Origin of the sequence: Burkholderia theae (assembly GCF_048565265.1) — a bacterium.
In the GTDB taxonomy this organism is placed as follows: domain Bacteria; phylum Pseudomonadota; class Gammaproteobacteria; order Burkholderiales; family Burkholderiaceae; genus Burkholderia; species Burkholderia theae.
On record NZ_CP183461.1, the window covers coordinates 3,110,205 to 3,166,368 of the forward strand.

Genomic DNA, 56,164 nt, shown 5'->3' on the forward strand with positions numbered 1-56,164 from the left:
CCGCGTCGCCGGCGGCCGCCGGTGCGCGCGGGGCGGTGTTCGCCCGCGCGGGCGCGCGTTTGCGCTTGCCCGCGCCGGCCGGCTGCTCCGCTTTCGCGGAGCGCGCGGCCTTCGTCACCCCTGCGCGCGCCGCCACGCTCAGGCCGCCCGCGTTTCGAGCACTTCCACCGCCGGCAGCTTCTTCCCCTCGAGGAACTCGAGGAAGGCGCCGCCGCCCGTCGAGATGTAGCTGACCTGGTCGTGGATGCCGTACTTCGCGATGGCCGCGAGCGTGTCGCCGCCGCCCGCGATCGAGAACGCGGAAGACTTGGCGATCGCTTCCGCGAGCGTCTTGGTGCCGTTGCCGAACTGGTCGAACTCGAACACGCCGACCGGGCCGTTCCACACGATCGTGCCGGCCTTCTCGAGCTGGCTCGCGAGCGCCTTGGCGGTATCCGGGCCGATGTCGAGGATCATGTCGTCCGCTTCGATGTCGGCGACCTGCTTCACCGTGGCCACGGCCGTCGGCGAGAATTCCTTGGCCGTCACGACGTCGGTCGGGATCGGCACCGACGCGCCGCGCTTGCGCGCTTCGTCGATGATCGCCTTCGCGTCGCCGACGAGGTCGGTTTCCGCGAGCGACTTGCCGATCGGCAGACCGGCCGCGAGCATGAACGTGTTCGCGATGCCGCCGCCGACGATCAGCTGGTCGACCTTCTCGGCCAGCGACTTCAGGATCGTCAGCTTGGTCGACACCTTCGAGCCGGCGACGATCGCCACCAGCGGGCGGGCCGGGTTGCCGAGCGCCTTGCCGAGCGCGTCGAGTTCGGCGGCCAGCAGCGGGCCCGCGCACGCGACCGGCGCGTACTTCGCGATCCCGTGCGTGGTCGCTTCCGCGCGGTGCGCGGTGCCGAACGCGTCGTTCACGTACACGTCGCAGAGCTTCGCCATCTTCTGCGCGAGCTCGTCCGAATTCTTCTTCTCGCCCTTGTTCACGCGGCAGTTCTCGAGCAGCACGACCTGGCCCGGCGCAACGTTCACGCCGTTTTCGACCCAGTTCGAGACGAGCGGCACGTCGCGGCCGAGCAGCTCGGCGAGGCGCTTCGCGACGGGCGCGAGCGAGTCTTCCGGCTTGAATTCGCCTTCGGTCGGACGGCCGAGGTGCGACGTGACCATCACGGCCGCGCCGGCGTCGAGCGCGGCCTGGATGGCCGGCACGGACGCGCGCACGCGGGTGTCCTCGGTGATGTTGCCCTGGTCGTCCTGCGGGACGTTCAGGTCGGCGCGGATGAACACCCGCTTGCCGGCGAGCTGGCCGGCGGCGATCAGGTCGGTAAGACGCTTGACTTGGCTCATGTTGAACAGATTGAAGTAGTGGATGGGGAAAGGGGGTTCACGCTGGATGTGCGCGGGCTGCCGCGAAAGGGCGCCGGATGCGGCCGTGGCTGGCGGTTCGCATGACGCGCACGGGTAAAAAATCTCGAACGGGCATTCTAGCCGATCCACCCGGCAGACTGACCCGTGCGGCGGCGAATTCCGCCTATTTGGGATCGCGTGCGGGAACGGACACATTGCCGCAATGCAGCAATGCACCCGCGCGGGCGGCAGGCGCCCGGCCGGCCGGAACGGCGGCCCATCAGAAGATCAGGCGCAGCACGGTGAAGACGAGCATCCCGACGACGATCGTACCGAGCATGCTGCGCCGCCACAAAAACCAGCCGAGGCCGGCGAGCGCCGCGTAGAACGGATGGTTGGACAGCGCGAACGACAGCCCGGCGGGCGTTTCGAGCACGTCGGGCAGCACGACGGCGACGAGCGCGGCCGCCGGCGCGTAGCGCAGCGCGCGCTGCGCGCGTTCGGGCAGCACGGTGCGCTCGCCGCCGATCAGGAACAGCGCGCGCGTGACAGCCGTGACGATCGTCATCCCGACGATGACGATCCAGATCTCCGTCGCGCTCATTCGATCTCCTTTTCGTGCACGGTTTCGGTGCGGATGCGCCGCCAGTCGGCCCGTTCGACGAAGAAATCGGCCGAGCAGCCGGCCGCGAGCGCGGCGAGCACCGCCAGCGGCAGCGCGAGCCGGTACGGCAGGTCGAACGCGACGAGCGACACGATGCCCGCGACCGCGACGGCCGCGAGCGTCGAGCGGTTCGCGACCGCCGACACCATGATCGGGATCAGCGCGAGCGTGCCGGCCAGCTCGAGGCCCCAGCTCGCGGGGAAGAAGCTCGCGAGCAGGATGCCGGCGAGCGACGACACCTGCCACGACACCCAGCTCGCGAGCGCCATCCCCCAGAAATACGCTTCCTTGCCCGGCACCTGGCCGTATGCGAAGCCCTGCTTCTGGAACAGCAGGTAGATCACGTCGCCATTGAAATAGCCGATCGCGAGACGCCGCCACAGCGGCAGGTAGGAAAAATGGGGAGCAAGCCCGGCGCTGAAGATCACGAAGCGCGTGTTGACCATCGCGGCCGTGAGCAGCACGGTCCAGATCGGCAGCTTCGCCGCGAGGAGCGGCAGCACCGCGAGCTGCGACGAGCCCGCGTAGACGAGCAGCGACATCGCGCTCGCCTGCCCGAGCGTCATGACCGACTTGCTCATCGCGATGCCGGTGACGAGCCCCCAGGACAGGATCGCCATCAGTGTCGGGGAATAGTCGCGCGCGCCCTGGATCAGCGCGAAGCGGTCGGTGGCGGACAATCGAGCGAGCATGGGAAAGCGGGCCGCAGCGGGCGGTTCGTCGGGACGCCGGCGCCTCCTGCCGGTACGCCCCATCGTTATTGGAATCGGTACCGGGCGATTATAGCGCCGGCCCCGCGCCGGCCGACCGGATCGTCTCCAAATGACGCTAAAATAAGCGTCTTTCCGGCTCAACGCTGCACACAACCGCATCCCAGGAGAATCCTATGTCAATGGCCGACCGCGACGGCAAGATCTGGATGGACGGCAAGCTGATCGACTGGCGCGACGCCAAGATCCACGTCCTGACCCACACGCTGCACTACGGCATGGGCGTCTTCGAGGGCGTGCGCGCGTACAAGGCGGCCGACGGCAGCACGGCGATCTTCCGCCTGCGCGAGCACACGAAACGTCTGCTGAATTCGGCGAAGATCTTCCAGATGGACGTGCCGTTCGACCGTGAAACGCTCGAAGCCGCGCAGCTCGAAGTCGTGCGCGAGAACAAGCTCGAGTCGGGCTACCTGCGCCCGATCATCTGGGTCGGCTCGGAAAAGCTCGGCGTGTCGGCGAAGGGCAACACGATCCACGTCGCGATCGCCGCGTGGCCGTGGGGTGCATACCTCGGCGAGGACGGCCTCGCGAAGGGTATCCGCGTGAAGACGTCGTCGTTCACGCGCCACCACGTGAACGTGTCGATGGTGCGCGCGAAGGCGTCGGGCTGGTACGTGAACTCGATCCTGGCGAACCAGGAAGCGACGGCCGACGGCTACGACGAAGCGCTGCTGCTCGACGTCGACGGCTACGTGTCGGAAGGCTCCGGCGAGAACTTCTTCCTGGTGAACAACGGCAAGCTGTACACGCCCGACCTGTCGTCGTGCCTCGACGGCATCACGCGCGACACGATCATCACGCTCGCGAAGGATGCCGGCATCGAGGTGATCGAGAAGCGCATCACGCGCGACGAGGTCTACACGGCCGACGAAGCGTTCTTCACCGGCACCGCCGCTGAAGTCACGCCGATCCGCGAGCTCGACAACCGTACGATCGGCAGCGGCGCGCGCGGCCCCGTCACGGAAAAGCTCCAGTCGGCGTTTTTCGATATCGTGACGGGCAAGAACGCGAAGTACGCGCACTGGCTGACGAAGGTCTGAGCGCGCCGCGCCCCCGACCGCCCCACAAAAGAGTGATAAGAGAAAGTCTCATGAGTGAAATCAAGGAAATGCCGCTGGTCGAGCTGACGGCCAAGGATCTTCCCGCGTACTGCCCGAACCCGGCCATGGCGCGCTGGAGCGCGCACCCGCGCGTCTTCATCGACGTCTCTCACGGCGAGGCACGCTGCCCGTACTGCGGCACGCGCTACAAGCTGCGCGACGGCGAGGTCGTCAAGGGCCACTGAGCCCGGGCGGCCGGGCCCGCGGGCCCGCCGACTCGCGAGGCGGCGCAGCCGGATGCCCGGCGCGCCGCCCTTCTCCATTCTGGCAACCCGAACGCGGCGCCCGCGCGCCGTGCTTCATTACGACATCGGAAGTCGACCTGATGCGTCGAGCGCTGGTTATCGCACCGAATTGGATCGGTGACGCATTGATGGCGCAGCCGCTTTTTGCGCTGCTGAAGAAACTCCATCCCCGCATCGCGATCGATGCCGTCGCGCCCTCGTGGGTCGCGCCCGTGCTCGAGCGGATGCCCGAGATCCACGATGTCTACGCGACCGATCTCGCGCACGGCAAGCTGCAGCTGCTGCGCCGCTGGCAGCTCGCGAGCGACCTGCGCGACGTCGGCTACGACGCGGCGTACGTGCTGCCGAATTCGCTGAAGTCCGCGGTGATCCCGTGGCTTGCGAACATCCCGCTGCGGATCGGCTACACGGGCGAGCACCGCTACGGGCTGCTGAACGTGCGGCACGCGAACCCGACCAAGTCGGGCGAGCGGCCGCCGATGACGACCCACTACGCGGCGCTCGCGTACGCGCCGGGCGCGAAGCTGCCCGAGTCGATGAAGACGCTGCCCGCGCCGCGCCTCGACGCCGACCTGAACGAAACGGCGCGCGTGTCCGCGCGTTTCAATCTCGATACACGCAAGCCGCTCGTCGTGTTCTGCCCGGGCGCCGAATACGGCCCGGCCAAGCGCTGGCCGCCCGAGCACTTCGCGTCGCTCGCGACGATCGTGCACCAGTCGTTCCCGTACACGCAGATCGTCGCGCTCGGCTCGCAGAAGGATGCCGCGGCCGCGCAGGCGATCGCCGACCACGCGCCGAACGTGCGCAACCTGTGCGGGCAGACGTCGCTGTCCGAGGCGTGCGCGCTGATCGCGCGCGCGAACGCGGTCGTCACCAACGATTCGGGGCTGATGCACGTCGCCGCCGCGCTGCGCCGGCCGCTCGTCGCGCTGTACGGATCGACCGATCCGCGCCACACCCCTCCGCTGTCGGACCTGGCGAAGGTACAATGGCTGCATCTCGAATGCAGTCCCTGCTTCGAACGCGAGTGCCCGCTCGGCCATCTGAAGTGCCTGCGCGAACTCGGTCCCGAGCAGGTATTCGGCGATTTGCGCGGCATGCTCGTCGGGCAGCGCTGACCCTGACCGGCAGCGTCGCACGACGCGCCGGGCAATCCGATTCACCGGTGTACGGCGGCCCCATCCGGGCCGCCGTGCTGAATACGGCGCGCGACGCGCGCGAGAGATAACCCCGATGCCACGTTTTGCCCGCCTCTTCGAAGCCGCTGCCGATACGCTGAACGCCTACTATCAGGCCGTCGCGGATGCCAATCTCGACGCGCTGCTGGCGTTGTGGATCGACGAGGATTTCGCCAGCTGCGTGTGGGCGGACGGCGAGCATCTGCACGGCCTCGACCAGATCCGCAGCGGGCTCGCCAACCGGCTCGCGACGCGCCCGGTGACGATCGAACCGCTCGACATCCGCGTGTACGACAGCCTCGGCACGGTCGTCTATACGATCGCCGAGGCGCATCAGCAGGCCGACCTGACGGCCGAACCCGACTTGGTTTTCGCGACGTACGTGATGATCCACGAACGTGGCGAGTGGCGCATCGCGCACATCCACGCGAGCCCGATTCCCGAACAAGCGGCCGGGCAGTTCGCCGCGAAGATCCGTCATGGGCAGGGCCCGCTGCACTGACGAAAAGACGAAGCAACGCATACGCGGGGCGATCATGAGTACGGCTTCTCCGCCCACCTCGTCGCTGACCGGGGCATCTGCCCCGGACGACGACACATTGCGCTATCGCGCACCACGCTGGCTACCGAACAGCCATGCGCAAACCATCGTGCCCGCGCTGTTCGCGCGGCGTCCGGCTGTCGCATACCGGCGAGAGCGATGGGAAACGCCCGATCACGACTTCATCGATCTCGACTGGGTCGCCCATCTCGACAGCGCGGCGCCGCCGCCCGATGCGCCGCTATTCGTGCTGTTCCACGGCCTCGAAGGCAGTTCCGGCTCGCACTACGCGCTCGCGATGATGGCCGCCGCGCGCGCGAAAGGCTGGCACGCCGTCGTGCCGAACTTCCGCAGTTGCAGCGGCGAGATCAACCGCCAGCCGCGTTTCTACCATCTCGCCGACAGCGCCGAGGTCGACTGGATCCTGCGCCGGCTCGCCGCGCAGCATCGCGGGCCGCTGGTCGCGGCCGGCGTGTCGCTCGGCGGCAACGTGCTGCTGCGCTGGCTCGGCGAGCATCGCAGCGATACGTCGATCCTGCGGGCGGCCGCCGCGATCTCGACGCCGCTCGACGTGCACGCAGGCGGCCGCGCACTGTCGCAGGGGTTCGCGATGGTCTACACGCGCAGCTTCCTGAAGACGCTCAAGCGCAAGGCGCTCACGAAGCTCGAACAGTATCCGGGGCTGTTCGACCGCGACGCGATGCTGCAGGCCGTGACGATGCGCGACTTCGACGAGATCGTGACCGCGCCGCTGCACGGTTTCGCGGACGCCGACGACTACTGGACGAAGGCGACGACGCGGCCGCTGCTGCCCGCAATCGACGTGCCGACGCTGATCCTCAACGCCCGCAACGACCCGTTCCTGCCCGAATCGGCGCTACCGGGCCCGGCCGACGTATCGCCGACCGTCGAGCTCGACCAGCCCGCGGCAGGTGGACACGCGGGATTCATGACCGGGCCGTTCCCCGGCCGCCTCGACTGGCTGTCGGCGCGGGTGTTCGGCTATTGCTCGAAATTCGTCGACCATGGATGACATCGTCAGGCAGGCGCTCGCCAAATGGCCGAACGTGCCGCATTGCACCGGCTGGTTGCTGCTCGACCGGCGCGGCGAATGGCGGCTGCGCGACGACGCGGCGCAGGCGGCCGGCGAGCTCGGCTCGCCGATCCGGCATGCGGCGCTGAACGCGTTCATCGGCCGCAACTACGAATGCGACGCGCTGGGCCAGTGGTTCTTCCAGAACGGGCCGCAGCGCGTGTACGTCGAGCTCGCCTATACGCCGTGGGTCGTCCGGCTCGCCGAGCGCGACGGGCAGCTCGCGCTCACCGACCAGACGGGCGCGCCGTTCGAACCGGACGAAGCCTGGCTCGACGACGGAGGCGGCGTGCTGTTCCGCGATGCGGGCACGCCGCCGCGCATCGCGGCACTGCACGACCACGACCTCGGGCTGTTCGCTGATCACGCGGATTTCGATGCCGCGCCGCCCGCGCTGCGCTGGCGCGACGGCCGCACGCTGCCGCTCGACACCATCGTCTGCGCGGACGTGCCCGCTCGGTTCGGCTACGTCGCGAGTCCCGCACGACAGGCACGCGACGCGGTCGACGGCGGCAACTGACCCGCAGCCGCCCTTCCCGCGTTCGCCGTGCACGGGCCGCTAGCCGCGGCCGTTCTTGTCGTCCTCGCGCTCTTCCTTGTAGCGCGCCTCGAATTCCAGCAGCCGCGCGCCGATGATCGACTGCTCGTAGAACGACACGTCCTTCGCGTCGCGTGCTTCCTTCAACTGGCGAATCGCCGCCGGCCATGCGCCGTCGAGCGCGAGTTTCTCCGCGAGCGCGCGGCGCCGCGCGAGCACGTCGCCCTTGCCGTCGCTCGCCTTCGCGAGATAGTCCCACCAGTCCGGCTGCTCGGGATCGGCCTTCGCCTGCGTGCGGGCGAGCGCCTGCGCGTCGGCGAAACGGCGCGCGGCGATCAGCGCCTGCAGGTGCGCGACGATCGCCGCGTGCGACGCCGGCCAGCGCCGCTGCGCGAGCGCCGCGAGCCGCACCGCGTCGTCGGTCCGGCCCGCGCGGCGCGCGCTGTCGGCGGCCAGCACGTCGAGGCTCGGCGAGCTGGTCGCGGGATCGTTGTCGCGCCGCTCGCGCGCATCGAATGCGCCGCGTGCCGCCGCGAGCGCCTTGTCTGCCGCGTCGTACTCGCCGAGCAGCGCGTTCGCGAGCGCGATGCCGTACCAGTTCGCCGCGACGTTCGGCGCCGTGCGGTCGTCGATCTCGAGCTGCATCCGGCGCGCTTCGGCCGCGATGTCGGTCGGCGCGCGGTTCTGCAGGACGCGCAGCCGCGCGCGCACGAACCCGTATTCGGCCGACTGGCGCGGCTGCCGGTACGGCGCGCGGCGCGCGCGATCCTCCATGTCGGCGATCCGCTCGCCAGTCAGCGGGTGCGTGCGTGCATAGGCCGGCACGCCCGCATCGCCCATCGACGCGCGGTCGAGCCGTTCGAAGAAGCCCGGCATCCCGTACGGGTCGTAGCCCGCGCCCGCCAGCAGCTGGAAGCCGACGCGATCGGCCTCGCGCTCGGCCGAACGCGAGAAGCGCAGCTGGTTGTCCACCGCATACGCCTGCCCACCCACGGCGATCGCGCTGCCGAGATCCCCGCTTCTCGCGAGTACGCCGGCCAGCACGCCGAGCAGCATCGTCGCGAGCGCCGTGTAGCCCGTCTTCTCGCTCGCGCCGATCATCCGTGCGATGTGCCGCTGCAGCACGTGCCCCATCTCGTGACCGACCACCGATGCGAGCTCCGACTCCGTCTGCGTCGTGACGACGAGCCCGCTGTTGATTCCGATGAAGCCGCCCGGCATCGAGAACGCGTTGATCCGCGGATCGCGCACCGGGAACAGGTCGAAGTCCGGCGTATAGCCGCCGATGAAGCGCGCGGCCGCCGCGGCGGCGAGCCGGGCGGCCATCGCATTCAGGTAGTCGCGTACGAGCCAGTCGTCGAGATAGTCGGGGTCGCGCCGCACTTCGCGCATCACGCGCTCGCCGAGCCGGCGCTCGGCCCGCGGCGTCAGTGAACCGCCGGAGCCGTCGCCGAGGTCGGGCAGCTCGAGCGCGCGAAGCGGCGCGCGCAGGCTCGCGGCCGGCGCCGACGCGCCGCCCGTGTCCGAAAACCGGCTCTCCGCGCCGCCGTAGGTGCCGAAAACGCCGGTCGCGATGCCGGACGGCACGGTGGAAATCGACCGGGCATCGCCGGTCGCCGTCTCGAGCGGCGGCGCGGACGCGCTCTGCGCATGGCCGCTCGGCGGTAGCGCGAGCGCCGCCGACAGCGACACGGCAAGCAACTGTTTGACACGCATGGCAGGATGAAAACGACGCCGTCCCGCGCGCCGGGCGCGCATCGCGGCGTTTGGTCTGAATATTCGGGTCATTGTACCGGCGCCGCGACGACTGTCTCGTGCCGCGCATGCGTCATCTGCGCCCCCGGCGACGCGAACGCCGCTGCTATGATAGGCGCCCGTTGAGACGGAGCATGACATGTCAGGACTCACCCATTTCGATGCCGCCGGCCATGCGCACATGGTCGACGTCGGCGGCAAGCAGGAAACCCAGCGCATCGCGATCGCGCGCGGCACGATCCGGATGCTGCCGGCCACGTTCGCGCTGATCCGCGACGGCAAGGCCAAGAAAGGCGACGTGCTCGGCGTCGCGCGCATCGCGGCCATCCAGGGCGCCAAACGCACGGCCGACCTCATTCCGCTGTGCCACCCGCTCGCGCTGACGCGCGTGGCCGTCGACTTCGAACTCGACGACACGCTGCCGGGCGTCCACTGCGTCGTGCAGGTCGAAACGTTCGGCCGCACCGGCGTCGAGATGGAAGCGCTGACCGCCGTGCAGGTCGGGCTGCTGACCGTCTACGACATGTGCAAGGCCGTCGATCGCGGGATGGTGATCACCGATGTGAGCGTGCGGGAAAAGCGCGGCGGCAAGTCGGGAGACTGGAAGGCGGAAGACGTCGCGGGTTGAACGGCCGGGACGCCGCCAGCCGGCAAATTCGGGATAAACCCGGTTATCTCATACAATTACTGAATTCCGCACGAGAGAGCGTGCGAACCAGCACAAAAAGAGCGAGCACTGGTGATGAATTCACAAGCGTTAAGAAGCGCATTGCTGGGCGGTCCGGTTCAGCATGAACGGCTTGTCAAACTGGATACGCCGCTCGGCCCCGACGTCCTGCTGCCGCATCGCGTCAAGGGACGATCGCGGCTCGGGCGACATTTCGATTTCACTGTCGATACCGTCTCGGTGACCGACAACCTCGAACTCAAGAAACTGATCGCGCAGCCGGTCACGCTGTGGATCCAGCAGGCCGACCAGTCGTACGCGCCGCACCACGGCTACGTGCATACCGCCCGCCGGCTCGGATCGGACAGCGGCGTCACGCACTATCAGATCGTCTTCGCGTCGTTCCTGCACTTCCTGAAGTTCCGCCGCGATCAGCGCATCTGGCAGGACCGGGCCGCGGACGACATCATCGCCGACGTGCTGAACCAGCATCCGCAGGCCAAGGGTCGCTTCACCTTCAAGCTCTACCAGCCGCTGCCGCCCCGCTCGTTCTGCATGCAATACGAAGACGACTGGAATTTCGTGCATCGCCTGATGGAATCGGAAGGCCTGTACGGCTTCTGGGAACAGGACAAGGACGGCAAGTCGCATCAGCTCGTCATCGTCGACCGCATCGACGCGTTGCCCGCGCTGTCGCCGCGCACCGTGCGCTTTCATCACGCCGGCACGGGCGACGAGGCCGACACGCTCGTCCAGTTCTCCGGTACGCGTACGCTGCGAAGCGTCGCGCGCACCACGCGCACGTTCGACTACAAGCAGCCGCCCACCGCGTCGAATCCGAAAGCGACCCATACGCCGACGATCGCGAACCAGGGAGACCTGCCGCAGCAACTCGAAGTCTACGAATACACGGGCGGCTACACCTACCCCGAGCAGTCTCGCGGCGACCATCTGTCGAAGATCTGGATGGAGGAGCAGGAGTCGCACGCGAAGCGCTTTCACGGCGTCGGCGGCGTGCGGCGCATGGATGCGGGACGCACGTTCGAGTTCGCGGATCACCCCGAACACGACAAGGACGATGCCGGCCAGCGCGAATTCGCCGTGATCGAGACCGCATGGATCATCGTCAACAATCTGCCCGTCGCCGACGGGCAGGCCGCGTTCCCGCACAGCCTGCAGGCCGAGATCGGCCGCATCGTGCAGGCCGGCGGCGACGACCCGTCGCGCGTTCGCCATCCTGACGGCAGCGAAGGTTTTTTCCGGATCAGCGTCGAAGCACAGCGCACGACGGTACCGTTCCGCAGCCCGCTCGACCACGCGAAACCGCCGATGCACCTGCAATCGGCGATCGTCGTCGCACCGCAAGGCGAGGAAGTCCACACCGACGAACTCAACCGGGTCAAGGTCCGCTTCCATTGGGACCGCCTCAACGACGGCGACGAGAAAGCGTCGTGCTGGCTGCGCGCCGTGTCGTCGGATTCGGGCAACGGCTATGGCGCCGTTCACCCGCACCGCGGCGGCGAGGAGGTGCTGGTCGATTTCGTCGGCGGCGACTGCGATCGCCCGATCATCGTCGGCAAGGTGTACAACGGCGCGACGAGCCCGCAGTGGCACACCAACGGGATCCTGTCCGGATACCGGTCCAGGGAATATGCGGGCGCCGGCTACAACCAGTTGGTACTCGACGACGCGACGTCGCAGAACCGCGTGCACCTGTACAGCAGCCAGACCAACGCACACCTGCACCTCGGCTACCTGATCGACCACACGGGCAACAACCGCGGCAACTATCTCGGCAGCGGCTTCGACCTGCGGTCCGACGCATACGGTGCCGTGCGCGCGAACCGCGGCCTGTACGTCACGACGTATCCGAAACAGCCGGCAAGCCAACCGCTCGACGTCGAAGAGACGCAACAGCAACTCGTTCGCGCGGAAGGCCTGATGGAGGCGATGTCGGATGTCAGCGCACAGCATCAGGGCGAGTCGCTCGACCCCGGCCACGCGGCGCTGAAGCAGTTCACCGACGCGACGCAAAACAGCGTGAGCGGCAGTGCATCGGGCGGCCGAACCGCCGGCGGCGGAACCGGCAGCGCCAATGCGTTCAAGGAGCCGGTGATGCTGTTCGGCAGCCCGGCCGGCATCGGCATCTCCACGCAGCAGTCCACGCAGCTCGTCGCGGACCAGCACATCAACCTCGTCAGCGGGCAAAGCACGCACGTCGCCGCCGGGAAGTCGCTGATCGCGAGCGTCCTCGACCGGATCAGCCTGTTCGCGCAGAACGCGGGCATGAAACTGTTCGCCGGCAAGGGCAAGGTCGAAGTCCAGGCGCACGCGGACAACATCGAGCTGACCGCGCAGAAGGCGCTGAAGCTGATGGCGGTCACCGAGTCGATCGAAGGCGCCGCGGCGAAGGAAATCCTGCTGACGTCCGGCGGCGCCTACATCCGCATCGCGGACGGCAACATCGAAGTGCACGCGCCCGGCAAGATCGACATCAAGGGTGCGCAGCACGCGTTCAGCAGTCCCACGCACCTGTCGCAAACCATGCCGACGCTGCCGAACTCGACCGGCAACTACGATCAGGCGTTCATCGCGCACTGGGCCGGCACCGACATTCCGGTCGCGAACACGCGGTACCAGATGTTCTCGAACGGCAAGCTGCTCTCGGAAGGCGTCACCAACGCGGCGGGAGAGACGGGGCTCACGCAGAGCCACGTGCCGCATGACGTCGTCGTCAAGTTTCTAGGGAAATCGAATGGCTGACGGACAACAGGACAAGAACGTACTGGGCGCCGGTTCGGGGATGCTGACGCCGACGGGGTACAAGGATCGGCCGAAGGTCGATATCAATATCTGCGACAAGCATGTAACGCCGGCTGCCGATTCCATCGTCGGCACCTGCCCGTTCTACTACCAGCCGCTGCACGGCGAGTACTGGCAAACGGTCGAGAAGGTCAGCAAGTCGAGTGCATGGGAGACCGTCAAGAAATTCGCCACCTCATGGGATCCGTGGAAAGACAAGGAAGTCGCCCGCCGCCTGCTGCATCGGCGAGAGAAGCTGATCGAAGTGCGCAGCAAGGATTCCGACTGGTCGCGCCACGGCAATTTCATGATGCGCCATATCGGGTGCGGGCATAAACCGCCCGACTACTATGTGAGTTACGGCTATTACTATTGCTCGGATTACGGCGCCAATCTCTATCCCACCCTCACGCCAAAAGGAAAGAAATGGCTTGAAAGCGCCCGGTGGTGGCTTCAGAGATACATCGAGATCGGGCTGCAGCAGAACATGCAGGGAGACCTGATCGCATTCCAGAGTGCGAAACCGGGCAACGGCGAGCTCTCGATGCAGGTGGAACAATACGAACTGGAAGTGGACCAGGGCGGGGAAACATTCAAGACCTTCGCCTTCGTCACGCACCCATTGGCTTATCTGGACGGCGGGCTGGCCGGCCTGCCGGTCGAGGATCTGGTGAAGATTGGCAAGCGGCCCAACATGCAGGAATGGGGTGATGGGCGCACGCTCAAGCAGGCATGGGACGCCGGGATCCCCGTCGCCAAACAGAAGGCACGCGATTGGAGCTCCGATGCGGTCGACAAGGCACGCGAATGGGGCAACGACGCGGTCGACAAGGCGCGCGAGTGGGGCTCCGACACATCCGAAGAAGTCAGCCGCGCGCTGGATCGTTTGCTGAAAAAGTAACATGCAAAAACACAAGCGCTGGAAATGGATCGCCGGGGGCCTCGTTGCCCTGGCCATTGCAACATACGGGTACGTGAATATGACGACGGGCTGGGAGACGATTTCGACAAGCTTCATGCGGGACGACACGCCGTACGGCGGCGGCAACTTCCGTATCAAGGGCAATGACGTCATGAGCGTCAAGCTCGCCAATCCCGAGGTGACGTTCAAGCCCACCGCCGAATCGAACGAACCGCAGCGGGCCGAGCCGACCGAAGCGTGGATGAACGACACCGGCGAATTGCTGAACCGCATGACGATCAGCTTCTTCCGGGGAACCGTCGACGGCGGGATGAAACGCCATTTCCAGCAGGTCGGCCAAAACGCCGCCTGGTGGTACTCGCCGGACTGGTCCGTTCAGTTCATCAGTACGTCGTGGATGAACTACAAAGCCCCCGAGGCGCAAGGCGGCGACGCGCCGCAAACCACGAAGCTGTGGAAGTCGACCAATGGCGGCCAGACATGGGCGCAGCTTCAATGGCCCGAAGGCCAGAACATCGGCCGGCTGCTCTTCATCGATCCGCAGCGCGGCTACGCGATCGGCTGGGGGCCGCGCGTATGGCGGACATCCGACAGCGGAAACACGTGGCAGGCGATTGACGTGCCGGCCGATGCGCATGTCGCCGGCAAGGCGCGCAAGAATTTCAATGCAATCAGTCTTGGCCCTGACGGCGTGCTGCGCATCGCGTACTCCGTCGCTCAGACGGCCGACGCACCGGCGCACAGCGTGATCGACCGGCTCGACTGGGAGCAGCACGCGTTCGTGACGGATACCGTGTTGCCGGGCCAGGTTGTCACCGCCCTCGACACCACGCCGGGGCCGACATCACGCTATTCGCTGTACGCGCTGTCGCGCCTCGACAAGCCGCAGAACGGCGAGGTTCGCGACAATGGCCGCCGCACGGGCGCCATTTCCACGTGGACGAGCGATCATCCCGATTCGGTGCAGCAACTACGCACCTTCGACGAGAAACTCAGGCTCGACAGCCTGAGCGTCGGTCGCGACGGCCTCCTGCTCGTCTATGCCACCGACCCGAACACGGGCAGTGACGGCCGCGGTGGCGGCGCACCGATCGACCTGACGTTCAGCAGCACCAACGCCGGCAAGTCGTGGGATCAAACGACCGACAAGACCGCTCAAGGCGGCTACTTCGACGCGCAGACCAACACGTTGTACTGGCTGCACGCATTCACGCTGAAGAAGCGGACCTTCTGACCACGCGCCGGAAGTCTCGGCGACCGGCCCTCGCTGCGGCAGCGCGATCGTGACGATCCCGGGCCGCAGCGAGATATCGTGCGCACGATGGCAACGCACGCAACGGCTGACAGCGCGTCCTGGATCGAAGGCTCCGTTCGTCGCGTCCGGCCGAACTGCTCAAGCTTCACGCGATTCCGCATCGGGTCTCGATTCCGGTTAGGTATCCGGCCAGACGCTTTCCGTCGTGAACGAATAAAAGAGCGAAAAAAAGCTTAGATGAAAAAAATGCTGACCCGCGCGACACTGGCGCTCTCCATCGTCTGCGCCGCACCGGCCGCCGCGTTCGCCGCCGGCACCTGCCCCGCCGCCGACACCGCCGCGCGCGCGGCAATCGACGCGCAACAGCGCGTCCAGCAGGTCCGCAATCCGCAAGGTGACGGCGGCGGCAACGTCGATATCTCGCCGCCGCTGCGCGACGCGCTTCGCGCATACAAGCAGGCGCTCGTCGGCGCGATCGACGCGCGGCTCGCGTGCAGCGACGAACACGTCGAACCGGCTGCGCTGAAACACACACTCGCGGCCGCGCTCGGCGTGCCGGCCCAATCCGTCCAGCCGAAAAACGGCGAATCGGCGTTCGGTCGCAATCCGGACGTCGACGTCGAACGCGGCGGCACGTCCCGCCCACTCCTGTTCGTGCGCGCCGGCTTCGACATCGCATGCGGCGACGACAACCTGCTCACCGCGTACGCATGGGAAAACGGCGGCTGGCGGCGCGTGCTGCGCTGGCAGGCCGACGACTACAAGGACATCGGCGGCGCCTACGGCGGCGGCTTCTGGTTCTCGGCGCTGCCCGGCGGCCAGGTCGCGGTCGTCCACGGCACGCCGTGGTGCTCGTCGCGCTGGAGCCGGTTCGGTGCGGACGTGATCGCACCGGCAAACGGCTCGGCCGCGCAACGTACGCTGTTCCATACCGAGCACGGCTACGTACTCGACGACAACGCGCTCCGCTTCAAGGTGCGCCCCGACGGCTTCGAGCTGCGCACGACGGTCGGCTCGCTCGACAGCGACGTGATGACGCGGCCCGGCATTTTCCGCTACCGCGTCGACGGCGATACCGTGCAACGCGTGCAGCCCGTGGCGCTCAACGGTCGCGATTTCGTCGACGAATGGTTGAAGGTGGACGATGCGCCGGCGCGCGAATGGAGCGATCCCGCCGACGCCGCGGCCGCGCTGAAAGCGCGGCAAGCGTTCAACACGGAAAGCAAGGCGCCCGACACCGGGTTCGCGTACGGCCCCGTGCGCGGCTGCGCGGACAACAAGGACCGCTTTCAGGTCGAACTGGATCTGACGGGCAAGAGCGGGGAAACCATCGCGCGGCGCTATGCGCTGATTCGCCAGGAGCGCAACGGGTTCACGATGCTCGGGCTGCACAATGCGGCCGAACCGGCCTGCCGCGGTGCAAACCTGATGCCGCAGCACTGAGCATCGAGCGCGCGCGCCGCGATGGCCGCGCGTATCGACTTTCGACGGCCGCGCGAAATGGCGCGGCCGGCCGGAAGCGAAACCGGACGGCAAGCCGCACGCAGCGCACGCCGTGCGCGCGTCACTGGCCGCGTTGCGGCTCGAACACGAACGGTTGAGTCAGCAGGAACGGGTTCGCGGTTGCGCCCGTCTGCACGCAGGTCGCGTGCGTCATCGCGTCGACGGCCGCGCGATCGGCCGCCGCATTGCGGCTGCTGGTCGTCACGGTGACGTTCTGCGCTTCACCGGACGTCGTCATCAGCGCGCGCACGAGCACGGTCGCCGGGCGCGTGAGCGGCTTCGCGGTGTCCGGATAGACGGCACGCGGAATGTGGCAGGTCAGCTTGCTTTCCTGCGACGACGTCAGCATCGCGCAGCCGGAAAACAGCATCGCGACGGCGGGCAGGATCAGGTAGGTCGAGCGAATAGCCATGGTCGAATATCGTTCTTCAGCACTGTTCTGGACGCACGCGCCGCACACCGGAAGATTTCACCCGGCCGCATCGCGCGCGTCGCACCGCGCCGCGGCCATCGGACCGGCGCCCCGTTACGGCCGCACGGCCGATCGATCTCGGCCGCGATCCTGCTTGGCGGGTTTCCCGGAAAACCGGGATGTTGCCCGGCTTCACGCCGGCCCCGTGCTCCACGCGGGCCGGCACGCGAGCACTTTCGCGCATTGTGCACGCGCGCCCCGGTCAGCGGCGGCGATTTGACAATGGTTGACGCGAATCACAGCGCATGCGGCCGGAATCCACGCAATCCGCGAGGTAATCGATACCGGGCCGGATTGGCCGGGTTCGCGCCGGCCGCATCGCGACGCGGCAAACGCCGGTATTTCCCGTCCCGGCGCTGCGCGCGTCAATCCGAATCGTCGTCGTCCGAATCGTCGGCCGCATCGGCCGGCACTTCCCCGTACTTCGCGACGACGGCCGCCTTGAACGCCTTCAGCGCCGGCTGCTGGTCGCACAGCTTGTACAGCGACGCAAGTTGTTGCGGCCAGTCCTTCAGCTCCTTCGCAAACACATGCAGGCGCGCGACGGTATCGAGCGCGTCGGCTTCGCGGCCGTCCAGCGCCTGCAGCGCCGCATAACGACGCAGCACCGTCTCGCCGGGCAGCAGCGCGATCGCGCGTTCATGCGCGGCGAGCTTGGCCGGCAAGTCTTCCGGCGAAATCGCGAGCAGCGTGGCCGCCCCGTAATCGCCCCACGCGCCGAACAGCAGCGACGGCGCGTCGCGGTACTGCGCGGCCGGATCGCTGCCGTAATACAGCACTTCCGCACGCTGGTAGTCGCGCAGCACCGGCACCGCCGCCAGCACGCCGCCGAACGACAGCACCGCGAACAGCCCGAATGCCGCGCGGCCCGGCAGGAAACGCAGCGGCTTCACGTCGAGCAGACCGATCACGAACATCGCCGGCAGCAGGAAGAACATGTACTGCTGCGGATACTCGACGAGCGCATGCATCAGCAGGATGCCGATCAGCGCGAAACCGAACACTCGCATGCTCGACTGCGGCGCGCGCAGCGCCCGCACGAACCACATCACGAGCGTGACGACGAGCACGCCGAGGCCGATCAGGCCGGACTTCGCGAGCAGGTCGATAAAGATGTCGTGCGAGTTGTTCGCGATCTCGACGCCGCCGAGCGTGCGCACGAGCGCAAACTGGTGCGACGGGAACTCGCCCCAGCCGACGCCGAGCAGCGGATGCTCGCGGAACATCGCGAGCCCGTACTTCCACAGCGCGAGGCGCGGCGCGATCTGCCCCGCGTCGCGCATCCGGTCGGCCGCCGATTCCGCGAGATTCAGGTGATAGTGCACGTTGGCCCAGCGCACCGCGACGTTCACCGCGATGAACGCAACCGCGAGCACGACCGGAATCAGCCACGCGCGCGTATTGCCCGGCGCGCGGCGCGATTCGAGCCACGCCATCCAGAAGCCCGCGACGACCATCACCGCGACCTGCAGCCACGGCCCGCGCGACACCGTCAGCGCGAGACCGACCGACAGCACGAGCGACAGCGCGAGCCACGCCCACACCGCGAGCCGGCGCGTCTGCACGAGATACAGCGCGCCCGCGAGCGCGAACGCGATGTAGGTGGCCAGATGGTTCGCCTGCGCCATGTTGCCGTACGGACGTCGATCGACCGCGACGTTGTACATCACGACGAACGGCGACACAGCCCACTCGAGGTGGAACATCTGCACGATCTGGGTGCCGACCGCGAACACGCCACCGACGAGCAGCGCACCGGCCATCATCCGCGAAACGGCTTCGGCCAACCCGTCGCGAGCGAGCGCGTAGCCGGCCTGCATCGCGACCAGCGCGGCGGCGAGATAGCCGAGCGCCAGCCAGTTCATCGACGGCACCTTGAGCGGGATCAGCGCGACCTGCGCGATGAGCACCACGGCGAACCCGAGCGGCACGACGAACGCGGCCGGCGCGGCAAACGGCTCGGCCGGGCGGCCCGTGCGCACGAGCAGCACGACCGACAGCCCCACCAGCAGATACAGCACCAGCGCGGAAAACTCGGAATAGAAGGTCGGGATCGGATACGTGTGATTCGTGATCGCATACGGCACGATCAAGGCGACAGCCAGCGCAACGAGCGACAACGAACGGGAAAAAGTAGAAGGCATGAGCGAACCGGATGTCAGCAACCGGCGCACTATACAAAACTTTCCCCTCTCTGTGCGGGGCGGTCGCGCCGCGACCGGTTGCGGCGCGACCGCCCCGGCCGGCCGAAGCGGCGGCCGGCATGCCGCGCGCGCCGCCGCACGGCGCCCCCGCCGGCGCTACGCGCGGCATTCGGCCGGTGCGTATTTCGCAGGCAGCGTCGCGGCGTCGCCCGGCAACGGCCCGGCCCCCGGCGCCGGCAGTGACGACGCATCCTTGCCCGCGGCGAAGCACTCCCACGCGATCGTGCCGGCTTGCAGCGCGCCCTTTTTGAGCGGCACGCGCGCGGTGGGCGTGTCGGCCTTGTCGGGCGCGGACGGCACGAGCACCAGCGTATTCGTGCCGGTTGCGGCAACGCGGGTGGTGAACGCGACCGTGATCTGGCCGGTTTCGCCGTCGATCGCAACGGATTCGACGTTGCGGGTCGCGGCCGGCGGACTGTAGCCGCCGTCGAGGCTCGCGCCGCTCGCCGCGTTGTCGGCGACCGCGAGCCGCGCGGACGACGCGAGCGCGAGCCCCTCGCCGACGCGCGAGCGCGCAAGGTAATCCTGGTACGCGGGAATCGCATAGGCCGCGATCACGCCGACGATCGCCAGCACGATCATCAACTCGATCAGCGTGAAGCCGGCCGGCCGCCAGCGTGGCGACGGCCGGTTCGCGCGCCGCAGATCGGCGGCCACGCGACAGAACAGGGAAACGGAAAAGGCTTCGAACATGGCAGGCTCCGGAAACGAAAAACGCCTGCCGGTAAAGGCAGGCGTCTCGATCGTAGCCAGCGGGCCGCGAACCCGACAGTCGGCCGGACGGCCAGTGTCAGTGCGCGTGCGGTGCGCCGCGGCGCCGCCTGAGCGCGTAGCCGGCCGCCACGACGAACAGTGCGCCGGCCATGCTCGCGCCGTAGATCGCGGGTGCCGTATCGAGCACCGGCCAGCGGTCGCCGACCGGGTCGTTCACGATCAGCCCGCCCGCGATCCAGCCGAGCAGCGCGGCGCCGAGCGTCACGACGATGGGGAAGCGGTCGAGCAGTTTCAGCACCAGCGTGCTGCCCCACACGATGATCGGCACGCTGACGACGAGCCCGAAGATCACGAGCGCCATCCGATGCGACGGATCAGCCTGCTCGGCCGCGCCTGCGATGGCGATCACGTTGTCGAGGCTCATCACCGCATCGGCGATCACGATCGTCTTCACGGCGTCCCACAGCCGGTCGGCCGGCTTGATGTGATCGTGCGCGTCGGCGGCCGGCGCCATCAGCTTGACGCCGATCCACAGCAGCAGCAGCCCGCCGCCGATCTTCAGGAACGGTACGTCGAGCAGCGCGACCGCGAAGGTGATCAGCGCGACGCGCAGCAGGATCGCCCCGGCGGTGCCCCAGACGACGCCGCGCAGCCGCTGGCTCGCCGGCAGGTTGCGGCAGGCGAGCGCGATCACGACCGCGTTGTCGCCGCCGAGCAGGATATCGATGATGACGATCTGGAGAACGGCGCCCCAGTGCAGCGACGCGAGGAATTCGAGCATGGGGAAGATGTGCAGGGCTTGGCCGCCCGGCGGGCGGCCCGGTTCATCGCCGGCACATGCGTGACGCATGCCCGGTGCTTACGAATTCATTGCGCGAGCATAACAAAAAACGCCGGCAAAGCCGGCGTTTTCTGCAGGACGAACCCACGTGGAAATATTACAGCGCCTTCTTCAGCAGACGGCCCATTTCCGACGGGTTGCGCGTGACGGTGATGCCGCACGCTTCCATGATTTCCAGCTTCGCTTCGGCCGTATCCGCACCGCCCGAGATCAGCGCGCCGGCGTGGCCCATGCGCTTGCCCGGGGGCGCCGTGACACCCGCGATGAAGCCGACGACCGGCTTCTTCATGTTGTCCTTGATCCACTGAGCGGCGTTGGCTTCGTCCGGACCACCGATTTCGCCGATCATCACGACCGCATCCGTATCCGGATCGTCGTTGAACATCTTCATCACGTCGATGTGCTTCAGACCGTTGATCGGGTCGCCGCCGATACCGACTGCCGACGACTGGCCGAGGCCGAGTGCCGTCAGCTGCGCAACGGCTTCATACGTCAGCGTGCCCGAACGCGACACGACGCCGATGCGTCCCTTGCGGTGGATGTGACCCGGCATGATGCCGATCTTCAGTTCGTCCGGCGTGATCGTGCCCGGGCAGTTCGGCCCGAGCAGCAGCGTCTTGCGGCCTTCGCGACGCATGCGGTCCTTCACTTCGATCATGTCGCGGACGGGAATGCCTTCCGTGATGCAGATCGCGAGATCCAGATCGGCTTCGACCGCTTCCCAGATCGCAGCAGCTGCGCCTGCCGGCGGAACGTAGATGACCGACACGGTCGCGCCGGTTTCTGCCTTCGCTTCCTTGACGCTTGCGTAGATCGGAATGCCTTCGAAATCTTCGCCGGCCTTCTTCGGGTTCACGCCCGCGACGAATGCTTCGCGGCCGTTTGCGTATTCACGGCAGGCGCGCGTATGGAACTGACCGGTTTTGCCGGTAATGCCCTGCGTGATGACCTTCGTGTCCTTGTTGATCAGAATCGACATGTATTTTGACCTCTGTTCGATTGGCGTCGCGTGCAAGCCGCGCCGCCATGCGTGTTCAATAGCGCGCTTACTTGCCTTCGGCAGCCGCGACGACCTTCTGCGCAGCTTCTTCCATGCTGTCCGCCGAGATGATCGGCAGGCCCGAGTCGGCCAGCATCTTCTTGCCGAGGTCCTCGTTCGTGCCCTTCATGCGCACGACGAGCGGCACCTTCAGGTTCACGGCCTTCGAACCGGCGATCACGCCTTCCGCGATCACGTCGCAGCGCATGATGCCGCCGAAGATGTTCACGAGGATCGCCTTCAGGTCCGGGTTCTTCAGCATCAGCTTGAACGCTTCCGTGACCTTCTCGGTCGTCGCGCCACCGCCGACGTCCAGGAAGTTCGCCGGCTCGCCGCCGAACAGCTTGATGGTGTCCATCGTCGCCATCGCCAGGCCTGCGCCGTTCACGAGACAACCGATGTTGCCGTCGAGCGAGATGTACGCGAGGTCGAACTTCGACGCTTCGATTTCAGCCGGATCTTCTTCGTCCAGATCGCGGTACGCGACGATTTCCGGATGACGGAACAGCGCGTTCGAGTCGAAGTTGAACTTCGCGTCGAGTGCGATGACCTTGCCGTCGCCGGAGACGTTCAGCGGGTTGATTTCGGCCAGCGACGCGTCGGTTTCCCAGAATGCCTTGTACAGGCCTTGCAGGATCGCACGTGCTTGCGGAATCGAGGCAGCCGGCACGCCGATCTTCGCGGCGAGGTCGTCAGCCTGGGCGTCCAGCAGGCCGGTCGACGGCTCGACGATGACCTTGTGGATCAGTTCCGGGTGCTTTTCGGCAACTTCCTCGATGTCCATGCCGCCTTCGCTCGAACCCATCAGAACGATCTTTTGCGTCACGCGATCAACGACGAGGCTGACATACAGTTCCTGCTTGATGTCGGCGCCTTCTTCGACCATCAGACGGTTGACCTTCTGGCCTTCCGGACCGGTCTGGTGCGTGACGAGCTGCATGCCGAGGATCTGGTTCGCGTATTCGCGAACCTGCTCGATCGACTTCGCCACCTTCACGCCGCCGCCCTTGCCACGGCCACCCGCGTGAATCTGAGCCTTCACGACCCAAACCGGGCCGCCCAGCTCTTCCGCCACCTTGACGGCCTCGTCAACCGAGAACGCCGGCTTGCCGCGCGGTACCGCGACTCCGAATTTCCGCAGGATTTCCTTACCCTGGTACTCGTGAATCTTCATGCGTGATTCCCTTCAGTCTGAGAGTTGGATGAAAAGTCGCTTAAGACGCTTCTTCGAATGATTTCCGTTCATTCCTTCGTGCTGCCGTCTACGGGCACGCCCGGCCGTTCCGCGCCATACCAGCGCGGATAGAACTGCCGCACGACCTCGCCGTCGAACCGCAGCGCCCGGCAGCGGCCGAGCTGGAACGGCGGTTCGTCGTGCGCGCCGTCGTGATCCGGCCCTTCACCACCCTCTTCGCGCACGTTCCATACGTCACCGGCGAACGCCTGGATCGCTGCCGTCGGCAGCACGGCGCACAGTTCGGTGAGATGGGAGCAGCCTGCAACACCCGACAGCAGTCGGTTCGCATCGCGGCGGAAGTGGCGGAAAAGATTGAGCCCGATGAGGGCCCGATAGGCGGGAGGGGCGGATTGACACTGACCGGGATACGGCACCCATTCCGAAGACGCTTCGGCGTCGACGACATTGAGTTCACGATCGATAGTCACGCGCAGCCAGAGTTCGTGGATCGGCAGGCCCTGGGGCCGGATGCCCGACGCAAGCGCGACATCGCGCGGCTTGTGGTCGGTCAGGCAGGCTTCAATGTCCCACAAGCCGTCGCCGCGCTCGTAAGCTTCCGCTCGGATTGCGCGTTGATGTCGCAACTGACGGGGCACGGGCTCGGATAGCGGCATGCTGGAGGTTGAGGCCGAAGAGGAAAACCCATGGATTTTAGCATATTGGGTATTTGAGACAGTTTGACGCGACGGCGGGTATTCCCGCCTGTCCGGAAGCGGTTGCATTGCAGCAAAATCGCGCGCCGCGCACGCGACCGGCCGGGTCAGTCGTCGATCGGGAAATCGTCGCCCACCTTCAGCAACTTCACGATGGTCGCGCTCGAGAAGCCGCGTGCGGCGAGAAAGCGTGCCTGCTTCGCACGCTCGGCTGGCGTTTGCGGCAGTGCACCGAATTTCTTGCGCCAGACTGCCTGCGCACGGGCCCATTCGGTCTCGCGCAGCTGCGCGTTCACCTCCTCGACGAGGACGTCGCCGACCGCATGGCGCTTCAGCTCGCTGACGATGCGCGCGACGCCGACGCGCGACGCACGGCGATGCACGAGACTCTCGGCAAAGCGCGCGTCGGACAGCCAACCGTCCTTTTCCAGCGCATCCAACACCGGCTCGACGGATTCGTCTTCGCCGACGTACGGCGCGAGCTTGCGCGCGAGTTCCGTGCGGCTGTATTCACGCCTCGACAGATAACCGAGCGCACGGCCTTTCAACGAACGCGGCGGCTTCGACGACTTGCGCTCTCCCGCGCCCGAATCGTCGCCAGAAGAAGCGCCGGACCCACGGCGCGTGCGGCGCGGATGCTGGCTGCTGCGCGTATAGACGTCTTCCGTGGCGGGCGCGGACGCGTCGGATGCGCGCTCACCCGGGAAGCTGACACCGGACACGCGGCGGCGGGGCCGGTCGTGTGCGTCGAACGATTCATCGTCGTCGAACGGATCGTCCGGCGCGGCAATCTCAAACGAAACGAGGGCATCGTCGGATGCCCTCGTCGCGGTGCGGTTCGCGGCATGGCTGCCTGCGACCCGCTGATCGGCGCCCGAGGATCCGGCTCGCCGGCCGGAGCGACCCGCCGTTTCGGGCATGTCGCTCTCCTCCGGCTCGCCAGCCTGACCTCGGCGCGCGACCATCACTCTTCTTCGTCCACCGCCTCGGCTTCGTTGCTTGCGCCATCAGGCATTGCGACGACGCCGAGCGATTCGCGGATGCGGTTTTCGATCTCGCGTGCGATTTCCGGATTCTCGCGAAGGAATTCACGCGCGTTGTCCTTGCCCTGGCCGATCTTCTCGCCGTTGTAGCTGTACCAGGCGCCCGCCTTGTCGACGATCTTCGCCTGCACGCCGAGATCGATGATCTCGCCCTGACGCGAAATGCCCTCGCCATACAGGATGTCGAAGATCGCTTCGCGGAACGGCGGCGACACCTTGTTCTTGACGACCTTCACGCGGGTTTCGTTGCCGATCACCTCGTCGTTCTTCTTGATCGAGCCGATCCGGCGGATGTCGAGACGCACCGACGCATAGAACTTCAGCGCGTTGCCGCCCGTCGTGGTTTCCGGGTTGCCGAACATCACGCCGATCTTCATGCGAATCTGGTTGATGAAGATCACCAGGCAGTTCGTGCGCTTGATCGTGCCGGTCAGCTTGCGCAGCGCCTGCGACATCAGGCGAGCCTGCAGGCCCGGCAGCGAATCGCCCATCTCGCCTTCGATTTCGGCCTTCGGCACGAGCGCCGCGACCGAGTCGATGACGATCATGTCGACCGAGCCCGAGCGCACCAGCGCATCGGTGATTTCCAGTGCCTGCTCGCCGGTGTCCGGCTGCGAGATCAGCAGTTCCGGCACGTTCACGCCGAGCTTCGACGCATATTGAACGTCGAGCGCGTGTTCAGCGTCGATGAACGCGGCCGTGCCGCCGATCTTCTGCAGTTCGGCGATGACCTGCAGCGTGAGCGTGGTTTTACCGGACGATTCCGGGCCGTAGATCTCGACCACCCGGCCGCGCGGCAGGCCGCCGACGCCAAGCGCGATGTCAAGCCCCAGCGAACCCGTGGAGACGACCTGGATGTCTTCGGCCGCCTCGCCGTCGCCCATGCGCATGATCGACCCTTTGCCGAACTGCTTCTCGATCTGCGCGAGTGCGGCCGCCAGCGCCTTGCTCTTCTCGGCGGTCATCCCGGAGCCTTTCTTGCTTTCTTCCATGAATCGTCCTTTGCTATGATGAGCAGCGTCTGTTAAAGGCGCGCCCGCTTTCAAGCGCCGCCCACGAATGCAGACACTGTATAAAAAAACAGTGTTTTATGCAAGCCCGCAATGCAGGCTGCGTTGTACACAAATAACTTCGGAGACAACCGCGCCGGCGCGAACACCTTGCCGGCCATCGGTCAGCAACATGCGAATTCTCATCGCCGAAGACGACAGCATACTCGCGGACGGCCTCACCCGGTCACTCCGCCAATCGGGCTATGCCGTCGACCACGTGAAGAGCGGCGTCGACGCCGATACGGCGCTGTCGATGCAGACATTCGACCTGCTGATCCTCGATCTCGGGCTGCCTAAAATGTCCGGGCTCGACGTGCTCAAGCGCCTGCGCGCCCGCAATTCCAACCTCCCCGTGCTGATCCTGACCGCCGCCGACAGCGTCGACGAGCGCGTGAAGGGGCTCGACCTCGGCGCCGACGACTACATGGCCAAGCCGTTCGCGCTCAACGAGCTCGAGGCGCGCGTGCGCGCGCTGACCCGGCGCGGCGCGGGCGGCGGCCCGACCGTCGTCCGGCACGGCTCGCTCGCGTTCGACCAGGTCGGCCGCATCGCGTATGCGAACGATCACGTGCTCGATCTCTCCGCGCGCGAACTCGGCCTGCTCGAGGTGCTGCTGCAGCGGATCGGCCGGCTCGTGTCGAAGGAGCAGCTCGTCGACCATCTGTGCGAATGGGGCGAGGAAGTCAGCAACAACGCGATCGAAGTCTACGTGCACCGGCTGCGCAAGAAGATCGAACCGAGCGGCGTACGGATCTCGACCGTGCGCGGCCTCGGCTATTGCCTCGAGAAAGCCGCGCCCGCCGCGCCGGCCGGCACGACAGCGCCCCAGCCCGCGGTGGCCGGCACGCCGCTGCGCTGAAGCCGGGCGTCGCCGCGATGGCCACGCCGGCCCATTCCCGCCCCCCGACCGGCGCGCCGTCATCAGCCGCCGACGACGCGCGCGACGCACGCTACGAGAACCCGTTCGCGCCGCCCGACGAAACCGATACGCCCGAGGCCCCGCGCCCGCGCTCGCTGTTCGGCGAAATCCTCGACTGGATGCTCGCGCCGCTGCTGCTGCTGTGGCCGATGAGCATCGCCGTCACCTACCTCGTCGCGAAGACGATCGCGAACAGCCCGTTCGACCGCACGCTCGAGACCAACGCCTACGTGCTCGCGCGGCAGATCCACCCGGTGAACGGCGTCGCCGAGCTGACGCTGCCGGAGCAGACGCGTGACTTCCTGCGCGCGGACAACGTCGACAGCGTTTACTTCCAGGTGCTCGGCACGCGCGGCGAGCTGGTCGCGGGCGAAGCCGACATGCCGCTGCCGCGCGACGAGGATCGCCCGCCGCCGGGCGTCGTCGTGTTTCGCGACGACCTGCTGCGCGGCAACGACGTACGCGTCGCGTATACGACGGTCGAGCTGCCGCAATCGAGCGGCACGCAGCCCGTGCTCGTGCAGGTCGGCGAAACGCTCGACAAGCGCAACGCGCTCGCGAACGACATCATCAAGGGCGTGATCCTGCCGCAGTTCGTGATCCTGCCGCTCGCGATCCTGCTCGTCTGGTTCGGGCTGTCGCGCGGGCTCGCGCCGCTCAACGCGCTGCAGGCGCACATCCGTGCGCGGCGGCCCGACGACCTGTCGCCCGTCGAGGCGCAGCGCGCGCCGCCCGAGATCGAGCCGCTCGTCACGTCGTTCAACGACCTGCTCGCGCGTCTCGAACAGAACATGGCGCTGCAAAAGCGCTTCATCGCCGACGCCGCGCACCAGATGAAGACGCCGCTCGCGGGCCTGCGCACGCAGGCCGAGTTCGCGCTGCGCCACCCGGTTCCGCCCGACGTGCAACGCTCGCTCGAGCAGATCGCGACGAGCTCCGAGCAGGCCGCGCGGCTCGTCACGCAACTGCTTGCGCTCGCGCGCGCCGAGAACCGCGCGAGCGGGCTCACGTTCGAGCCGGTCGAGATCGCCGCGCTCGCGCGGCGCACGGTGCGCGACTGGGTGCAGGCCGCGCTCGCGAAACGGATGGATCTCGGCTACGAAGGCCCACCGGACGACACGCCGCTCGACGTCGACGGCAATCCGGTGATGCTGCGCGAGATGCTCGGCAACCTGGTCGACAACGCGATCCGCTACACGCCGGAGGGCGGCCGCATCACGGTGCGCGTGCACGCCGACCCGACGACGCGGTTCGTGCATCTCGAAGTCGAGGACACCGGCCCCGGCATCCCCGCCGCCGAACGCGAGCGCGTCGTCGAGCGCTTCTACCGGATCCTCGGCCGCGAAGGCGACGGCAGCGGCCTCGGGCTCGCGATCGTGCGCGAGATCGCCACGCAGCACGGCGGCACGCTGACGCTCGACGATCACGTCTACCAGCACGAACCGCGCCTCGCCGGCACGCTCGTGCGCATCAGCCTGCCGCTGGCCGAAACCGCCCCGGATTAACCCTGATACGCACCACCGCGGCACGTCGAAATCGCATCGAAACCGGCGCTTTACCGGATGTTCACGCCACAATCGGTACGTATGGCAGCCGATTCGGCGCGGGTTAACGCGCAGTCGTTTTGTGTGTGCAAGTCAGTGCGCCGTAAGTTTCCGTGCCAATAATCGTCGACAGGCCCGCCCACCCAAGGCGGCCGCACATCTATATCAAGGGACTTGGAGACGATTCATGGCAACGTTAGGCGGGCAAATTTCGCACTCGCCGATGACGGGCGAAGAGAAGAAGGTGATCTTCGCGTCGTCGCTCGGCACCGTGTTCGAGTGGTACGACTTTTACCTGGCCGGCTCACTCGCGGCCTACATCAGCAAGAGCTTCTTCTCCGGCGTCAATCCGACCGCCGCGTTCATCTTCACGCTGCTCGGCTTCGCGGCCGGCTTCGCCGTGCGCCCGTTCGGCGCGATCGTGTTCGGCCGGCTCGGCGACATGGTCGGACGCAAGCACACGTTCCTCGTGACGATCGTGATCATGGGTATCTCGACGTTCGTGGTCGGCTTCCTGCCCGGCTACGCGTCGATCGGCATCGCCGCGCCCGTGATCTTCATCGCGATGCGGTTGCTGCAGGGCCTCGCGCTCGGCGGCGAATACGGCGGCGCGGCGACCTACGTCGCCGAACATGCGCCGGCGAACCGCCGCGGCTTCTACACCGCGTGGATCCAGACGACGGCGACGCTTGGGCTGTTCCTGTCGCTGCTCGTGATCCTTGGCGTACGCACCTTCATCGGCGAGGAAGCGTTCGGCAACTGGGGCTGGCGCGTGCCGTTCGTCGCGTCGATCCTGCTGCTCGCGGTGTCGGTGTGGATCCGGCTGCAGTTGAACGAATCGCCGGTGTTCCTGCGCATCAAGGCGGAAGGCAAGACGTCGAAGGCGCCGCTGACCGAAGCGTTCGGCCAGTGGAAGAACCTGAAGATCGTGATCCTCGCGCTCGTCGGCCTGACGGCCGGCCAGGCCGTCGTGTGGTACACGGGCCAGTTCTACGCGCTGTTCTTCCTCACGCAAACGCTGAAGGTCGACGGCGCGAGCGCGAACATCCTGATCGCGATCGCGCTCCTGATCGGCACGCCGTTCTTCCTGTTCTTCGGTTCGCTGTCGGACAAGATCGGCCGCAAGCCGATCATCCTCGCGGGCTGCCTGATCGCGGCGCTGACCTACTTCCCGCTGTTCAAGGCGCTCACGCACTACGCGAACCCGCAGCTCGAGATCGCCACGCAGAAGGCGCCGATCACCGTCGTCGCCGATCCGGCCACCTGCTCGTTCCAGTTCAACCCGGTCGGCACGTCGAAGTTCACCGACTCGTGCGACATCGCGAAAAGCGCGCTCGCGAAGGCGGGCCTGAACTACGAGAACGTCGCGGCACCGGCCGGCACGACCGCGCAGATCAAGGTGGGTGACACCGTGGTCGAAGCGTACGACGCCAAGGGAACCGACGCGAAGGCGAAGGGGGCGGCGTTCGACAAGACGCTCGCGACCACGCTGAAGTCGGCCGGTTATCCGGCGAAGGCCGATCCCGCGCAGCTCAACTGGCCGATGACGATCGTGATCCTGACGATCCTCGTGATCTACGTGACCATGGTCTACGGGCCGATCGCCGCGATGCTGGTCGAGATGTTCCCGACGCGGATCCGCTATACGTCGATGTCGCTGCCGTATCACATCGGCAACGGCTGGTTCGGCGGCTTCCTGCCGGCAACCGCGTTCGCGATCGTCGCGGCGAAGGGCAACATCTATTCGGGACTCTGGTATCCGATCGTGATCGCGCTGGCCACGTTCGTGATCGGCCTGCTGTTCGTCAAGGAGACGAAGGACTCGAACATCTACGCGCAGGACTGATGCCGACGCGCGGGCGGGCGGCGGTTGCCGGATGCGTTCCGGCGAACGGCAACCCGCCTCGCGACGAGGCCGACACGGGCCGCAGGCAACTTTTTTCACGCCAGATGAAAAAAGGTGTTGACAGCAAAACGCCTCATCGGCATAATTTATTTCTTCGGCGAATTAGCTCAGTCGGTTAGAGCGACGGAATCATAATCCGCAGGTCCGGGGTTCGAATCCCTGATTCGCCACCAAATGCGAAAGCCCGGTAGATCAAAGATCTACCGGGCTTTTTCAGTTTGGTCTCTGCGAGTTGTCCGCGAGCCCTCTTCCTTTAACGGCTCCTCGCCATACGGATTCGGCGCAATCCTCAAGACTGCCCCACCCCTTGCGTCGCACCGTTTTCGCTTTCCCGGGCCGATCACCCCGTCATCCCGCTCGCGCCACCTCGACCGGTATCGATAGCGCGCTGCTTCGAAGGCACAATGACGCCGTCCAGCACACGACCGACGGCGCCCGATGATCCCGACTCCTCCCGACAAGATATCGCGCATCGCCGCGCTTGCACTGGCAGTCGTCGTGCTCTGCTACGTCGGCGCCGGCGCTCCGCCACTCTCCCGCCTGCTCGACCCGGTCGTGATCAGCGAAGGCGTCGCCCTCAAACCAATCACCTACCACTGGGTCAATCGCGTCGACCGCGCAATCCCCGAAGCCGACCTGTTCGCGAGCCGCTTCTACGTCCTCGTGCTGGCCGCACTCAACGCACTGGCCGCGCTGTTTGCACTCGACGCCCATCGCGGCCGCAGGCGCTTCGCGTTCGTACTCGGCTGGGCCATCGTCATGCTGATCGTCCTCGTCAACGCGCAGATCCACGCGTTCTACAACGTGGGCTGACCGATGAAACGACGCATCACGATCGTCATCGCCGCACTGTTCACGCTGATCGGGCTCGTGCCCGTCGCCGGCACGTTCGTCAACCTGTCGACGCCCGACCAGTTGCGCCACCTGCTGAGCTACGACTACATGAGCTTTGCGGACAGCCTCGTCGAACGCGACTTCGGCGATTTCGCCAACGACTTCTACGCGGGCGTCGCCCTGATGCTCGTCGGCGGCACCCTCTTCATCCGGATCGAACGCATCGGCTCGATCGCCCGCATCGTCACGTCGCTGCTGTTTGCGCTGCTGGCCTTCAGCCTCATCTACGCGTGCCTGAATCCGCGCATCGGCATACGGCCGTTCTGATCGGCCGCCACTCGTGCAACCGGTCACACGCGCCGCGCACCAGGCTACGCCGCCACCGCCCCACGCCGTTCCTCCGCCGCCTTTCCCTGCACCCGTCCGCGCCAGTTCTCCCCGCCTTCCAGCGACGGCGTCGACTCGAACAGCTCCGCGATCCAGTCGGCGAACACGCGCACCTTCTGCGACAGATGCCGGTTGTGCGGATAGACGATCGAGATCGGCTTCGGCTTCGGATTGCAGTCCGGCAGCACCTCGACCAGCGATCCGTCGAGCAGGTTCGGCAGCACCATGAACAGCGTCGGCTGGATCATCCCGAACCCTTCGAGCCCGCACGTCACGTAGGCATCGGAATCGTTGACCGTCACGCTCGCGTTCATCCGCACCTCGAACGGCTTGCCGTCGATCATGAACACCCACGGAATCGCCCGCGCGCCGTGGCTCGACCGGAAATTCACCGCATGATGCTCGGCGAGATCGGCAATCTCGTGCGGCTCGCCGTGACGCGCGAGGTAGTCGGGCGACGCGCAGGTCACGCGCTTGAGCATCCCGATCCGTCGCGCGACCATCGACGAATCCTCGAGCGGCCCGACCCGGATCATGCAGTCGATGCCCTCCTCGACCGGATCCACGTAGCGGTCGGAGAGCCCCAGTTCGAGCGTGATGTCCGGATAGCTCTGCCGGAAAATCGACAGCGACGGCAACACGACGCGCCGCCCGAGCGAACTCGGCATGTGGACGCGCAGCACGCCGCTCGGCTTGCGGTTGCCGACCTGGAAACTCGCGTCGGCTTCCGCGATCTCCGAGATGATCTTCGTGCAATGCTCGTAGTACGCGGCGCCCTCCGGCGTCAGCGACAGCCGGCGCGTCGTCCGGTGCATCAGGCGCACGCCGAGCAGCGCCTCGAGATTCTGGATGATGGTCGTCACCGACGCGCGCGGCATCGCGAGCGTGTCGGCCGCGCGCGTGAAGCTGTTCGCGTCGACCACACGGGTAAAAACTTCCATTGCCTGGATTCGGTCCATGCTGCCCCCCTTCGAATCGCCAACGGAACAGAATAGAGCGCGCAGCGGGCGCGGCACAAGCCCCCACCTATTGTTCTATCGTCCTGAATAGTTTCGGCATTTCGCACTGGAAAACGATCGATTTCCGTTCAGTACCGGACGATATCCGCTCCGGCCCCGAGCCGAACCCCGTGTATCACCGCACGAACCGCTCGCGATACCCCTGCGGCGACACGCCCAGCACGCGCACGAAACTGCGCCGCAGCGTCTCCTCCGAACCGAATCCGCAACGCGCGGCGATCCGCTTGACCGGCCATGCCGTTTCGCCGAGCAGGCGCTGCGCGGCCTCGACGCGGATCTGCTCGACGGCGCGCGCGGGCGTGCGGCCGGTTCCCGCGCGATAGTGGCGCACGAAGCTGCGCTCGCTCATGCGCACGCGTTCGGCCAGCGCGGGCACCGACAGGTCGGCCGCCAGGTGCTCGGCCATCCACGCATGCAGCTCGCCGAACCGATCGTCGGTGCGCTGCATCGACAGCATCGCGCTGAACTGCGCCTGGCCGCCCGGACGTTTCAGGAACACGACGAGTTCGCGCGCGACGTCGAGTGCGATCGCGCGCCCGAGATCCTCCTCGACCAGCGCAAGCGCGAGATCGATGCCGGCCGTCACGCCGGCCGACGTCCACAGCGCACCTTCGCGGATGAAGATCGGGTCGGACTCGACGTGCACGTTCGGGTAACGCGCCGCGAATTCGTCGCAGCGCGCCCAGTGCGTGACCGCACGCCGCCCGTCGAGCAGGCCGGCCTCCGCGAGCAGGAACGCGCCGGTGCAGACCGACGCGACGCGTCGCGCGCGCTCCGCCTGCTGCCGCACCCAGCGCACCAGACGCGGATCCTGCGATGCCGCGTGCACGCCCTTGCCGCCGGCAACGATCACTGTATCGGGACGGCGCGCGGCCGAGCGCAGCGACTCGGCCATCACGACGAGGCCCGACGACGTCTCGATGGGCCCGGCATCGGCCGCGACGACGCGGGGCGCATACGGCGCGGGCTGCCCGCGCTCCAGCGCGAGTTCGTTGACGGACGCAAACACCTGCAGCGGCCCCGACACGTCAAGCAGTTGCGCGCGGGGGAACGCGAGGACCAGGATCGAGCGCGGAGCGGCAGGCATGGCGATTGGCTGAAAACGTGGGTGATATGGCGATTTCGCCAAACACTACGCGCCTAGAATCGATCTGTCCATCATGTGCCGGCAACGGCGTGTGCCACTTCCACTCGGAGTCTTCGCATGACCCTGCATATCGGCTTACTCGTGTTTCCGGGCGTCCAGCAACTCGATCTCACCGGCCCGCACGACGTGCTCGCGTCGCTACCCGACGCGGCCGTCCACCTGGTGTGGAAGTCGCGCGACGCCGTCGCGTCGAGCAGCGGCCTCGCGCTCACACCAACGACCACCTTCGACGACTGCCCGCCGCTCGACGTGATCTGCATCCCGGGCGGGATCGGGATCAACGACCTGCTGCTCGATGCCGAAACGATCGCGTTCGTGCAGCAGCGCGCGGCCACCGCGCGCTACGTGACGTCGGTGTGCACGGGCGCGCTGCTGCTCGGCGTGGCCGGCCTGTTGCACGGGCGGCGCGCGACGACACACTGGACGTTCCACACGCTGCTCGAACCGCTGGGCGCGGTGCCCGTGCGCGAGCGCGTCGTGCGCGACGGCAACCTGATCACGGGCGGCGGCGTGACGGCCGGCATCGACTTCGCGCTGACGATCGCCGCGGAACTGGCCGGCGACGAAGAGGCGCAGGCGATCCAGCTGCAGCTCGAATACGCGCCCGCGCCACCGTTCGACGCGGGCTCGCCCGACACCGCGCCGGCTTCGGTCGTGAAGCGTGCCACCGAGCGGTCGGCGGCCGGCTTCGCGAAGCGCAAGCAGATCATCGAGCAGGCGCTGCGCGCGACGTCGCGCTGAATGCGGGTACGGGGAAATTGGCCGGCAAACAACGCGCATTCGCGCAGGAGAACATATCGATGAACATCATCCGCAGCGCCGCGTTCACCGCGGACCGCCCGTGGGGCGCGCTCGACATCGCGAACCTGAACGGCGTCACGGTCCGCCTGCACTGGACCGACCAGCCTTATCAATGGCATGTGAACGACGACGAGGAAGTGTTCGCGGTGCTCGACGGTCGCGTCGAGATGCGCTATCGCGAAGCAGGCGTCGAGCACGCGACGGTGCTCGAAGCGGGCGACGTGTTCCACGCGACGGTCGGCACCGAGCACGTCGCGCATCCGCTCGGCGAAGCGCGCATCCTCGTGATCGAGACCGAAGGCAGCGTCTGACGACCGGCGGCCGTACGTCGATGCTACGCGGAGGGCAACCGCATCCGCGCGGCGGGTTTCATCCCGTGATGGTGCCCGTTGCCTGCGACGCGATCAGTTTCGGCTGCGGCGTGCACAGGCACTGGCACAGGTCGTGTTCGAGCGCGACGACCTTGCCCATCACGGTCATCGTCCGCTCGCCGCCGTCCGACACGATCACGCCCGGCGACTTGCACGCGGCGCAGAACACGGGCGCGCCGAGATAGGCGAGCTCACGTCCGTCGAACGACGAATTGGCGATCCCTTCGAGCACCACGCCGCCGTGGTCGGTGGTGTCGCCCTTCAGAATGAATTTGCGGCTCATGATGTCGGTTCTTCCCTCGGAAACGCCACGCCGCACGGCAGCGAGCCGCGCGCGGGCAGTCGGAATCCGCCCGTCGGTCGCGGGCGTCCCGGGAGCATATCACCCCGCGCGGCGGCCGCGTGCCGGTCGCCGCGGCGGCGCCCGTCAGAACTTGTGGCGAATCCCGATGCGCGCCATCAGTTGACGGTCGTTCGACGACGAATCGTCGGCGGCCGGATTGTACGCATTGTCGAGCGCCGTCCCCGTCGATCCGTTTACCTTCATGTAGCTGCCCTGGATATACACGTCGGTCCGCTTCGACAGGTTGTAGTCCGCCATCAGGCCGACCGTCTGCCAATGCGGCCGGGATTTTCCGGCGGACGCGTCGAGCGACCCTTGCGTGTAGTAGTACATCGCGCCGAGCAGCAGCGCCGGCGTCACCTGGTACGTCGCGGCGACTTCATAGTTGTCGAACTTCAGGTGCGACACGGCCTGTCCCGCAGGCACGATCGAACCGCTGATGTACTGGAACGACGTCGGGTTCTTCATGTCGCTGTGCGTGTAGACGAAGCCGAGCATCGCCTTGCCGAGCTGATAGTTGATGCCCGCACCGAACACGCGCTGGCGCTCCGCGAGGAAGCCCGCGTCGTCCGTGGTCACCGCGCCGACCGTGTTGGCGCCGCCGCGATTGACGTTCAGGTATCCGATGCCGACCGTCAACGGACCGTTCGAATAGCCCGCGCCCACGCTCTGCGCATTATTCAGCGAAAACTGGCCCGCGCTGTTCGAGAACGCGTAGGTCGCGCTCATCTGGAAGCCCGACAGATCGGCGCTGTAGAACTGCACCGCGTTGTCGAGCCGGAAGAAGTTGTCGGTGTTGTCGTTGCCGTACGGGTGATCGAAGATGAAGCCGCCCCAACTGCCGTTCGCGGTCAACGGCCCGAGGAATTCGACCAGCGAGTCGTACTGGCGGCCGAACGTCAGCGTACCCACGCCGTCCTTCGACAGACCGACATACGCCTGCCGGCCGAATTCGCGGCCACCCTGGTTGAGCCGGCCGGTGTTGACGTCGAAACCGTTCTCGAGCCTGAACACGGCCTTGAACCCGCCGCCGAGATCCTCGCCGCCCTTGATCCCCCAGCGGCTGCCCTGCACGATGCCGCTCGACATTTCCCACGCCGAGTGGCCGTTCACGTTGCTCGTGTAGTTCACGCCTTCGTCGATCAATCCGTACAGCGTGACGCTGTTTTGGGCGTGTGCCGACGTTACCGCGCCGCCGGCCAGCAACAGGCCGATCATCTGCTTTTTCATGTTTCAGTCTCCTCCGATTTGCCGAACAGGCGGGACGGTCGGCCGCGAGCGCGCACGACGCGCCCGTTGCGCGCGTGCACCGTCCCCGGCATGCGTCGGTGGATGTCGCGAATCCGTCGGTCCCGCGTCAGACGCCCGGGGAACCCGGGCCGTCACGCTTACTCGCCGTAGATATCGAACGTGAAATACTTGCGCGCGAGCTTGTCGTACTCGCCGCTCTTGCGAATGGACGCGATCGCTTGATTGATCTTCGCCGCGAGCTGCGTGTCGTCCTTGCGGATACCGATCGCGACACCTTCGCCCGCTGCACGCTTGTCCTTGACCTCGGCGCCGGCAAACGCGAACGCCTTGCCGCGCGGCGTGCGCAGGAACCCCATGTCGGCCTGGACGGCCGCCTGGAACGACGCGTCGAGGCGGCCGGTCGTGAGGTCCTGATAGATCTGGTCGGTACCCGGATACGACACGACCTCCACGCCCTTCGACGCCCATTCGGCCCGCGCATAAGTCTCCTGCAACGACCCTTGCTGAACACCGATCCGGCGCCCCTTCAACGATTCCGCGGTCGGCTGCAACGTGGAGCCCGCCCGCGCGATCAGGCGCGGCGCACCCGAATAGAGACGGTCGGTGAAATCGATCTGCTGCCTGCGCGCCGGCGTGGCCGTCATCGCGGACAGGATTGCGTCGAACTTGCGCGCCTTCAGCGCGGGAATGATCGCGTCGAAGCCCTGCTCCACCCATACGCAACGCATACGCAGGTTCGCGCAGATCGCATTGCCGAGATCGACGTCGAAGCCGACGAACGAACCGTCGGGCAGCTTCGACTCGAACGGCGGATAGGTCGGATCGATGCCGAAGCGAAGGGTCTGCGGCTCACCCGCGGAAGCGAGCAGCGGAATGGCGCAGAGCGCGAACAGACTAGAGCGGACAAGGCGTTTCATGGTGTCTCCAAGCCAGGATGAGAAAGCACGTTCGCGCGTGGCACGAACGCGTTGCCGTCAATGTTTGTTCGAACGGCAGGCAGGCGACGGCGCCTGTCTGCTCCGGATGAAGCGGGATCGCGTTACGCGAGGAAGCGTTCGACCAGCCGGACCCAGTAGCTCGCGCCGGTCAGCAGGATGTCGTCGTTGAAGTCGTAACCCGGGTTGTGGACCATGCATCCGCCCTTGCCCTCGCCGTTGCCGATCAGCAGGTAACAGCCGGGGCAGCGCTCGAGCACATACGCGAAATCCTCGCTGTTCGTGATCGGCTTCATGTCGCGGACGAGTCCGCCGTCGCCGAGCCAGTCGCGAGCGACGGATTCGGCCAGCCGGGTCTCGTCGGGGTGATTGATCAGCACCGGATAACCACGCTCGTACTCGACCTCCGCCCGCGCGCCGAAACCCTCCGCGTGAGCGTGCGCAAGCGCGGTGATCCGCGCTTGCAGCAGGTCGCGCACGCCGGGATCGAGCGCACGCACCGACAGGCCGATGACGGCGGCGTCGGGAACGATGTTGGACGCACTGCCCGCGTGTATCGATCCGACCGTCACGATGGCCGTTTCGAGCGGATCGACATTGCGTGCCACCACCGTTTGCAGCGCCATGACGAGCGACGCGCTCGCGACGACCGGGTCGACCGTCTTGTGCGGGATCGCGCCGTGGCCGCCGTAACCGGCGATGCGAATCGTGACCGAGTCGGCGGATGCCATGAATGCACCGCTTCGGAATCCGAACTGGCCAGCCGGCAAGCCCGGCATGTTGTGCATCGCGAATACGGCATCGCACGGGAAGCGCTCGAGCAAGCCTTCCTCGAGCATTCGCAGCGCGCCGCCGCCGCTTTCTTCCGCGGGCTGGAAGATCACGCGCACGGTGCCCGAAAAGCACCGGTTCTGCGCCAGGTACCGCGCGGCGGCGAGGAGCATCGCCGTATGTCCGTCGTGACCGCAGGCATGCATGACACCCGGGTTCGTGCTCGCATACGGTAACCCGGTTGCCTCGACGATCGGCAACGCGTCCATGTCCGCCCGGAGTCCGATCGTGCGTCCGGCGCCATTGGCCAGCGTCCCGACGACCCCGGTATCGCCGATCCCGCCATGCACGTCGTAGCCCCACTGCGCAAGACGTTCCGCGACCAGCGCGCTCGTCGCGTATTCCTGGAAGCTCAGCTCCGGATCGGCATGAATCTGCCGACGCAGCGCGATCATCTCGCGTTCGATATCGCGCATGCCTTGCGGCACGAATTGATTGGATGGGCTGGACATGTCGAGGCTTCCGTGTAGGTCTGACAACCAAGGCGGAGCCGATCATAAGCAGCGCAATTCGTCCCCGGAAGCCGCAATTTGGTTATATTGACAACCAATGGTTATCACGGTGCACGGCCACGCCTATCGTATGAAAAATCATCAGATCCATGCATTGGTCGCGGTCGCCGACGCGGGCAGCATCCGGGCGGCGGCAAGGCTGCTCGGCGTATCGCAGGCCGCGGTGACGAAGGCGCTGCGCGAACTCGAGCAGGAGCAGAAACTGACGCTGCTGTCGCGCAGCTCGAGCGGTGTCAGCCTCACCGACGCCGGGTATACGCTACTGGGTCATGCGCGGCTGATCATCGGGCAGTTCGAACGCGCGAACGACGCGCTCGCCCGGCTGCGCGGCGACCAGACCGGCAAGCTCACGATTGCAGTCACGCCGCTTGTCATGCTGACGTTCATGAGCGAAGCGATCACGCTGTTCCGCAAGCAGATGCCGAAGGTGCAGCTCGAGATCTTCGAGGGCCTGACGGCCGTCGCGTTGCCGCGGCTGCGGGAAGGCACGCTGGACCTGTCGGTCGTGCCGCTGACGTCGATCGTGTCGAGCCGGGAATTCGATCACGAGCCGCTGTTCTCGTATCAATCGTGCGTGGTGGCGCGGCGCGGGCACCCGCTCGCGAACCGGCGTTCGATTCACGATCTGCTCGAGCAGGACTGGGCGGTCAACTACACGGCGACCAGCTATGACGAGACGATGCACAACATCTTCTGGCAGCACGGCGCGGCGATCGATCGTTCCCGCCTGCATTGCGCCCATTCCAGCGCGCTGATGCTGGAACTCGTCCGCCGCAACGACATGCTCAGCCATTGCCCCGCGCCGCTGCTTCTCACCGACGCGATGCGCGACTGGGCACAGCCGCTCGAGCTCGCCGAGCGCTTCGACGCCGGCCGCGTCGCCGTCATCGGCCTGCACAACGCGATGCGCAGCCAGGCAAGCCAGTGCTTCGTCGACAGCCTGTCGCAAACGATCCGCAAGCGCGGCCGCTCCGCCGCAACGGAGAACCGGCGGCTGTTCGATCAACTCGACCTGCTGCTTTGAACGAACGCTTCAACGGCGCAGGGGGATTCGATGGCGCGGCAGCTTGCGGACGGCACGCCGGACCCGGCCGGCTATCGCACCCGCATCAGACGAACAGCGCGATACACAGCGCGGCGCCGCACAGATAGGTGCCGAGCGCACCGATGAAACGCACGGGATTCGGCGCGGCCATCGTCGGCCACGCGAGCAATCCGATCACGAGCAGGCAGCGGCACGCGGTCGCCGCGACGATCAGCGACAGGATCGCGCGCGACGGATCGTGCGCGCCGAAATAGAGAAACAGCACCGCGAGAAACGGCGCGTATTCGGCCGTGTTGCCGTGCGCGCGCACGACCTTGTGCAACCCGTTCGTCGGATCGGACGCACACCCGGATCCGGTGGTGTGCTGAAAGCGCGTGACGGACACGACAAGCCCGAGCCCGAACAGCAGCAGCCCGAGGATGGCCGTGCAAACCAGCGCGACGGGATGGATCGGCATGGGACTCCCGGCGAAAGCGGAAACGTGCCGCACATCCGGCGATCCTACCCGCGGCCGGCGCGCGCGGCTATCGCGAAAACCCGCAGCGTCGCCGCACGCTAACCGCGATTTCCGGAACAGGTTCCGTCCCGAATTGCCGCCGTGCGGCAGCGCACGAAACCGGTGCATCGTCCGCCTGCCCGGTCACCCGGGCCTGCCCGCCGACACCCTTGTCGCGCGGAACCGTCGGTGCGAAGCGCGCAAACGTTAGCCTGCGATGGTGCGCGCCGCCGCACCGCAACGCCGGTTGCGGCGCGTCACAGGCACGCGCGTTGCGTCGGCGCATCTCGGTAGAGAACCACCCTTGGCAGCCCGCCGTTGAGGACTACACTAATCTTTAATGGGGTGCGGCCGGAGCCCGCGCCTTCAGGGAGACGCCGCCATGAATCGGCCGCTGAATCGTATCCTGCCGCGCGTGACCGGTCTCGCATCGGTCTGGACGTGGGTCAAGTGGTCTTTGCTCGCCGCGCTGGTGATCGCGGCGGCGATCGTTGCGCGACTCGTGCAGACCGAGATCGAAACGTCCCGGCTGCAGGCGCACTATCTGTCCGAACTCACCCGCGACGTCGGCTACACGGTCGAGACGGGCCCGAGCGATCACATCCGTTTCCCCGCGAACGGCCCTTACGACCAGCGCCTCGGCTACGCGATGATTCCGTCGTTCCAGGAGCGGCTGCTCGCGCGCGGTTTCGTCGTCAGCAAGCAGGCGCGCGATTCGCAGCGGATGCTGTCGCTCGGCGATCGCGGGTTGTTCCTCCCCTATGACGAGAAGGACCAGGCGGGCCTGATGCTGTTCGACTCGACCGGCGCGCCGCTGTTCGCGACCGTGTTCCCGCAGCGCGTCTACGCCGACTTCGACATGGTGCCGCGCGTGGTCGCCGATTCGCTGCTGTTCATCGAGGATCGCTACCTGCTCGACGCGAACCAGCCGAACCGCAATCCGGCGATCGACTGGGGGCGCTTCAGCCGCGCGGTCGCCGACCAGGCGCTGCACGTCGTCAACCGTCACCAGGCGCGCCCGGGCGGCAGCACGCTCGCGACGCAGATCGAGAAATTCCGCCATTCGCCCGAAGGCCGCACCGCGACGCCGCCCGAAAAGCTGCGGCAGATTGCATCCGCATCGGTCCGCGCGTACCTGAACGGCCCGCAGACGATGCTCGCGCGCCGCACGATCGTCGTGCGCTACCTGAACTCGGTGCCGCTCGCCGCGCGGCCGCACGTCGGCGAGATCACGGGCATCGGCGACGGTCTCACCGCGTGGTACGGGCGCGACTTCAACGACGTGAACCGCATCCTGTCCGCGCCGACGACCGGCGACAACGTCGACGAACAGGGCAAGACGTTCCGCGAGGTGCTGTCGCTGATCATCGCGCAACGCGCGCCGTCGTACTTCCTCAACAGCGGCTATCCGGCGCTGCAGCGGCTGACCGACAGCTACCTGCGGCTGCTGTCGAGCGGCGGCGTGATCTCGCCCGCGCTGCGCGATGCCGCGCTCGCCGCGCAGATCGAACGCAGCGCGCCGCCGGCCGCCGCGCACGTGCAGTCGTTCGTGTCGCGCAAGGCCGTGACGTCCGCGCGCGCGTCGCTGCTGTCGGCGCTCGGCATCAGCGACCTGTACCAGCTCGACCAGTTCGACCTGCAGGCCACGAGCACGCTCGACAACGGCGTGCAGCAGGCCGTCGCCCAGCGGCTCGCGCTGGCGTCGACCCGCGACGGCGCGCAGGCCGCTGGCCTGTACGGCTTCGAGATGCTCGCGCCGAAGGACGATCCGTCGCATCTCACGTACAGCTTCACGCTGTACGAGCGACGCAACGGCGCGAACATGTTGCGCGTGCAGACCGACAGCGTGAACGAGCCGTTCGACGTGAACCGCGGCGGCCGCATCAACCTCGGCTCGACCGCGAAACTGCGGACGCTGATCACGTACCTGCAGATCGTCTCCGACCTGCATGCGCGTTATGCGAACCTGTCGAATGCGGAACTGGCCCGGGTGAAGCCCGACCCGATCGACGGGCTGTCGCACTGGGCGCTCGACTACCTGTCGCATACGCGCGACCGCTCGCTGCAGGCGATGCTCGACGCGGCCGTCGAACGCAAGTATTCGGCGAGCCCCGACGTGTTCTATACGGGCGGTGGCGCGCAGGTGTTCTCGAACTTCGAAAAGTCGGACAACGGCCGCATCCTGACGCTGCACACGGCGTTCGAGCATTCGGTCAACCTCGTGTTCGTGCGGCTGATGCGCGACATCGTCCACTACGAAACGCTGCAGGCGGCCGGCCCGTCGTCGTCGTGGCTCAACGATCCCGAGCAGCGCCAGCATTACCTGCAGCAGTTCGTCGACGGCGAAAGCCAGGTCTACGTGAAGCGCTACTACACGCGCTATGCGGGCAAGGCGCCCGACGACGCGCTCGCGCTGATGCTGCACGACGTGCGCAAGTCGCCGCCGAAGATCGCGACCGTGCTGCGCAGCGTCGCGCCGAACGAGTCGCTTGCATGGTTCGATGCGCAGATGCGCGCGCAACTGAAGGGCACGCCGGCCGCGACGCTGTCCGACGACGACCTCGCCGCGCTCTACGCGAAGTACGCGATCGACCGCTTCAACCTCAACGATCGCGGTTATATCGCGAGCGTGCACCCGCTCGCGCTGTGGACGCTCAACTACCTGCGCGCACACCCGGGCGCGTCGCTCGGCGATGTCCAGCGCGACAGCCGCGATGCGCGTTTCTACACGTACTCGTGGCTGTACAAGACGCGCTACCACGCGACCCAGGACCGGCGCATCCGCCGCATGGTCGAGTTGCGCGCGTACGCGGAGATCACGAAGGCGTGGCGCGCGCTCGGTTACCCGTTCGCGGAAGTCACGCCGTCCTACGCGGCCGCGATCGGCGCATCGGGCGACCAGCCCGACGCGCTCGCGAAACTGATCGGCCTGATCGCGAACGGCGGCCAGAAAGCACCGACGGAAACCATCACGCGGCTCGACTTCGCGAAGGACACGCCGTACGAAACGCGCTTCGTGCGCGCGGCCGCAAAGCCGCAGCCGATGCTGTCGCCCGAGATCGTCAACGTGGCGCACACGCTGCTGCGCGACGTCGTGCTCAACGGCACCGCGCGCCGCCTCGCGGGCGGGTTCACGCTGCCCGACGGCAAGACGCTCGAGGTGTACGGCAAGACGGGGACGGGCGACCAGCGCTTCAACATCTACGCGCGCGGCGCGCGGCTGATCGAGTCGCGCAAGGTGAACCGCAGCGGCACGTTCGTGTTCGTGATCGGCGACCGGTTCTTCGGGGTCCTGACGGCGACCGCGCACGAACCGTATGCGGCGCGTTACGACTTCACGAGCGCGATGGCCGTGCAGTTGCTGCGCTCGATGGCGCCGGCGCTCGCGCCGCTGATCGAACGCCCGGCCGATGCCGGCACGCGCACCGCGGGCTCCGCACCGCAGGCGGAAATGCCCGCGCCGCGCGCCGCCGCGGTGCGGCCGTCCTGAGCCCGGCGCGCGGGTTCATGCCGTGACGCGCCGCTCAGTGCGAGCGGCCGTCGTAGTGCGTGACGGGCAGCGCGTCGATATCGACATCCTCGAGGCAGCGCACGTTGATCGCCGCCATCGCGGTGCCGTTCGGATGGACACCTTCGCCGAACGGATGGATCCCGCAGCGCTTGCAGAAACGATGCCGGATCACGTGCTTGTTGAACAGGTAGGTCGCAAGATTCTCGTCGGGCGTGAGGAGCTTCATGTGGTCGCGCGGCACGAACCACATCAGCGCGCCCTTGCGCTGGCAGATCGAGCAATTGCACGCCATCACGCCCTGCAGGTCGCCTTCCGCCTCGAACTTCACGTCTCCGCAATGACAGCTTCCGCGATAAAGCATGGTCGTCTCCCGGTGCGGCTCGCGCGCGTCGACGGCGCCCGGGCGGACGCCATTGGCCAAGCCGATTCGATGCGGGTACAGTAGCGCGCACCCGCGCCGCGCGCAACGCGCGCCGGCGCCGGATTTTTTCAAGACGAGGAGACACTCATGCTCGAACTGCGCCCCGGCTGCGAATGCTGCGACAAGGACCTGCCGCCCGATTCGGCGGATGCGCGCATCTGCACCTTCGAATGTACGTTCTGCGCAAGCTGTACCGACAACGTGCTGAAGGGCCGCTGCCCGAACTGCGGCGGCGACCTGGTCGTGCGCCCGCGGCGGTCGGCGAGCCTGCTTGCCAAGTACCCGGCGTCGACGGAGCGCATCCACAAGCCGGGCGGCTGCGCGAGCGCCTGACGGCGCCGCACCGCCGCCCTTCTCCGTCACGACATCTCGATCCGCGCGCGCGTCACCGCGAGCAGCGTCGCCATCGCGCGGCGCGCGCCGTCCTCGTCGCGCACGCGGATCGCGTCGCTGACGGCCGTGTGCTCGGCAAGCGACGCGTTGTAGACGTCCGCGCGGCGCGCATTCAGAAGCAGTTGCGCCTCGAGCGTGCGATCGATCAGCGCGCCGAGCGGCACCAGCAGTTCGTTGCCGCCGGCCTCCAGCACGCCCAGGTGAAAGCGCAGGTCGGCACGCACCCACTCGTCGACGTTGCGCGCGGCGGCCATCGCGCGCGCCGCGTCGTCGATCGCGTCGAACGCTTCCGGCGTATGCGCGCGCGCGGCGAGCGCGGCCGCGTACGGCTCGATCATCTCGCGCATCTCCTGCAGCTTCAGCGCGAACGCGAGCGGCGGCGCGACGCGCGCGTACCAGTCGAGCAGGTCGGCGTCGAGCAGGTTCCACGCGCGGCGCGGCCGCACGCGCGTGCCGACCTTCGGCCGCGATTCGACCAGCCCCTTCGACGTCAGCGTGCGCAGCGCCTCGCGCATCACCGTGCGGCTCACGCCGTACAGTTCCATCAGGTCCGGCTCCCGCGGCAGCAGCGATTCGGGCGGATAGTCGCCGCGCAGGATCGCCGTCGCCAGCCGGAAGGCCGTCTGTCCATGCAGGTCGCGTTGAATGATCGTTCTCCGTTGGGCCGGCGGGCCGGCTGCCCACTATCTGCACAATAATGCTATTAATACTATTTTTTATCGGCCTACGCTAGGATAACCGCCAAAGCACGCGACCGTGCGCCGCGCCCGAGCGCCCGCGCCGGTCAACCATGGAGACTCGCGTCATGAAAATCACCCGCCTCGAAACCTTCGTCGTCCCGCCGCGCTGGCTGTTCCTCAAGATCGAAACCGACGAGGGCATCATCGGTTGGGGCGAACCGGTCGTCGAAGGCCGCGCGCACACGGTCGAGGCTGCGGTGCAGGAGCTGGCCGACTACCTCGTCGGCCGCGATCCGCTGCTGATCGAGGATCACTGGCAGGTGATGTACCGCGCGGGCTTCTATCGCGGCGGCCCGATCATGATGAGCGCGATCGCGGGCGTCGACCAGGCGCTGTGGGACATCAAGGGCAAGCATCACGGCGTGCCCGTGCACGCGCTGCTCGGCGGCCAGGTGCGCGATCGCATCAAGGTGTATTCGTGGATCGGCGGCGACCGGCCGAGCGACGTCGCGAACAATGCGCGCGCGGTCGTCGAGCGCGGCTTCAAGGCGGTGAAGATGAACGGCTCCGAGGAGCTGCAGATCGTCGACACCTACGACAAGGTCGAGCAGGTGATCGCGAACGTCGCGGCCGTGCGCGACGCGGTCGGCCCGCACGTCGGCATCGGCGTCGACTTCCACGGCCGCGTGCACAAACCGATGGCGAAGGTGCTCGCGAAGGAGCTCGACCCGTACAAGCTGATGTTCATCGAGGAGCCGGTGCTGTCGGAGAACGCCGAGGCGCTGCGCGACATCGTCAACCAGACCAACACGCCGATCGCGCTCGGCGAACGGCTGTATTCGCGCTGGGACTTCAAGCACATCCTCGCGGGCGGTTACGTGGACATCATCCAGCCCGACGCATCGCACGCCGGCGGCATCACCGAGTGCCGCAAGATCGCGACGCTCGCGGAGAGTTACGACGTCGCGCTCGCGCTGCACTGCCCGCTCGGCCCGATCGCGCTCGCCGCGTGCCTGCAGCTCGACGCGGTCAGCTACAACGCGTTCATCCAGGAACAAAGCCTCGGCATCCACTACAACCAGGGCAACGACCTGCTCGACTACCTGCGCAACCCCGAGGTGTTCCGCTACGAGGATGGCTTCGTCGCGATCCCGCAGGGCCCGGGGCTCGGCATCGACGTCAACGAGGAGAAGGTGCGCGAGATGGCGAAGACGGGCCACCGCTGGCGCAACCCGGTGTGGCGCCACGCGGACGGCAGCGTCGCCGAGTGGTGAGCGCGATGCGCATCGCGCGCGGCTGCGGCCCGCGCGGTACGCATCGATTCGAGTACGGCCGCCCGACAGGCGGCCGTTTTTGCATGCGCGACGCGACGGGCGCCACATGCCGGGCGTGCCCCGGCGACCCCGCCGCGCGCCGCGTGGAACCCGCCGTCAGCCGAGCGCCGCGAACCCCGGTACGCTGAACGACAGCACGGCGGCCGCGACGAACACGCCGATCATCGTCAGTCCTTCGAGATGCAGGATGTTGCGGAACGTGTGCGCGTCCTCGGTCGATGCGGTGCGGCGCAGGCGCGGCAGCGCCGAGAAGCGGTTCAGGCCGCCGAGCACGAGCGCGAGCGCGACGAGCAGCAGCTTCAGCAGCAACACGCGCCCCCACGTGCTGCCGTCGAGCGGCGCGAGCGAACCGCCGAGCCCGCGGATCGCATTGAGCGCGCCCGTGCCGAGCACGAATACGACCGCGATGATCGACGTACGCGACAGATGCTGGCCGATGCGGATCAGCGCACCGCGCGCGACCGACGAACCGAGCGCCGGCAGCACCGCGAGCCCGCCCGCGAGCACGAGGCCGCCCCATACCGCCGTCGCGAGCAGGTGCAGCGTCTGCACGCCGACCGCCGCGGACAGCGCACCCGTGTCGGCCGCATGGCCGAGCGATGCCTTGCCGGCCGCGACCACGATCACCGCGAGCCACAACACCGCGTGCGCAGCCGGGCTGTCCGGCTTCGCCAGCGCGACGATCGCGAGCACCACGGCGCCCGCGAACGCGACGCTCCACGCGAAACCCGTGTGCGTCTGCATCAGCACGGTCGGAATCGCGGCGAACGCGCCGCCGAGCCCCGCGCCGCTCATCGTCGCGGCCTCGTAGACCAGCCAGCCGAGGTCCGCGAGCACGAGCGCCAGCGCCGCCGCGACCAGCGAATGTTGCGCGCGCAGCCACGCGGGATGCGAAGGCGCGACGATCGGCCGCGCGCCGTCCTTGCCGAGCCACGCCTTGAGCAGCGCCGAGCCGACCGCCATCGCGAACGCGGCGTCCATCAGCGCCGCGAGCGCGACCTGCCCGATCCACAAGCTGTCGAACTTCATCGCGCGCACCCTCCCGCAGACGGCAGGCCGGCAGTGCGACGACAACGGGAGAGACAGTGCGAAGGAGGCAACGGCACGGTAGAAAACGTCATTGATGAATCCGGAAACGGGAGAAATGACTGGACCTGCGGCGGAGGCGGCGCCGCGCGACCCGCGAGTGTACGGTCTTCGATGGTGAAAGCGCACGCCGGTTCACACAAACACGGCGCGATACGCGTCAAATTGTCGCAAGTCGCGAACAGGCAGGAACCGATGTCGTTTTGCCAAATAGCCGTCATTACCCATCGATGATAGAATGCCGCGTCGCAGCAGCCCGGCTGTCCTGCCGTCCACGCGCCGAGCCGATCGTAGCCCGGACAGGTCCCCGACGAATAAACATGGAGTCTCGTGTGTCTTCAAGACGCCTCTTCCGTCCGCTGCTCGCCGTTCTGTTGATCGGCGGAGCGGGCCTTATGAGCGCTGCCCAAGCGCAGACCAAGCCCACGGAGCAAGCGCACGCCCAGCAGGCGCCGCTCAAGGCACCCGATACCATGGCCGAGCGCGTGCGCGGCTGTACTGCATGCCATGGCGTCCACGGCCAGGGCACGGACAACGACTACTTCCCGCGTCTTGCCGGCAAGCCGGCCGAGTACCTGTACAACCAGCTCGTCAACTTCCGTGACGGTCGGCGCAAGTACCCGCCGATGAACTACCTGCTGACGTACCTGAACGACGACTACCTGCGCGAAATCGCCGAGCACTTCTCGGCCGAGCGTCCGCCGTACCCGACGCCGGCCAAGCCGACGCTGCCGGCCGCGACGCTCGCACGCGGCAAGCAGCTCGTCACGCAAGGCGATCCGTCCCGCAAGCTGCCGGCCTGCGTGGCCTGCCACGGCGCAGGGCTGACCGGCATGCAGCCGGCGATCCCCGGCCTCGTCGGCCTGCACGCCGATTACCTGAGCGCGCAGCTCGGCGCATGGCGCTCGGGCAACCGCCACGCCAAGGCACCCGACTGCATGCACGACATCGCATCGAAGCTTTCCGACGAAGACGTGACGGCCGTGACCGCGTGGCTCGCCGCGCAACCGGCGCCCGCCAACCCCGTGCCGGCCCCGGCGCGTTCGATGAAGACTCCGCTCGCCTGCGGCAGCGAACCGCAATAAGGCAAGGGAGACAGACACAATGAAACGCAAGTCCCTGTTTGCACTCTCGGCCGTCGCGATCGTCGCGGCCGCCGCCCTCGTGCCGGTCCTGTGGCCGGGCAACGACACGCTGCACGGCGCATCCGCCGTCGCGGCCACGCCGGCCGACCAGGCCGCGCTGATCAAGAAGGGCGAATACCTCGCGCGCGTCGGCGACTGTATCGCGTGCCACACCGTGCGCGGCGGCAAGTCGTTCGCGGGCGGCCTGCCGATGGCGACGCCGTTCGGCACGATGTACACGCCGAACATCACGCCGGACGACCAGGCCGGCATCGGCAAGTGGACGTCGGACGACTTCTACCGCGCGATGCACACGGGTCGCTCGAAGGACGGCAGCCTGCTCTACCCGGGCTTCCCGTTCGCGAGCTACACGAAGGTCACGCGCTCCGATTCGGATGCGATCTACGCGTACCTGCGCTCGGTCGCGCCGGTGTCGGTGCCGAGCCGTCCGCACGAACTGAAGTTCCCGTTCAACAACCGCAACCTGCTGATCGGCTGGCGCACGCTGTTCTTCAAGGAAGGCGAGTACAAGCCGGATCCGACGAAGTCGGTCGAGTGGAACCGCGGCGCCTACCTCGTCGAAGGCCTCGGCCACTGCTCGATGTGCCACACGTCGATCAACATGATGGGCGGCCCGGTGAGCTCGTCGGCGTTCGCCGGCGGCCTGATCCCGCTGCAGAACTGGTATGCGCCGTCGCTGACGAACGACAAGGAACTCGGCCTCGGCGACTGGCACGTGCAGGAGCTGTCCGACCTGCTGCAAGCCGGCGTGTCGCACAAGGGCGCGGTGTTCGGCCCGATGGCGGACGTGGTCCACAACAGCCTGCAGTACATGACCGACGAAGATACGCGCGCGATGTCGACGTACCTGAAGTCGATCCCGCAGAAGGCTGAAGCGCCGAAGAACATGCAGTACGAGCCGTCGAAGCAGTTCGGCAACGCGCTGTTCGACCAGGGCAAGAAGATTTACGCGGACAACTGCGCGACCTGCCACGCCGAAACGGGCTCGGGCAAGCCGCCGGCCTACCCGCCGCTCGCGGGCAACCACTCGATCATGATGGAATCGGCGGTCAACCCGATCCGCATGGTGCTGAATGGTGGTTATCCGCCGAGCACGTTCAAGAACCCGCGTCCGTACGGCATGCCGCCGTTCGCGCAGTCGCTGTCGAACCAGGAAGTCGCAGCAGTGGTAACGTACATCCGGATGTCGTGGGGCAACAACGGTACGCCGATCTCGCCACAACAGGTGAGTGACCTGCGTTCCGCGCCGCTTGACTAAATAACGCGTGACGCAAACGGGGCGCGGCTGCGGGAAACCGCAGCCGCGCCCCTTTGCTTTTTGCGACGCCAGTCCCCGCGCGGGCCGCGCGAGGTGTCGCCGATCATAAAACTCAAGAGTGGTATCTATGTCTTTCGAATCTCTCGGCCTGGCCGAACCGCTTGTCAAGGCGGTCAACGAGCTCGGCTACACGTCGCCGACTCCGATCCAGCAGCAGGCGATCCCCGCCGTGCTCGGCGGCGGCGACCTGCTCGCCGGCGCTCAAACGGGCACCGGCAAGACCGCCGGCTTCACGCTGCCGATCCTGCAGCGCCTGCACACCTACTACGCCGAACATCGCGGCGCGAAGCGCGCAGTGCGCGCCCTGATCCTCACGCCGACGCGCGAACTCGCCGCCCAGGTCGAGGAAAGCGTGCGCGCATACAGCAAGTACCTGAAGCTGCGTTCGACCGTGATGTTTGGCGGCGTCAGCATCAATCCGCAGATCGATGCGCTCAAGCGCGGCGTCGACATCGTCGTCGCGACGCCGGGGCGCCTGCTCGATCACATGCAGCAGAAGACGATCGACCTGTCGGATCTCGACATCCTCGTGCTCGACGAAGCCGACCGGATGCTCGACATGGGCTTCATCCACGACATCAAGCGCGTGCTCGCGAAGCTGCCGCCGCAGCGCCAGAACCTGCTGTTCTCGGCCACCTTCTCGGACGAGATCAAGGCGCTCGCCGACAGCCTGCTCGACTCGCCCGCGCTGATCGAAGTCGCGCGCCGCAACACGACCGCCGAAAGCGTCGCGCAGAAGATCCACCCGGTCGACCGCGACCGCAAGCGCGAGCTGCTCACGCACCTGATCCGCGAACACAACTGGTTCCAGGTGCTCGTGTTCACGCGTACGAAGCACGGCGCGAACCGTCTCGCCGAGCAGCTGACGAAGGACGGCATCAGCGCGATGGCGATCCACGGCAACAAGAGCCAGTCGGCACGCACGCGCGCGCTGGCCGAGTTCAAGAACAGCACGCTGCAGGTGCTCGTCGCGACCGATATCGCCGCACGCGGGATCGACATCGACCAGTTGCCGCACGTCGTCAACTTCGACCTGCCGAACGTGCCCGAGGATTACGTGCACCGGATCGGCCGCACGGGCCGCGCGGGCGCGACCGGTGAAGCCGTGTCGCTCGTGTGCGTCGACGAGAAGCAGCTGCTGCGCGACATCGAGCGGCTGATCAAGCGCGAGATTCCGCAGGAAGTGATCGCGGGCTTCGAACCCGATCCGACCGTGAAGCCGGAGCCGATCCAGCAGCGCCGCGGGCAGCAGCAGCCGCGCGGCGGTGGCGGTGGTGGCGGCGGCAATCGCCAGCCGCGCGCAGGCGGCTCAGGCCAGCCGGCCCCGAAACGCGAAGGCAACGCGCAACCGAAAGCGGCGCAGCCGAAGGCCGCGAAGCCGCGCACGCAAGGCGGCGCCGGCGGTACCGGCGGACGCCCGGCGGGCGGCGGCAACAGCGCGCGCCCGGCAAGCGGCAATGCCGCGCACCCGAACCGCAACCGTTCGTCGCGCAGCGGCCAGCGCGGTCACTGAAGCCGCGCGGCCGCGCGCCGCAGGTGCTCGACCTGGCGTTGCCAGCGTGCGAGCACCGCGGCGCGCTCCCCTTCCAGCATGAACGTGACGCCTGTCGCGAGACGCGCATAACCGACCCGCTGTGCATCGCCGTACGCGATCGTCGCAGCGAATCCGGCCAGTCCGCCGAAGTCGCCTTCGAGCGGCTCGAGCCTCAATTGCGCCTGAAAGAACGCACCGTCCGCGACCAGCGTCAACGCGGCCGCGCGCCGTTGTGCGAGCGCGCGCGCCGCACGCGATTGCGGCCATAACGCGATCAGCAGCGTGCGCGCATCGTGCGCATAGATCTCGCCGACGCCGAGCAGCGTCGTGCGCAACTGGCCGTCGTCGGTCGCGACGATCAAGGATGCCGCGATATCGGCATGACGCTCGAGCGCGGTGCCGTCGAACAGCGAGACGACGGCCGGCGGCCACGCGTCGAACGTCCATTGTTCGAGCGCGTGGCGATGGGTATCGGTCATGGTGGCGTGGCCCTGGTGCGGATCGGATGTCGATGCGCCAGCATACGCCCGGCAGGCCGCGCCGCGGCGATCAGCGCAGGAATACGTGCCGCGTGATCTTCGTGAGCGGATAGTGGACGCCCGGCTGGATCTTCGCGGGCAGGTCGAGCGGCTTGAGCAGCATCTTCACGCACATGTCGGCCGACAGGTTGCGCCGCACGAGCGTACTGATGCGCGCGGCGCGCTCGCGGTTGTACTGGCTGTCGCCGACGCGATCCGGATAGCGGACCGCGAACACGTGGCGCAACGCAATCTCCGAATCCTCGTTCTTGATTTCCATCACGCGGCGCATCAGCGCGCCGAGCACCGCAAGCCGGCCATTGCCTTCGAGCTTGTTGTACTTCTTGAAGAACTTGAAGAAGTGCTTGTAGTGACGCACTTCGTCCGTGCGGATGTTGTCGGTGATTTCCTTCAACACGGGCTCGTCGGAGCACTCGTTGATCGCGCGATAGAGCGTGGCCGTGCCCGTCTCGACGACGCAGCGCGCGACCATCTCGAGCGCGCGGGTCTTCTCGAATGCCTCGACCTTGCAGGTCTTCGAATACTCGGCGAAGAAATTCGCGAACGCGGTATCCCAGTCGAACTCGGGCCACACGTGCGCGATGTACGCCTTCAGCGCGCGGCCATGCTGCAATTCTTCGTGCTCCCATGCATTGTTGAGCCACGCCGATACTTCAGGATCGTCGTTGAAGAATTCGCTCAGATTGCTCGTGTAGAGATCCGAGCCGCTTTCGATGAACGACGATGCGCACAGCAGCAGCAGCAGATCTTCGTTCGCGGCGGCACGCTGACGATCGATCCGGTTCAGGTCGATGTCCTCGATTCGCCACGGCATCACATGTGTCGTTTCGGTGTGCATGGTGGTGCGCTCCCAGTCGTCGTGCAGGGGCCGGCCCATGCCTTCGGCACAGGCGCCAACCGTCCAGCAGGCGGCGTTTTACTTGCGTTTATAGTGACTTGGTCCGGCCGAACCATCTTGGCATCTTAGCCGGACTTTGATGTTCGTGCTCCAGAGCACTGACCATACCGGACAAGCGCAGTTCCGCGACGTCTGTTGCCGTTCGTTAGACGAGTCCTTCGAACCCGTCGCGCCCGCTCGACGGCACGGGCCGCGCCCAACGAAACGGGCGGCCATGCGGCCGCCCGTCGAGCATCAAAAATGGAAGCGAACCGTCAGAAACCGGCCGCCAGACCGTCGCGCCGGCTGTCGCTCGCGGCCACGTAACCACGCTCGCGATCGTCGCGGTCGAGACGCCAGATGAACTGCCCCGAACCGAAATCCATGTAAGGGTCGTCGATCGACTTGATCGTGTGGCCGCGTGCGGCCAGCCCATCGACGGTCGCGCGGTTCATCGTCGATTCGACGTCGAGCGTGAAGTCGCGGTTGACCTTCCAGCGCGGCGCATCGCATGCGGCCTGCGGCTGCTGCCCGTAGCCGAGCATCCGCACGACGGTCTGCAGGTGGCCCTGCGGCTGCATGTCGCCGCCCATCACGCCGAAGCTCATCACGGCCTCGGTGCGGCCGTCGACCTCCTCGGTGACGAACGCCGGGATGATCGTGTGGAACGGCCGCTTGCCGCCCGTGACGACGTTCGGCGAGGCCGGATCCATCGAGAAGCCGTGCCCGCGGTTCTGCAGCGCAATGCCGGTGCCGGGCACGACGAGCCCCGAACCGAAGCCCATGTAGTTCGACTGGATGAAGCTCACCATCATCCCGCGCTCGTCGGCCGCCGACAGGTAGATCGTGCCGCCCGAATGCGGCCGGCCGGCGCCGAAGTGCGTCGCGCGCGCGGGGTCGATCAGCTTCGCGCGTTCGGCGAGGTACGCGTCGTCGAGCATCTGCTCGGGCGTGACCTCCATCGCGCGCGGATCGGCGACATAACGATAGACGTCCGCGAACGCGAGCTTCATCGCCTCGATCTGCAGATGCTGCGAGTCGACCGAATCGACCGGCCATTCGGTCACGCCCGCATGCTCGGCGATGCCGAGCGCGATCAGCGCGGCGATACCCTGCCCGTTCGGCGGAATCTCGTGAATCGTGTGGCGGCCGAAGCGCTTGCCGATCGGCTCGACCCATTCCGGCCGATACGCACGCAGGTCGGCTTCGGTCAGTGCGCCGCCGCCTTCGCGGGCGAACGCGGCGATGCGCTCGGCCAGCGCGCCCTCGTAGAACGCGCGCGCGCCGTCCTTCGCGAGCGTGCGCAGCGTCTGCGCATGGCCGGGCAGGCACACGCGCTCGCCGACGAGCGGCGCGCGGCCGCGCGGCATGAAGGTCTCCGCGAAACCGGGCAGCCCCTGCAGCGCGGGCACGGCGGCCGCCCACTTGTGCGCGACGATCGGCGGCACCGCATAACCGCGCTCGGCGATCTCGATCGCCGGTTCGAGCAGGTCCGCGAACGGCAGCGAACCGAACTTCGCGTGCAGCGCTTCCCAGCCCGCGATCACGCCCGGCACCGTGACGGTATCCCAGCCGCGCATCGGCTTGTTCGCGAAACCGTGCGCATCCTCGCCGTGGCGCTTGCGGAAATAGTCGACGTTCCACGCGGACGGCGCGACGCCCGACGCGTTCAGCCCGGACAGCCGCTCGCCGTCCCACACGAGCGCGAACGCGTCGCCGCCGAGCCCGCACGACACGGGCTCGACGACCGTGATCGCGGCGGCGGCGGCCAGCGCCGCGTCGACCGCGTTGCCGCCCTTCCACAGCATCCGCAGCCCGGCCTGCGCGGCGAGCGGGTGCGATGTCGACACGACGTTGCGCGCGAACACCGGAATGCGGGTCGTCGGATACGGGTTGTGCCAGTTGAAGCCAGTCATCGGTTCCACCTCGTCGAAAGCTGAATGAGTGCGCGCCCGCGAGCGCGGGCAATCCGCCATTGCAGCGCGATCAGCGCAATCGTACAAATTCATTTGTCACATGAATCAATGCATTTTCCGCATGAATACCCTGTGGCCACGCGCGGCAAGCCGGCCGATCGCCGTTACCGCCCTTACAATAGCCGCTCCGTCTCACGACACGACCATCGAGCCATGACCCGAGATCCCCGCCTCACCCTCAACGCGCGTCAGCAGGAATTGCTCGAATGGGTGCAGCGCGACGGCTTCGTGACCGTCGACGATCTCGCCGCGCACTTCGCGGTGACGCCGCAGACGATCCGCCGCGACGTGAACTGGCTCGCCGACCTGAACCTGCTGCGTCGCTACCACGGCGGCGCGAGCCTGCCGACCAGCTCGGAGAACGTGTCGTACACGGCGCGCCAGCGGATGTTCCACGACGAGAAGCGGCGCATCGCGGCGCTCGCGGCGTCGCATATCCCGGATCAGGCATCGCTGTTCATCAACCTCGGCACGACGACCGAGGAAGTCGCGCGCGCGCTGAACCGCCACCACGGGCTGCACGTGATCACGAACAACCTGAACGTCGCGTCGATGATGAGCGGCTACCCCGACTGCGAGGTGCTGATCACCGGCGGCATCGTGCGGCCGTGGGACAAGGGCATCGTCGGCGAGCTCGCGATCGACTTCATCCGCCAGTTCAAGGTCGACTACGCGATCATCGGCACGTCGGCGATCGAGGCCGACGGCACGCTGCGTGATTTCGACACGCGTGAGGTGCGCGTCGCCGAGGCCATCATGCAGCACGCGCGCACGGTCTACCTCGTGACCGACCATTCGAAGGTCGGCCGTCCCGCGCTGGTGCGCCAGGGCCACCTGAGCCAGGTGCACGCGCTGTTCACCGACAAGCCGCTGCCGCCCGAAATGGCCGACACGGTGGCCGCCGCCGGCACCCAGGTGTACGTCGCGGAATGACGGTGGCGATGCTGCACCGCACCCGAAACTTCAAGTGAAATCAAGAAGTTGGCGGCGCAAGCGGACCGCTTGCGCGCGGCCCGGCTGTCAAACGGAAAATTAACGGGGCACGATTTGTCGTTGCCTGCGCGCTCGACTAGACTCCAGTTCCCCGGCCCGTTCGCCCGATCCGCCCGTGCCAAGGCGTGTGCGAATCTCAGGGTCGGCGAATACAGCTTTTCCCCCCAAGCCATACCCCCCGGGGTATCGTGCACCGGCGTTTGCGCCGGCCGCGCGGGCAGACCGGATGCCATGGAGAGAACGATGCTGAGTCCGCATGAATTCGCCACGCTATTGCTTGTGAAGGACGCGCCTGACCAGCGCGACATGGATCGGGATGAACTGGACATCCTGCTCGAACAGCAGCTCGTCCGCCTGGAAGGGCTCGGCTCGGGGCGCAAATACTGCGTGACC

The 56,164-nt window shown here is 67.1% G+C and carries 53 protein-coding genes and 1 tRNA gene (1 of these 54 running past the window's edge); 28 read left to right on the top strand and 26 right to left on the bottom strand.

The features are described from left to right. Positions 1 to 138: 138 nt before the first annotated feature. The 3 genes from ACN22W_RS14670 to ACN22W_RS14680 form a co-directional block, all read right to left on the bottom strand. On the bottom strand, positions 139 to 1,335 hold the full coding sequence (locus ACN22W_RS14670) for a phosphoglycerate kinase (protein ID WP_419685226.1): 1,197 nt from the start codon (positions 1,333 to 1,335) through the stop codon (positions 139 to 141). Positions 1,336 to 1,615: 280 nt separating this feature from the next. After that, positions 1,616 to 1,939 (bottom strand): AzlD domain-containing protein, encoded by a 324-nt coding sequence (locus tag ACN22W_RS14675; protein WP_059511805.1) that lies wholly within the window; start codon positions 1,937 to 1,939, stop codon positions 1,616 to 1,618. Then, positions 1,936 to 2,691, bottom strand: a complete 756-nt coding sequence (locus tag ACN22W_RS14680) for an AzlC family ABC transporter permease (protein ID WP_048242650.1) — start codon at positions 2,689 to 2,691, stop codon at positions 1,936 to 1,938. The genes ACN22W_RS14675 and ACN22W_RS14680 overlap by 4 nt, the downstream gene beginning before the upstream one ends. Positions 2,692 to 2,885: 194 nt before the next feature. On the opposite strand from ACN22W_RS14680, the gene ACN22W_RS14685 reads away from it, so the two are divergent. From ACN22W_RS14685 to ACN22W_RS14710, 6 genes are all read left to right on the top strand, one after another. Further along, complete coding sequence (locus tag ACN22W_RS14685) at positions 2,886 to 3,809, top strand: branched-chain amino acid transaminase (protein ID WP_048242651.1); 924 nt, start codon at positions 2,886 to 2,888, stop codon at positions 3,807 to 3,809. A gap of 50 nt (positions 3,810 to 3,859) precedes the next feature. Next, a complete protein-coding gene (locus tag ACN22W_RS14690; protein ID WP_006749970.1) occupies positions 3,860 to 4,054 on the top strand; it encodes a zinc-finger domain-containing protein in 195 nt (64 codons plus the stop codon). Between the two features lie 140 nt (positions 4,055 to 4,194). Continuing rightward, the gene (gene waaF / locus ACN22W_RS14695) at positions 4,195 to 5,232 is read left to right on the top strand and encodes a lipopolysaccharide heptosyltransferase II (protein WP_027785312.1); all 1,038 of its coding nucleotides are present in this window, start codon (positions 4,195 to 4,197) and stop codon (positions 5,230 to 5,232) included. A 115-nt stretch (positions 5,233 to 5,347) separates the two neighbouring features. Next, positions 5,348 to 5,794: a nuclear transport factor 2 family protein gene (locus tag ACN22W_RS14700; RefSeq protein ID WP_419685238.1), complete on the top strand. Its 447-nt coding sequence runs from the start codon at positions 5,348 to 5,350 to the stop codon at positions 5,792 to 5,794. A gap of 34 nt (positions 5,795 to 5,828) precedes the next feature. Further along, the gene (locus ACN22W_RS14705; RefSeq protein WP_419685240.1) at positions 5,829 to 6,866 is read left to right on the top strand and encodes a hydrolase; all 1,038 of its coding nucleotides are present in this window, start codon (positions 5,829 to 5,831) and stop codon (positions 6,864 to 6,866) included. Beyond that, a complete protein-coding gene (locus ACN22W_RS14710; protein WP_419685242.1) occupies positions 6,859 to 7,446 on the top strand; it encodes a DUF2946 family protein in 588 nt (195 codons plus the stop codon). Before ACN22W_RS14705 ends, ACN22W_RS14710 begins: the two co-directional genes overlap by 8 nt. A 39-nt stretch (positions 7,447 to 7,485) precedes the next feature. Here ACN22W_RS14710 and ACN22W_RS14715 read toward each other — a convergent pair whose 3' ends face one another. Continuing rightward, the gene (locus ACN22W_RS14715; RefSeq protein WP_419685244.1) at positions 7,486 to 9,180 is read right to left on the bottom strand and encodes a M48 family metalloprotease; all 1,695 of its coding nucleotides are present in this window, start codon (positions 9,178 to 9,180) and stop codon (positions 7,486 to 7,488) included. A 178-nt stretch (positions 9,181 to 9,358) separates the two neighbouring features. On the opposite strand from ACN22W_RS14715, the gene moaC reads away from it, so the two are divergent. The 5 genes from moaC to ACN22W_RS14740 all read left to right on the top strand — a co-directional run bounded on the left by moaC (position 9,359) and on the right by ACN22W_RS14740 (position 16,308). Beyond that, entirely contained in the window at positions 9,359 to 9,847 is a 489-nt protein-coding gene (moaC, locus tag ACN22W_RS14720) for a cyclic pyranopterin monophosphate synthase MoaC (RefSeq protein WP_048242655.1), read from the top strand. A gap of 114 nt (positions 9,848 to 9,961) precedes the next feature. Further along, a complete protein-coding gene (locus tag ACN22W_RS14725; protein ID WP_419685246.1) occupies positions 9,962 to 12,649 on the top strand; it encodes a type VI secretion system Vgr family protein in 2,688 nt (895 codons plus the stop codon). Next, positions 12,642 to 13,589: a hypothetical protein gene (locus tag ACN22W_RS14730; protein ID WP_419685248.1), complete on the top strand. Its 948-nt coding sequence runs from the start codon at positions 12,642 to 12,644 to the stop codon at positions 13,587 to 13,589. The genes ACN22W_RS14725 and ACN22W_RS14730 overlap by 8 nt, the downstream gene beginning before the upstream one ends. 79 nt (positions 13,590 to 13,668) lie before the next feature. Next, on the top strand, positions 13,669 to 14,844 hold the full coding sequence (locus ACN22W_RS14735; RefSeq protein ID WP_419687430.1) for a WD40/YVTN/BNR-like repeat-containing protein: 1,176 nt from the start codon (positions 13,669 to 13,671) through the stop codon (positions 14,842 to 14,844). A gap of 258 nt (positions 14,845 to 15,102) precedes the next feature. Next, positions 15,103 to 16,308, top strand: coding sequence for a hypothetical protein (locus ACN22W_RS14740; RefSeq protein ID WP_419685250.1), 1,206 nt, complete (start codon positions 15,103 to 15,105; stop codon positions 16,306 to 16,308). 121 nt (positions 16,309 to 16,429) lie between these two features. On the opposite strand, the gene ACN22W_RS14745 is transcribed toward ACN22W_RS14740, so the two are convergent. The 9 genes from ACN22W_RS14745 to recA all read right to left on the bottom strand — a co-directional run bounded on the left by ACN22W_RS14745 (position 16,430) and on the right by recA (position 25,563). Further along, positions 16,430 to 16,780, bottom strand: coding sequence for a TonB family protein (locus ACN22W_RS14745; RefSeq protein ID WP_089461591.1), 351 nt, complete (start codon positions 16,778 to 16,780; stop codon positions 16,430 to 16,432). A gap of 425 nt (positions 16,781 to 17,205) precedes the next feature. Further along, complete coding sequence (locus ACN22W_RS14750) at positions 17,206 to 18,984, bottom strand: PglL family O-oligosaccharyltransferase (protein WP_419685252.1); 1,779 nt, start codon at positions 18,982 to 18,984, stop codon at positions 17,206 to 17,208. A 156-nt stretch (positions 18,985 to 19,140) separates the two neighbouring features. Then, complete coding sequence (locus ACN22W_RS14755; protein WP_419685254.1) at positions 19,141 to 19,737, bottom strand: pilin; 597 nt, start codon at positions 19,735 to 19,737, stop codon at positions 19,141 to 19,143. A 97-nt stretch (positions 19,738 to 19,834) separates the two neighbouring features. After that, on the bottom strand, positions 19,835 to 20,539 hold the full coding sequence (locus ACN22W_RS14760; protein WP_412023095.1) for a TerC family protein: 705 nt from the start codon (positions 20,537 to 20,539) through the stop codon (positions 19,835 to 19,837). Between the two features lie 157 nt (positions 20,540 to 20,696). Then, positions 20,697 to 21,578, bottom strand: coding sequence for a succinate--CoA ligase subunit alpha (gene sucD / locus ACN22W_RS14765; protein ID WP_010090788.1), 882 nt, complete (start codon positions 21,576 to 21,578; stop codon positions 20,697 to 20,699). Positions 21,579 to 21,645: 67 nt separating this feature from the next. Continuing rightward, positions 21,646 to 22,812 carry an ADP-forming succinate--CoA ligase subunit beta gene (gene sucC, locus ACN22W_RS14770; protein WP_048242663.1) on the bottom strand — a complete coding sequence of 389 codons (1,167 nt, stop codon included), beginning with the start codon at positions 22,810 to 22,812 and terminating at the stop codon, positions 21,646 to 21,648. Between the two features lie 68 nt (positions 22,813 to 22,880). Then, entirely contained in the window at positions 22,881 to 23,489 is a 609-nt protein-coding gene (locus tag ACN22W_RS14775; RefSeq protein WP_129512880.1) for a DUF2889 domain-containing protein, read from the bottom strand. A gap of 146 nt (positions 23,490 to 23,635) precedes the next feature. Beyond that, a complete protein-coding gene (gene recX / locus ACN22W_RS14780) occupies positions 23,636 to 24,493 on the bottom strand; it encodes a recombination regulator RecX (RefSeq protein WP_419685258.1) in 858 nt (285 codons plus the stop codon). After that, positions 24,493 to 25,563, bottom strand: a complete 1,071-nt coding sequence (gene recA, locus ACN22W_RS14785) for a recombinase RecA (RefSeq protein ID WP_048242666.1) — start codon at positions 25,561 to 25,563, stop codon at positions 24,493 to 24,495. The genes recX and recA overlap by 1 nt, the downstream gene beginning before the upstream one ends. 190 nt (positions 25,564 to 25,753) lie before the next feature. Between recA and ACN22W_RS14790 the strand changes: the two genes are divergently transcribed. The 6 genes from ACN22W_RS14790 (at position 25,754) to ACN22W_RS14815 (ending at position 31,153) form a co-directional block, all read left to right on the top strand. Beyond that, entirely contained in the window at positions 25,754 to 26,482 is a 729-nt protein-coding gene (locus ACN22W_RS14790) for a response regulator transcription factor (RefSeq protein WP_129512882.1), read from the top strand. Positions 26,483 to 26,499: 17 nt separating this feature from the next. Beyond that, positions 26,500 to 28,047 (top strand): sensor histidine kinase N-terminal domain-containing protein, encoded by a 1,548-nt coding sequence (locus tag ACN22W_RS14795; protein ID WP_419685260.1) that lies wholly within the window; start codon positions 26,500 to 26,502, stop codon positions 28,045 to 28,047. Positions 28,048 to 28,273: 226 nt separating this feature from the next. Then, the gene (locus ACN22W_RS14800) at positions 28,274 to 29,932 is read left to right on the top strand and encodes an MFS transporter (protein ID WP_419685262.1); all 1,659 of its coding nucleotides are present in this window, start codon (positions 28,274 to 28,276) and stop codon (positions 29,930 to 29,932) included. 156 nt (positions 29,933 to 30,088) lie between these two features. Further along, positions 30,089 to 30,165 (top strand) — tRNA-Met (locus ACN22W_RS14805). Between the two features lie 265 nt (positions 30,166 to 30,430). Beyond that, on the top strand, positions 30,431 to 30,805 hold the full coding sequence (locus ACN22W_RS14810; RefSeq protein WP_419685264.1) for a hypothetical protein: 375 nt from the start codon (positions 30,431 to 30,433) through the stop codon (positions 30,803 to 30,805). A 3-nt stretch (positions 30,806 to 30,808) separates the two neighbouring features. Further along, positions 30,809 to 31,153, top strand: a complete 345-nt coding sequence (locus ACN22W_RS14815; protein WP_129512886.1) for a hypothetical protein — start codon at positions 30,809 to 30,811, stop codon at positions 31,151 to 31,153. 44 nt (positions 31,154 to 31,197) lie between these two features. Here the strand turns inward: ACN22W_RS14815 and ACN22W_RS14820 are convergent, their stop codons facing one another. Further along, on the bottom strand, positions 31,198 to 32,172 hold the full coding sequence (locus ACN22W_RS14820) for a LysR family transcriptional regulator (RefSeq protein ID WP_193098979.1): 975 nt from the start codon (positions 32,170 to 32,172) through the stop codon (positions 31,198 to 31,200). Between the two features lie 175 nt (positions 32,173 to 32,347). Then, positions 32,348 to 33,319, bottom strand: coding sequence for a GlxA family transcriptional regulator (locus ACN22W_RS14825; RefSeq protein WP_419685266.1), 972 nt, complete (start codon positions 33,317 to 33,319; stop codon positions 32,348 to 32,350). Between the two features lie 117 nt (positions 33,320 to 33,436). Between ACN22W_RS14825 and ACN22W_RS14830 the strand changes: the two genes are divergently transcribed. Next, on the top strand, positions 33,437 to 34,120 hold the full coding sequence (locus ACN22W_RS14830; protein WP_419685268.1) for a DJ-1/PfpI family protein: 684 nt from the start codon (positions 33,437 to 33,439) through the stop codon (positions 34,118 to 34,120). A 59-nt stretch (positions 34,121 to 34,179) separates the two neighbouring features. After that, a complete protein-coding gene (locus ACN22W_RS14835; protein ID WP_048242674.1) occupies positions 34,180 to 34,491 on the top strand; it encodes a cupin in 312 nt (103 codons plus the stop codon). A 58-nt stretch (positions 34,492 to 34,549) separates the two neighbouring features. Here the strand turns inward: ACN22W_RS14835 and ACN22W_RS14840 are convergent, their stop codons facing one another. The 4 genes from ACN22W_RS14840 to ACN22W_RS14855 form a co-directional block, all read right to left on the bottom strand. Further along, positions 34,550 to 34,834, bottom strand: coding sequence for a PAAR domain-containing protein (locus ACN22W_RS14840; RefSeq protein WP_048242675.1), 285 nt, complete (start codon positions 34,832 to 34,834; stop codon positions 34,550 to 34,552). 144 nt (positions 34,835 to 34,978) lie between these two features. Next, on the bottom strand, positions 34,979 to 36,124 hold the full coding sequence (locus ACN22W_RS14845) for a porin (RefSeq protein WP_419685271.1): 1,146 nt from the start codon (positions 36,122 to 36,124) through the stop codon (positions 34,979 to 34,981). 158 nt (positions 36,125 to 36,282) lie between these two features. After that, positions 36,283 to 37,062, bottom strand: coding sequence for an ABC transporter substrate-binding protein (locus ACN22W_RS14850; RefSeq protein WP_343494770.1), 780 nt, complete (start codon positions 37,060 to 37,062; stop codon positions 36,283 to 36,285). Between the two features lie 122 nt (positions 37,063 to 37,184). Next, the gene (locus ACN22W_RS14855; RefSeq protein ID WP_419685273.1) at positions 37,185 to 38,363 is read right to left on the bottom strand and encodes a M20 aminoacylase family protein; all 1,179 of its coding nucleotides are present in this window, start codon (positions 38,361 to 38,363) and stop codon (positions 37,185 to 37,187) included. A 130-nt stretch (positions 38,364 to 38,493) separates the two neighbouring features. On the opposite strand from ACN22W_RS14855, the gene ACN22W_RS14860 reads away from it, so the two are divergent. Next, the gene (locus ACN22W_RS14860) at positions 38,494 to 39,447 is read left to right on the top strand and encodes a LysR family transcriptional regulator (RefSeq protein ID WP_419685275.1); all 954 of its coding nucleotides are present in this window, start codon (positions 38,494 to 38,496) and stop codon (positions 39,445 to 39,447) included. An 85-nt stretch (positions 39,448 to 39,532) separates the two neighbouring features. Here the strand turns inward: ACN22W_RS14860 and ACN22W_RS14865 are convergent, their stop codons facing one another. Then, entirely contained in the window at positions 39,533 to 39,925 is a 393-nt protein-coding gene (locus tag ACN22W_RS14865) for an MAPEG family protein (protein ID WP_419685276.1), read from the bottom strand. 421 nt (positions 39,926 to 40,346) lie between these two features. On the opposite strand from ACN22W_RS14865, the gene ACN22W_RS14870 reads away from it, so the two are divergent. Then, the gene (locus tag ACN22W_RS14870) at positions 40,347 to 43,454 is read left to right on the top strand and encodes a transglycosylase domain-containing protein (RefSeq protein ID WP_419685277.1); all 3,108 of its coding nucleotides are present in this window, start codon (positions 40,347 to 40,349) and stop codon (positions 43,452 to 43,454) included. 34 nt (positions 43,455 to 43,488) lie between these two features. Here the strand turns inward: ACN22W_RS14870 and ACN22W_RS14875 are convergent, their stop codons facing one another. Next, positions 43,489 to 43,836, bottom strand: coding sequence for a GFA family protein (locus tag ACN22W_RS14875; protein ID WP_048242801.1), 348 nt, complete (start codon positions 43,834 to 43,836; stop codon positions 43,489 to 43,491). A 147-nt stretch (positions 43,837 to 43,983) separates the two neighbouring features. Here ACN22W_RS14875 and ACN22W_RS14880 point away from each other — a divergent pair, with 147 nt between their 5' ends. Beyond that, positions 43,984 to 44,229 carry a DUF1272 domain-containing protein gene (locus tag ACN22W_RS14880; protein ID WP_129512898.1) on the top strand — a complete coding sequence of 82 codons (246 nt, stop codon included), beginning with the start codon at positions 43,984 to 43,986 and terminating at the stop codon, positions 44,227 to 44,229. A gap of 26 nt (positions 44,230 to 44,255) precedes the next feature. On the opposite strand, the gene ACN22W_RS14885 is transcribed toward ACN22W_RS14880, so the two are convergent. Then, positions 44,256 to 44,939 carry a FadR/GntR family transcriptional regulator gene (locus tag ACN22W_RS14885; RefSeq protein ID WP_129512899.1) on the bottom strand — a complete coding sequence of 228 codons (684 nt, stop codon included), beginning with the start codon at positions 44,937 to 44,939 and terminating at the stop codon, positions 44,256 to 44,258. A 155-nt stretch (positions 44,940 to 45,094) separates the two neighbouring features. Between ACN22W_RS14885 and dgoD the strand changes: the two genes are divergently transcribed. Then, positions 45,095 to 46,243 carry a galactonate dehydratase gene (gene dgoD / locus ACN22W_RS14890; protein WP_006483258.1) on the top strand — a complete coding sequence of 383 codons (1,149 nt, stop codon included), beginning with the start codon at positions 45,095 to 45,097 and terminating at the stop codon, positions 46,241 to 46,243. Between the two features lie 156 nt (positions 46,244 to 46,399). Here dgoD and ACN22W_RS14895 read toward each other — a convergent pair whose 3' ends face one another. Beyond that, the gene (locus ACN22W_RS14895; RefSeq protein WP_129512900.1) at positions 46,400 to 47,332 is read right to left on the bottom strand and encodes a CopD family protein; all 933 of its coding nucleotides are present in this window, start codon (positions 47,330 to 47,332) and stop codon (positions 46,400 to 46,402) included. A 377-nt stretch (positions 47,333 to 47,709) separates the two neighbouring features. Between ACN22W_RS14895 and ACN22W_RS14900 the strand changes: the two genes are divergently transcribed. From ACN22W_RS14900 to ACN22W_RS14910, 3 genes are all read left to right on the top strand, one after another. Further along, entirely contained in the window at positions 47,710 to 48,474 is a 765-nt protein-coding gene (locus ACN22W_RS14900) for a c-type cytochrome (RefSeq protein ID WP_069747114.1), read from the top strand. A 19-nt stretch (positions 48,475 to 48,493) separates the two neighbouring features. Continuing rightward, positions 48,494 to 49,792, top strand: coding sequence for a c-type cytochrome (locus ACN22W_RS14905; RefSeq protein WP_129512901.1), 1,299 nt, complete (start codon positions 48,494 to 48,496; stop codon positions 49,790 to 49,792). A gap of 127 nt (positions 49,793 to 49,919) precedes the next feature. After that, on the top strand, positions 49,920 to 51,365 hold the full coding sequence (locus ACN22W_RS14910; RefSeq protein WP_419685278.1) for a DEAD/DEAH box helicase: 1,446 nt from the start codon (positions 49,920 to 49,922) through the stop codon (positions 51,363 to 51,365). On the opposite strand, the gene ACN22W_RS14915 is transcribed toward ACN22W_RS14910, so the two are convergent. From ACN22W_RS14915 to ACN22W_RS14925, 3 genes are all read right to left on the bottom strand, one after another. Beyond that, entirely contained in the window at positions 51,359 to 51,865 is a 507-nt protein-coding gene (locus ACN22W_RS14915; RefSeq protein ID WP_419685279.1) for a hypothetical protein, read from the bottom strand. The two genes, ACN22W_RS14910 and ACN22W_RS14915, sit on opposite strands and share 7 nt — an antisense overlap. 70 nt (positions 51,866 to 51,935) lie before the next feature. Beyond that, positions 51,936 to 52,763, bottom strand: a complete 828-nt coding sequence (locus ACN22W_RS14920) for a ferritin-like domain-containing protein (protein WP_048242802.1) — start codon at positions 52,761 to 52,763, stop codon at positions 51,936 to 51,938. A 314-nt stretch (positions 52,764 to 53,077) separates the two neighbouring features. Beyond that, positions 53,078 to 54,718, bottom strand: a complete 1,641-nt coding sequence (locus ACN22W_RS14925) for a gamma-glutamyltransferase family protein (RefSeq protein ID WP_419685280.1) — start codon at positions 54,716 to 54,718, stop codon at positions 53,078 to 53,080. Positions 54,719 to 54,931: 213 nt separating this feature from the next. On the opposite strand from ACN22W_RS14925, the gene ACN22W_RS14930 reads away from it, so the two are divergent. Next, positions 54,932 to 55,711, top strand: coding sequence for a DeoR/GlpR family DNA-binding transcription regulator (locus tag ACN22W_RS14930; protein ID WP_006493999.1), 780 nt, complete (start codon positions 54,932 to 54,934; stop codon positions 55,709 to 55,711). 303 nt (positions 55,712 to 56,014) lie between these two features. Next, positions 56,015 to 56,164 carry the 5' portion of a hypothetical protein gene (locus ACN22W_RS14935; protein WP_006477892.1) on the top strand. 48 nt of this gene lie beyond the right edge of the window, so the window shows 150 of its 198 coding nt (coding positions 1-150); the start codon lies at positions 56,015 to 56,017; the stop codon falls past the right edge of the window.

Bases quoted from the DNA above. Each gene is read 5' to 3' on its own strand.
- ACN22W_RS14670 (WP_419685226.1), bottom strand. From the start codon at position 1,335: ATGAGCCAAGTCAAGCGTCTTACCGACCTGATCGCCGCCGGCCAGCTC.
- ACN22W_RS14700 (WP_419685238.1), top strand. From the start codon at position 5,348: ATGCCACGTTTTGCCCGCCTCTTCGAAGCCGCTGCCGATACGCTGAAC.
- recX (WP_419685258.1), bottom strand. From the start codon at position 24,493: ATGGTCGCGCGCCGAGGTCAGGCTGGCGAGCCGGAGGAGAGCGACATG.
- ACN22W_RS14905 (WP_129512901.1), top strand. From the start codon at position 48,494: ATGAAACGCAAGTCCCTGTTTGCACTCTCGGCCGTCGCGATCGTCGCG.
- ACN22W_RS14795 (WP_419685260.1), top strand. From the start codon at position 26,500: ATGGCCACGCCGGCCCATTCCCGCCCCCCGACCGGCGCGCCGTCATCA.
- ACN22W_RS14730 (WP_419685248.1), top strand. From the start codon at position 12,642: ATGGCTGACGGACAACAGGACAAGAACGTACTGGGCGCCGGTTCGGGG.
- ACN22W_RS14920 (WP_048242802.1), bottom strand. From the start codon at position 52,763: ATGCACACCGAAACGACACATGTGATGCCGTGGCGAATCGAGGACATC.
- ACN22W_RS14860 (WP_419685275.1), top strand. From the start codon at position 38,494: ATGAAAAATCATCAGATCCATGCATTGGTCGCGGTCGCCGACGCGGGC.
- ACN22W_RS14810 (WP_419685264.1), top strand. From the start codon at position 30,431: ATGATCCCGACTCCTCCCGACAAGATATCGCGCATCGCCGCGCTTGCA.
- ACN22W_RS14895 (WP_129512900.1), bottom strand. From the start codon at position 47,332: ATGAAGTTCGACAGCTTGTGGATCGGGCAGGTCGCGCTCGCGGCGCTG.
- ACN22W_RS14800 (WP_419685262.1), top strand. From the start codon at position 28,274: ATGGCAACGTTAGGCGGGCAAATTTCGCACTCGCCGATGACGGGCGAA.
- ACN22W_RS14815 (WP_129512886.1), top strand. From the start codon at position 30,809: ATGAAACGACGCATCACGATCGTCATCGCCGCACTGTTCACGCTGATC.
- moaC (WP_048242655.1), top strand. From the start codon at position 9,359: ATGTCAGGACTCACCCATTTCGATGCCGCCGGCCATGCGCACATGGTC.
- ACN22W_RS14755 (WP_419685254.1), bottom strand. From the start codon at position 19,737: ATGTTCGAAGCCTTTTCCGTTTCCCTGTTCTGTCGCGTGGCCGCCGAT.
- recA (WP_048242666.1), bottom strand. From the start codon at position 25,563: ATGGAAGAAAGCAAGAAAGGCTCCGGGATGACCGCCGAGAAGAGCAAG.
- ACN22W_RS14880 (WP_129512898.1), top strand. From the start codon at position 43,984: ATGCTCGAACTGCGCCCCGGCTGCGAATGCTGCGACAAGGACCTGCCG.
- ACN22W_RS14910 (WP_419685278.1), top strand. From the start codon at position 49,920: ATGTCTTTCGAATCTCTCGGCCTGGCCGAACCGCTTGTCAAGGCGGTC.
- sucC (WP_048242663.1), bottom strand. From the start codon at position 22,812: ATGAAGATTCACGAGTACCAGGGTAAGGAAATCCTGCGGAAATTCGGA.
- ACN22W_RS14710 (WP_419685242.1), top strand. From the start codon at position 6,859: ATGGATGACATCGTCAGGCAGGCGCTCGCCAAATGGCCGAACGTGCCG.
- ACN22W_RS14750 (WP_419685252.1), bottom strand. From the start codon at position 18,984: ATGCCTTCTACTTTTTCCCGTTCGTTGTCGCTCGTTGCGCTGGCTGTC.
- ACN22W_RS14690 (WP_006749970.1), top strand. From the start codon at position 3,860: ATGAGTGAAATCAAGGAAATGCCGCTGGTCGAGCTGACGGCCAAGGAT.
- ACN22W_RS14760 (WP_412023095.1), bottom strand. From the start codon at position 20,539: ATGCTCGAATTCCTCGCGTCGCTGCACTGGGGCGCCGTTCTCCAGATC.
- ACN22W_RS14745 (WP_089461591.1), bottom strand. From the start codon at position 16,780: ATGGCTATTCGCTCGACCTACCTGATCCTGCCCGCCGTCGCGATGCTG.
- ACN22W_RS14835 (WP_048242674.1), top strand. From the start codon at position 34,180: ATGAACATCATCCGCAGCGCCGCGTTCACCGCGGACCGCCCGTGGGGC.
- ACN22W_RS14675 (WP_059511805.1), bottom strand. From the start codon at position 1,939: ATGAGCGCGACGGAGATCTGGATCGTCATCGTCGGGATGACGATCGTC.
- ACN22W_RS14825 (WP_419685266.1), bottom strand. From the start codon at position 33,319: ATGCCTGCCGCTCCGCGCTCGATCCTGGTCCTCGCGTTCCCCCGCGCG.
- ACN22W_RS14680 (WP_048242650.1), bottom strand. From the start codon at position 2,691: ATGCTCGCTCGATTGTCCGCCACCGACCGCTTCGCGCTGATCCAGGGC.
- waaF (WP_027785312.1), top strand. From the start codon at position 4,195: ATGCGTCGAGCGCTGGTTATCGCACCGAATTGGATCGGTGACGCATTG.
- dgoD (WP_006483258.1), top strand. From the start codon at position 45,095: ATGAAAATCACCCGCCTCGAAACCTTCGTCGTCCCGCCGCGCTGGCTG.
- ACN22W_RS14870 (WP_419685277.1), top strand. From the start codon at position 40,347: ATGAATCGGCCGCTGAATCGTATCCTGCCGCGCGTGACCGGTCTCGCA.
- ACN22W_RS14790 (WP_129512882.1), top strand. From the start codon at position 25,754: ATGCGAATTCTCATCGCCGAAGACGACAGCATACTCGCGGACGGCCTC.
- ACN22W_RS14900 (WP_069747114.1), top strand. From the start codon at position 47,710: ATGGAGTCTCGTGTGTCTTCAAGACGCCTCTTCCGTCCGCTGCTCGCC.
- ACN22W_RS14705 (WP_419685240.1), top strand. From the start codon at position 5,829: ATGAGTACGGCTTCTCCGCCCACCTCGTCGCTGACCGGGGCATCTGCC.
- ACN22W_RS14820 (WP_193098979.1), bottom strand. From the start codon at position 32,172: ATGGACCGAATCCAGGCAATGGAAGTTTTTACCCGTGTGGTCGACGCG.
- ACN22W_RS14830 (WP_419685268.1), top strand. From the start codon at position 33,437: ATGACCCTGCATATCGGCTTACTCGTGTTTCCGGGCGTCCAGCAACTC.
- ACN22W_RS14915 (WP_419685279.1), bottom strand. From the start codon at position 51,865: ATGACCGATACCCATCGCCACGCGCTCGAACAATGGACGTTCGACGCG.
- ACN22W_RS14930 (WP_006493999.1), top strand. From the start codon at position 54,932: ATGACCCGAGATCCCCGCCTCACCCTCAACGCGCGTCAGCAGGAATTG.
- ACN22W_RS14725 (WP_419685246.1), top strand. From the start codon at position 9,962: ATGAATTCACAAGCGTTAAGAAGCGCATTGCTGGGCGGTCCGGTTCAG.
- ACN22W_RS14875 (WP_048242801.1), bottom strand. From the start codon at position 43,836: ATGCTTTATCGCGGAAGCTGTCATTGCGGAGACGTGAAGTTCGAGGCG.
- ACN22W_RS14715 (WP_419685244.1), bottom strand. From the start codon at position 9,180: ATGCGTGTCAAACAGTTGCTTGCCGTGTCGCTGTCGGCGGCGCTCGCG.
- ACN22W_RS14855 (WP_419685273.1), bottom strand. From the start codon at position 38,363: ATGTCCAGCCCATCCAATCAATTCGTGCCGCAAGGCATGCGCGATATC.
- ACN22W_RS14840 (WP_048242675.1), bottom strand. From the start codon at position 34,834: ATGAGCCGCAAATTCATTCTGAAGGGCGACACCACCGACCACGGCGGC.
- ACN22W_RS14775 (WP_129512880.1), bottom strand. From the start codon at position 23,489: ATGCCGCTATCCGAGCCCGTGCCCCGTCAGTTGCGACATCAACGCGCA.
- ACN22W_RS14685 (WP_048242651.1), top strand. From the start codon at position 2,886: ATGTCAATGGCCGACCGCGACGGCAAGATCTGGATGGACGGCAAGCTG.
- ACN22W_RS14845 (WP_419685271.1), bottom strand. From the start codon at position 36,124: ATGAAAAAGCAGATGATCGGCCTGTTGCTGGCCGGCGGCGCGGTAACG.
- ACN22W_RS14850 (WP_343494770.1), bottom strand. From the start codon at position 37,062: ATGAAACGCCTTGTCCGCTCTAGTCTGTTCGCGCTCTGCGCCATTCCG.
- ACN22W_RS14865 (WP_419685276.1), bottom strand. From the start codon at position 39,925: ATGCCGATCCATCCCGTCGCGCTGGTTTGCACGGCCATCCTCGGGCTG.
- ACN22W_RS14740 (WP_419685250.1), top strand. From the start codon at position 15,103: ATGAAAAAAATGCTGACCCGCGCGACACTGGCGCTCTCCATCGTCTGC.
- sucD (WP_010090788.1), bottom strand. From the start codon at position 21,578: ATGTCGATTCTGATCAACAAGGACACGAAGGTCATCACGCAGGGCATT.
- ACN22W_RS14925 (WP_419685280.1), bottom strand. From the start codon at position 54,718: ATGACTGGCTTCAACTGGCACAACCCGTATCCGACGACCCGCATTCCG.
- ACN22W_RS14735 (WP_419687430.1), top strand. From the start codon at position 13,669: ATGACGACGGGCTGGGAGACGATTTCGACAAGCTTCATGCGGGACGAC.